Source organism: Pseudomonas sp. LB3P25 (genome assembly GCF_054897985.1).
Genome location: NZ_CM142711.1, coordinates 2,005,707 through 2,061,889 on the forward strand (window position 1 = coordinate 2,005,707; position 56,183 = coordinate 2,061,889).

Genomic DNA, 56,183 nt, shown 5'->3' on the forward strand with positions numbered 1-56,183 from the left:
GTTTTTTATTACTCTAGTTGGTTCAGACGCTCCCGCGGTTTGCTCGGGCCATTCAGCAATCTGATGGAGCGTGGGTCGGGCATTGTCCTTCGCTACACTCGACGCATCTTCCCCGGAACAACAAGGCTGCTTGCTATGCAAAATCGCATGATGATCACTGGCGCGGGCTCAGGCTTAGGTCGCGAAATCGCGCTGCGCTGGGCGCGTGAAGGCTGGCAGCTGGCCTTGTCGGATGTCAGCGAACCCGGTCTGCAAGAAACCCTGAAACTGGTTCGCGAAGCCGGCGGCGACGGTTTTATCCAGCGTTGCGACGTGCGCGATTACAGCCAGCTGACCGCCTTCGCCCAAGCCTGCGAAGAGAAATTCGGCGGTATCGATGTCATCGTCAACAACGCCGGCGTTGCCTCGGGCGGGTTCTTCTGTGAACTGTCCCTGGAAGACTGGGACTGGCAGATCGCGATCAACCTGATGGGCGTGGTCAAGGGCTGCAAGGCCTTCCTGCCGCTGCTGGAAAAAAGCAAAGGCAAGATCATCAACATCGCGTCGATGGCAGCCCTGATGCAAGGCCCGGCCATGAGCAACTACAACGTCGCCAAGGCTGGCGTGGTGGCGTTGTCCGAAAGCCTGTTGATCGAGCTGGCGCAGGAGGAAATCGGTGTGCATGTGGTGTGCCCGTCGTTCTTCCAGACCAACCTGCTGGACTCCTTCCGTGGCCCGACGCCGGCCATGAAAGCCCAGGTCGGCAAGTTGCTGGAAAGCTCGCCGATCACCGCGGCCGACATTGCCGACTACATCTATCAGCACGTCGCCGCCGGCGAATTCATGATTCTGCCCCACGAACAGGGCCGCATGGCCTGGGCGCTCAAGCAGAAGAACCCGCAATTGCTCTACGACGAAATGACAGTCATGGCCGACAAAATGCGCGCCAAGGCCAAACAAACCGCAGGTTGAGCTTGCCCCCTACACAACACCGTCGTTAGGGTGGCCGGCATCGGCCATCCTCGCGAGACGTTTGCATGCTCAATTACCTGTGGTTTTTTCTCGCCGCGCTGTTCGAAATTGCCGGCTGTTTCGCCTTCTGGATGTGGCTACGCCAGGGTAAAAGCGCTTGGTGGGTCGTGCCGGCTCTGCTCAGTCTGACCTTGTTTGCGCTGCTGCTGACCCGCATCGAAGCGACCTACGCCGGTCGCGCCTATGCCGCTTACGGTGGCATCTACATCATCGCGTCGATCGGCTGGCTGGCGGTGGTCGAGCGGATTCGTCCGCTGGGCTCGGACTGGCTCGGTGTGGCGCTGTGTGTGATCGGGGCGAGCGTCATCCTTTTCGGCCCGCGATTCTCCGCTTCCTGAAGGATCGGTCCTTCATTCGATGGGTTTGTCGGACGTTTCTATAGGAGGTGTTCGGACGGCGCTGTAGGGCGGGACTGATTTGCCGTAATCGCATTGAAGACCCTCTGAGCGCAGGGCATCTTCAGGGTCCGATAACCCTGAAGGACGAATGCCATGCTTGTACTCAGTCGCGTTGTGGGCGAGTTGATTTCCATCGGTGACAACATTTCCGTGCGCATTCTTGCTGTCAACGGAGGCAGTGTGCGCTTCGGTGTCGAAGCGCCGCAAAACGTCAACGTGCACCGGGCCGAGGTCTACGACCGCATCCAGGTCAAACTGGCGAAAAACAAAGGACGCTGAAGGCCTCAGTCGAACAGGTGCTTGGGCACATCGTGCTTGAGCATCAACTGGCATTGCTCGCTGTCCGGATCGAAGACAATCAGCGCCTGGCCCTTGGTCAATGCCTGGCGAACACGCAGAACACGGGTTTCCAGCGGCGTGTCATCGCCGTTGTCCGTACCGTCACGGGTCACGAAATCCTCGATCAGGCGGGTGAGGGTGTCGACTTCAAGTTGGTCGTGGGGAATCAGCATAGGCACCTCGGCTAAACAATGGCGCGATGCTACGGCGAATGACCAACGGCGGCTAGCCTGGGGTTCTGTGTTGTCTGATCTGGCGTATTCGCGAGCAGGCTCGCTCCCACAGGTGACCGCGTACTCCTGTGGGAGCAAGCCTGCTCGCGATGGCAATCTTTCAATCACAGCCTATCTCAAGCAAGACTCAGCTTTCGGAGCGCTGCCCCACCAGACTATCCACCGACGGCACCCGCGTATCGCTTTCCATCTGCGTCTCATGTTCGATCTGATGACTGAACCGGTCCAGTGAACCCTTGGCCGGTTGAGCATCGCTGGCAAACACCGGCGGACTCAGAATGTAGGCGCCGAGCAATCGACTGAGGGCGGCGAGGCTATCGATGTGGGTGCGTTCGTAGCCGTGAGTGGCGTCGCAGCCGAAGGCGAGCAGGGCGGTGCGAATGTCATGCCCGGCAGTGACCGCCGAATGGGCATCGCTGAAGTAGTAGCGGAACAGGTCGCGGCGCACCGGCAATTCGTTGTCACTGGCCAAGCGCAGCAGATGCCGCGACAGGTGATAGTCATAAGGCCCGCCGGAATCCTGCATCGCCACGCTCACTGCATGTTCGCTGGAATGCTGGCCCGGCGCGACCGGGGCAATGTCGATGCCGACGAACTCGCTGACGTCCCACGGTAACGCCGCCGCGGCGCCGCTGCCGGTTTCCTCGGTGATGGTGAACAGCGGATGACAGTCGATCATCAGCTCTTCGCCGCTGTCGACGATCGCTTTCAGTGCCGCCAGCAATGCGGCAACGCCGGCCTTGTCGTCGAGATGACGGGCGCTGATGTGGCCGCTTTCGGTGAACTCCGGCAAAGGGTCGAAGGCGACAAAATCACCGACGCTGATCCCCAGAGAGTCGCAATCGGCACGCGTGGCGCAATAGGCGTCCAGGCGCAGTTCGATGTGATCCCAACTGATCGGCATTTCATCCACGGCGGTATTGAACGCATGCCCGGAAGCCATCAGCGGCAACACGCTGCCACGGATCACGCCGTTGTCGGTAAACAGGCTGACCCGGCTGCCCTCGGCAAAGCGGCTGGACCAGCAACCGACGGGGGCCAGGGTCAGACGGCCGTTGTCCTTGATCGCGCGAACTGCCGCGCCGATGGTGTCGAGGTGGGCGGAGACCGCTCGGTCGGGGCTGTTTTTCTTGCCCTTGAGGGTGGCGCGGATAGTGCCGCGGCGGGTCATCTCAAAGGGAATGCCCAGCTCTTCAAGCCGCTCGGCGACGTAACGCACGATGGTGTCGGTGAACCCGGTCGGGCTGGGAATGGCGAGCATTTCCAGCAGGACTTTTTGCAGGTAGTTCAGATCCGGTTCGGGAATTTTGCTGGTCATGGAAACTCCTGATGAGTTGACGACATCGATGGTTCCGATGAGGGGAAAAAATTTGCTGCCTGGGCTGACGCCTTCGCGAGCAGGCTCGCTCCCACAGTGGAGTGCGGTCAAATGTGGGAGCGAGCCTGCTCGCGAAGAGGCCAGTCCAGGCACGACATCATTAAGACACCGCCGGCTGACTATGCGGAAACAACAAATCCACAAACCGCTCGGCCGTTGGCTGCGGTTCATGGTTAGCCAACCCGGCACGCTCATTGGCTTCGATAAACACATACTCCGGTCGATCCGCCGCAGGCACCATCAGGTCGAGCCCGACCATCGGAATGTCCAGCGCCCGTGCCGCGCGCACTGCTGCATCCACCAACGTCGGATGCAGGATCGCCGTCACATCCTCAAGAATGCCGCCGGTATGAAGATTCGCCGTACGCCGTACGAACAGATGCTCGCCCGCCGGCAGAATGCTGCTGTAGTCGTAACCGGCAGCGTTCAACGTGCGCTCGGTCTCATGATCCAGCGGGATTTTACTTTCACCGCTGGTGGCCGCCTGACGACGCCGGCTCTGGGCTTCGATGAGCGCACCGATGGAATGCTGACCATCGCCCACCACTTCTGCCGGTCGGCGAATGGCCGCGGCGACCACCTCAAAACCGATCACCAGAATCCGCAAGTCGAGGCCTTCGTGGAAGCTCTCCAGCAGCACGCGACTGTCGAACTGGCGGGCGGATTCGATGGCTTGCTGGACCTCTTCGATGGTCCGTAAATCCACCGCGACGCCTTGACCCTGTTCGCCATCCAGCGGTTTGACCACCACCCGTTCGTGCTCATCGAGAAACGCCAGGTTGTCATCGGCGTTGCCGGCCAGTTGCTGCGACGGCAGGTTCAGGCCGGCGGCCTTGAGCACTTTGTGCGTCAGGCTTTTGTCCTGGCACAACGTCATGCTGATGGCGCTTGTCAGATCGCTGAGGGATTCACGGCAACGTACGCGGCGACCGCCATGGATCAAGGTGAACAGGCCGGCATCGGCGTCATCGACGTGTACTTCGATGCCACGGCGGTGAGCTTCCTCGACGATGATCCGTGCATAAGGATTGAACTCGGCTTCGGGACCCGGGCCGAGAAACAACGGCTGATTGATGCAGTTTTTGCGCTTGATCGCGAAGGTCGACAGGTTGCGAAACCCCAGCTTGGCGTAAAGACTTTTCGCCTGCCGGTTGTCGTGCAGCACCGACAGGTCCAGGTAACTCAGCCCTCGGCTCATGAAGTGCTCGATCAAATGCCGCACCAACACTTCACCGACGCCCGGTCGCGAACATTGCGGATCGACGGCCAGGCACCACAGGCTGCTGCCATTTTCCGGATCGTTGAACGCTTTGTGATGATTGAGGCCCATGACGCTACCGATGATCGCGCCGCTGTCCTCATCTTCGGCCAGCCAATACACCGGGCCACCCTGATGGCGCGGGGTCAGCAAGTTGGCGTCGATCGGCAACATGCCGCGCAACTGATACAGCTGATTGATCGCCAACCAGTCCGTGTCGCCCTGGGCCCTGCGGATGCGAAAGCCGCGAAACACCCGAGTCGACTGGCGGTAATCACTGAACCACAGGCGCAGGGTATCGGACGGGTCGAGAAACAGTTGTGCCGGCTCCAGCCCCAGCACTTGCTGAGGCGCAGCCACGTACAGGGCGATGTCACGTTCACCGGTGTGCTCGTTGAGCAGCTCTTGGGCCAGGCTCGCCGCATCCGGAAAGGTGTGGCCGATCAGCAACCGGCCCCAACCGCAATGCACGGCAATCGGTGCGACGCCCAATTCGCTACCATCTTCGGCCAGGCGTGCCTGCAAGCGTTCGTACGAGGGCGCCTGACCGCGCAACAAGCGTTGGCTGTAGGCCGTGGCGTGGGGTTTCATCGATCAGATTCCTTGTTCACTGAGCCACAAGTTCAGCGCCGCCAATTGCCACAGTTTGGAGCCGCGCAACGGGGTCAACTGGCCTTGCGGATCGGTCAGCAGGCGGTCGAGCATTTCTGTCTTGAACAGACCGCGATCCTGACTCGGATCAAGCAGCAGCTCGCGCACCCAGTTCAGCGTGTCGCCCTGCAAATGCTTCAGGCCGGGGACCGGGAAGTAACCTTTTTTGCGATCGATCACTTCACTCGGAATCACCAGCCGCGCCGCTTCTTTCAAGACCTGCTTGCCACCGTCCGGCAATTTGAATTTGCCCGGCACGCGGGCCGACAATTCCACCAAGCGGTAGTCGAGAAACGGTGTGCGCGCTTCCAGGCCCCAGGCCATGGTCATGTTGTCGACGCGTTTGACCGGGTCGTCCACCAGCATGATCGTGCTGTCCAGACGCAAGGCTTTGTCCACCGCTGCATCGGCGCCGGGCTGTGCGAAATGTTCTTTGACGAAGTCACCGGCCGCATCATTAGCCGTCAGCCATTTTGGCTTCACGGTAGCGGCGTAGTCGTCGTAGCTGCGGTCGAAAAACGCATCGCGATAGGCGGTGTACGGATCTTCGGCACCGTCGACTTGTGGATACCAGTGATAACCGGCGAACAGTTCGTCGGCACCCTGGCCGCTCTGCACCACTTTGCAATGCTTGGCCACTTCGCGGGACAGCAGATAGAAGGCGATGCAGTCATGGCTGACCATCGGTTCGCTCATGGCGCGGAACGCCGCGGGCAGTTGCTCGATGATCTCTTTTTCGTCGATGCGCAATTGGTGATGCTGGGTGCCGTAGTGCTTGGCGATCAGGTCCGAATACTGGAACTCGTCGCCACGCTCGCCGCCGGCATCCTGGAAACCGATAGAGAAGGTCGACAGGTTTTCAACACCGACTTCACGCAACAGACCGACCAGCAGGCTCGAATCGACACCGCCCGAAAGCAGAACACCCACGTCGACCGCCGCACGTTGACGGATCGCCACCGCGTCACGGGTGCTGTCGAGTACACGGTCGCGCCAGTCTTCGAGTGTCAGATTCATCTCGTCGGCGTGTGGGCCGTAGGGCAGGGTCCACCAGGTTTTCTGCTCGCAGGTGCCGTCCGCTTCGATGCGCATCCAGGTCGCCGGTGGCAGTTTTTCGATGCCGGCCAGCAAGGTGCGCGGCGCCGGGACCACGGCGTGGAAATTCAGATAATGATTCAGCGCCACCGGATCGAGGATCGGGTTGATGTCGCCGCCCTTGAGCAGCGCCGGCAATGCCGAGGCAAAGCGCAGGCGCTGGCCGGTGCGCGACAGGTACAGCGGCTTCACGCCGAGACGGTCGCGGGCGATGAACAGGCGTTTAGCGTCGCGTTCCCAAATGGCGAAGGCAAACATGCCGTTGAGCTTGGGCAGCAAGGCTTCGCCCCAGGCGTGATAGCCCTTGAGCAGCACTTCGGTGTCACCACCGGAATAGAAGGCGTAACCAAGGCTTTCAAGCTCGGTGCGCAGTTCCGGGAAGTTGTAGATCGCGCCGTTGAAGGCCAGGGACAAGCCCAATTGGTTGTCGACCATCGGCTGCGCCGAGCCGTCCGACAGGTCCATGATTTTCAGGCGACGATGGCCCAGGGCAATGGGCCCTTGGGCATGAAAGCCCCATGCGTCAGGGCCGCGAGGGGCCAGGTGATGGGTGATTCGCTCAATGGCTGCAAGGTCTGCAGGTTGATGATCAAAACGTAACTCGCCAGCTAATCCGCACATAAATTCCTTACCGGTTTTTCCGTTGGGGAGGGTCAATCGATACCGCGCCAAAAACGGCGGGTACTCAGAAACTGACCCGGCTGAATCCCCGGAGTTTTAGACCGATAAGTTATAAGGCGCGGCGTCAGACTTTTCCGCGGATCAACTGGCGCACGGCGAAACGATTGGGATGGCAGGCCTCGGCGACCGTTCTGGGCAGGGGCAGAGGTTCGTTTTCGATCCATGCCGCGAGTAATTCACCCGACAGTGGTGCGGTGATCAAGCCGCGAGAACCGTGGCCGCTGTTGACGTAAAAACCCTCAAGCCAGGGGCAGGGAATGTCCGGTACTTGCCGGGCGTCCTTGCTCAGTACGGCGTAGGCCTCGGCGAACGCTGCTTGCTCGGCCAACGGGCCAACGATCGGCAGGTAGTCCGGACTGGTGCAGCGGAACGCGGCGCGTCCTTCAAGCTGTTGCGGGTCCAGTTCCTGGGCATGCAGTCGAGTGGCCAGGTCGGGGGAGATTTCCTCGAGCAAGGCCAGGTTGCCGAGGTGTTCGGCGAGGGTTGGGGTCAGGTCATCGCTCTTGAAGTCGAAGCTGGCGCCGAGGGTGTGTTCGCCCAGTCGGGCCGGTGCCACATAGCCTTCGGCGCAGACGACGGTGGCCAGGCTCTGGCTTTCAGGGGTTTGCGCCAGTCGGGTGATCTGGCCACGAATGCGTTTGAGGGGCAGCTCGGCGCTGTGTGGAAAACGCTTGATCTCGGCGGCGCCGGCCAGGATCACCACGGGGGCACTGGCCAGCAAATCATCACCGTCCCAAGCCTGCCACTGATCATCAACCTTGCGCAGTTCCAGTACATCGCGATGGGGCAGCCACTGGATGTTCGCCGAAGACGCCTGCCAATGGCACAACGCCGGCGGATGAACCCAGCCACCTTCCGGGAAGAATAATCCGCCGTGCTCCAGGGTGATCCCGGCCTGAATCTGGGCTTGCGGTTGATCGAGCAAGTGCACCAGGTCTGGCGAAAAAGCGGCGGCCAATTGCGCCTGACGCTCGGCTTCCTTGACGTTGAAGGCCAGTTGCAAGACCCCGCAATCGTCCCAGTCGATGCCCCGTTGCAAATGTTCCAGCAAACGCCGGGTGTGACCGAAACCACTGACAATCAGCTGCGACAACGCGGTGCCATGGGCCGAAAGCTTGAGGTACAGCACACCCTGAGGATTGCCCGAGGCTTCCTGCGCCAGCGCATCGTGACGCTCCAGAAGGCTGACGTGCCAACCCCGCGCCGCCAGGCTGGCGGCGCTGGCGCAACCGGCCAGGCCGGCACCGATCACCATGGCACGACGCTCGCCGTTCAGTGGCGTCGGACGCGCAAACCATGGTTTAGCCAGGGCGGGCATCGGGACTTCCTCAGGCCAGCCGAGGAACACGCCCCGCAGGATCTCCCATTTATGGCCGATGCCTGGCGTGCGCTTCATCTTGAATCCCGCCGCATTCAGCAGACGGCGCACCCAACCGGTGCTGGTGAAAGTGCTGATGGTTGAGCCAGGGGCCGCCAGACGCGCCAGTTCGGCGAACAGTTCGGCGGTCCACATGTCGGGGTTTTTCGCCGGGGCAAAACCGTCGAGAAACCAGGCATCGATCTGCGCGTCCAGTTGTGGCAATTGTTCCAGCGCATCGCCGATCAGCAGGGTCAGGGTCACGCGGCCGTTATCCAGCACCAGACGCTGGAAGCCTGGGTGGATTGCGATGTATTGCGTCAGCAGTTGATCGGCAAACGGTTTGAGCTCCGGCCACAGGGCCAACGCACGTTGCAGATCGGGCAGGCTCAGCGGGTACTTTTCGACACTGACAAAATGCAGGCGCGCACCGGCCACCGCGTGCTGTTCGAACAGTTGCCAGGCGCAAAGGAAATTCAACCCGGTGCCGAAACCGGTCTCGCCAATCACCAGCCGACCGCCGGCCGGCAATGCGGCAAAGCGTTCACGCAAAGCGTTCTGTTCTAGGAACACGTAGCGGGTTTCGTCCAGCCCCGACAGATCGGAAAAATACACATCATCGAACACCCGCGAACGCGGGAGCCCTTGGTCGTCCCAGTCGAGCTGGGCGTGGGGCAATACAGGTTTCATGGCAGGCTCGGCAACGGCAAGGCGGCCATTCTAGCCGATCGCCGGGGCGGTGCTTGATCCATGGCAACGCGTGCGCTCGCAGATTCGCTGAAAATCTGTAGCAGCTGGCGCAGCCTGCGTTCGATCGCGCAGCGGTCGTAAATCCTGAGTTCACGGTTTACCTGAAAAAATACATCGGCTGATTTTGCGACCGCTGCGCGATCGAACGCAGGCTGCGCCAGCTGCTACAAGGAGCCAGTCGTTGCTGAGAGGCAAGGGATTTCTCCCACGCTGGCGAGGTCAATCCGTTAGTCTTGCTCAATCTGGAAAGGGAGCCATCCATGTTCGAATCCGCCGAAATCGGTCACTCCATCGACAAAGAAACCTACGACGCAGAAGAGCCGGCCCTGCGTGAAGCCTTGCTCGAAGCGCAGTTCGAACTTCACCAGCAACGCCGCTTTCCGGTCATCGTTCTGATCAATGGCATCGAAGGGGCCGGCAAGGGCGAGACGGTCAAGTTGCTTAACGAATGGATGGACCCACGCCTGATCGAGGTCCGCACGTTCGATCAGCAGACCGACGAAGAGCTGGCGCGGCCACCAGCCTGGCGCTACTGGCGGATGCTCCCGGCCAAGGGCCGCATGGGGATTTTCTTCGGCAACTGGTACAGCCAGATGCTGCAAGGCCGGGTTCATGGCTTGTTCAAAGACCCGGTGCTGGATCAGGCGATCAATCAGTCCGAGCGCTTTGAAAAAATGCTCTGCGACGAAGGTGCACTGATCTTCAAGTTCTGGTTCCACCTCTCCAAGAAGCAAATGAAGGCGCGGCTCAAGGCACTGGCGGATGACCCGCTGCACAGCTGGCGCATCAGTCCACTGGACTGGCAACAATCGCAAACCTACGACAAATTCGTGAAGTACGGCGAACGCGTGTTGCGCCGTACCAGCCGCGACTACGCGCCTTGGCATGTGATCGAAGGGGTGGACGCCCATTACCGCAGTCTGACGGTGGGCAAGATCCTGCTCGAAGGCCTGCAAAATGCCCTGAAGCGTCCCGAGGTCCATCCCGACAAGGTCAATGCCGCGCCGTTGCCCATTCATGTCGATCAGTTGAACCTGCTCGACAGTCTGGATTTGACTCAGAGTCTGGACAAGGACGATTACGAAGAACAATTGATTACCGAGCAGGCGCGATTCTCCGGCCTGATGCGCGACAAACGCATGCGCCGGCACGCTTTGGTGGCGGTGTTCGAGGGCAATGATGCGGCAGGCAAGGGCGGGGCGATCCGCCGGGTTGCGGCGGCCCTCGATCCGCGTCAGTACAGCATCGTGCCGATTGCCGCGCCCACCGAAGAGGAACGGGCGCAGCCTTATCTGTGGCGTTTCTGGCGGCACATCCCGGCCAAGGGCAAGTTCACGGTGTTTGATCGCTCGTGGTACGGGCGGGTGCTGGTGGAACGCGTCGAAGGCTTCTGCCCGCCGGCGGACTGGTTGCGGGCCTACAGTGAAATCAATGATTTTGAAGAGCAGATCGCCGACGCCGGGGTGATTGTGGTCAAGTTCTGGCTGGCCATCGACAAGCAGACGCAACTGGAACGTTTCCAGGCGCGGGAAGAAATTCCCTTCAAGCGTTTCAAGATCACCGAAGATGACTGGCGCAATCGTGAAAAATGGGACGACTACCGCGCGGCGGTCGGTGACATGGTTGATCGCACCAGCACCGAGATATCGCCCTGGACGCTAGTGGAAGCCAATGACAAGCGCTGGGCACGGGTCAAAGTCCTGCGCACCATCAATCTGGCGCTGGAAGAGGCGTTTGAAAAGTCCGACAAACACGACAGGAAAGCGAAACAGCACAAGAAGTGAGCGATGGTTGCGCATACGCGGGGTGAATGATTGTCGCGGTCGGTAATGCGGTGGACTTATGCTCGGTCCACTCTCAACCGACAACAACAATGAGGTATGCCATGCGTGAAGTGGTGATCGTCGACAGCGTGCGGACCGGCCTGGCCAAATCCTTTCGCGGCAAATTCAACCAGACCCGTCCGGACGACATGGCGGCCCATTGCGTCAATGCACTGCTGGCGCGCTCGGGCATCGCCCCGGCCAGCGTCGAGGATTGCATCGTCGGTGCCGGTTCTAACGAAGGTGGCCAGGGCTTCAACATCGGTCGCAACATCGCGGTGCTGTCGCGCCTGGGCACCGGCACTGCCGGCATGACCCTCAACCGTTTTTGCTCGTCGGGCTTGCAGGCGATCGCCATCGCCGCTAACCAGATTGCTTCGGGTTGCAGCGACATCATTGTCGCCGGTGGCGTCGAGTCCATCAGCCTGACCATGAAAAGCATCAACACCGACAACCTGATCAATCCGCTGCTCAAAGAGCAGGTCCCGGGCATTTACTTCCCGATGGGCCAGACCGCCGAAATCGTCGCTCGTCGTTACAACGTCAGCCGCGAAGAACAGGATCTGTACGCGCTGCAAAGTCAGCAACGTACCGCTCAGGCTCAGGCCGCTGGATTGTTTGACGACGAAATCGTGCCGATGGCGGTGAAGTATCGCGTTGAAGACAAGGCCACCGGTCAGGTGCAGATCCTTGAAGGCATCGTCGATCACGATGACTGCAATCGCCCGGGCACCACCCTGGAAAGCTTGGCGGGATTGAAACCGGTGTTTGTCGAAGACGGTTCGGTGACGGCGGGCAATTCTTCGCAGTTGTCCGATGGCGCGTCGATGACGCTGGTGATGAGCCTGGAAAAAGCACTGGCACTGGGGTTGAAGCCCAAGGCGTTCTTCCGTGGTTTCACCGTGGCCGGTTGCGAGCCGGATGAAATGGGCATCGGCCCAGTGTTCTCGGTGCCGAAGTTGCTCAAGGCCAAGGGTTTGCAGATTGCCGACATTGATCTGTGGGAACTCAACGAAGCGTTCGCCTCGCAATGCCTGTACAGCCGCAATCGGTTGGAGATCGATAACGACAAGTACAACGTCAACGGAGGTTCGATTTCGATCGGCCATCCGTTCGGCATGACCGGCTCGCGTCAGGTCGGGCATCTCGTGCGTGAATTGCAGCGCCGCAACGTGCGTTACGGCATCGTCACCATGTGTGTGGGTGGCGGGATGGGGGCGACCGGGTTGTTCGAAGCTGTGCGTTAAATCCGGAAGATTTGTATTGCCTGATTAACCGCCTTCGCGAGCAGGCTCGCTCCCACACTCGATCTATGGCACACACGAGATCCCTGTGGGAGCGAGCCTGCTCGCGAATGGAGGCGCCGCGGTCTACAGGCTCATACGCAAAAGCAGCATCCGCTCGATATACGCCTGTACCTCCCGCGCCAATTTCTCCGGGTTTTCAAACGGCCCCTCGAGGGTGTTTTCCCGGGTGCTGAAATACAACTCCCCATTCACACGACACACCCGATCACAGCGAAAGTGCGTGGCGGGGGCATTGTCCTGGGCGCGCTTGCCGTACATGGCGATCTCCTGAGGAATGTTCCTGATGGCGAATCCCATGAGCTTATGCATGAACCACTTGCAATGCCTGGCCAGCCGATCGACGGCATAGCGCCAATTTAATGGTGCGACCTGCACAGTTTCATTCGCGGCCAGCGCCCAACTGTCCCTGTGTGCCGGACGGCGCTAAGCCTAGAATGACCTTTCTCGCCACTTGGCTTCGGGGTTCGCAATGCACATTTCATCGGGTCGCTGGGTTTACGGTCTGTTCCTGGCCTTGGTGACCGCGCTGCTGTGGGGAATCCTGCCGATCAAGCTCAAGCAAGTACTGCTGGTGATGGACCCGGTGACGGTGACCTGGTTTCGCCTGATCGTATCCGGCGGGTGCCTGTTCATTTTTCTGGCGGCGACCAAACGCCTGCCGAGCCGCAAGGTGCTGGGGCCGCGCGGAGGCTGGTTGGTGCTGATGGCAGTACTCGGCCTGGTGGGCAACTACGTGTTGTACCTGATGGGCCTGAACCTGCTCAGCCCCGGCACCGCGCAACTGGTGGTGCAGATGGGCCCGATCATGTTGCTGATCGCCAGCCTGTTTGTGTTCAAGGAACGGTTCAGCGTGGGGCAAGGGATTGGCCTGCTGGTGCTGTTGATCGGCTTTGCCCTGTTCTTCAATCAACGGCTGGCCGAGTTACTGACCTCGCTGACCGATTACACCGCCGGCGTGCTGTTGGTGCTGTTGGCGTCCACGGTCTGGACGTTCTACGCCTTGGGCCAGAAGCAACTGCTCACGGTGTGGAATTCGTTTCAGGTCATGATGGTGATCTATCTGTTCTGCGCGCTGTTGTTGACGCCGTGGGTGCATCCGCTGGAAGCGCTGCAACTGAGTCCGCTGCAAGGCTGGCTACTGCTGGCGTGCTGCATGAACACCCTGATCGCCTATGGCGCGTTTGCCGAAGCCCTGGCGCATTGGGAGGCATCGCGGGTCAGTGCGACGCTGGCGATCACACCGTTGGTGACGTTCGCTGCGGTGGCCGTGGCCGCATGGATGTGGCCGGAGTATGTGCATGCCGAGACGATCAATGGTCTGGGGTATGGCGGGGCGGTGCTGGTGGTGCTGGGGTCGGCGCTGGTGGCGTTGGGGCCTTCGCTGATTGCCGGGCTCAGAGCCCGTCGCGTTAGGATTGCAGCAGGGTAATCCGCGTCATCGTTCTTCGCGAGCAGGCTCGCTCCCACAGGAGGATGCGATCCAATGTGGGAGCGAGCCTGCTCGCGAAGTCGATCTGATGGTCGCTACAAAGCTTAACCCTTGGCACCTGCCTCCAGCATATTCTCCGGCCTCACCCAGGCATCAAACTCTTCGTCCGTCAGATACCCAAGTTGCAACGCCGCCTCACGCAAGGTCAGCCCTTCTGCGTAAGCCTTTTTGGCGATCTCCGCCGATTTGTCATAACCAATGTGCGGATTCAGCGCCGTCACCAGCATCAGCCCACGCTCCAGATGTTCAGCCATTTTCTCTGCATCCGGTTCCAGACCGGCGATGCAATGCTGCTGGAAGTTGCTGCAGCCATCGCCGAGCAGGCGAATCGATTGCAGCAGGTTGTGGATGATCACCGGTTTGAACACGTTCAGTTGCAGGTGCCCCTGACTCGCGGCAAAGCCAATGGCGACGTCATTGCCCAATACCTGACACGCCAGCATCGACAGGGCTTCGCACTGAGTCGGGTTGACCTTGCCGGGCATGATCGAGCTGCCCGGTTCGTTGGCCGGCAGTTTCACTTCGGCGAAGCCTGCTCGCGGCCCGGAACCCAGCAGACGCAGGTCGTTGGCGATTTTCATCAGGGTCACGGCGAGGGTTTTCAGCGCGCCGGACAGTGTCGTCAGCGGTTCATGGCCCGCCAGGGCGGCGAATTTGTTGGGTGCGGTGACGAACGGCAGGCCGGAGAGGGCGGCCAGTTCGGCAGCGATGGCTTCGCCAAAACCGTGGGGCGAATTCAGCCCGGTGCCGACCGCGGTGCCGCCCTGGGCCAGTTCACAGACGGCCGGCAGCGAGCTGCGGATCGCCCGCTCGGCGTAATCCAGTTGCGCGATGAACGCCGACAGTTCCTGACCGAAAGTAATCGGCGTCGCGTCCATCATGTGGGTCCGGCCGGTCTTGACCAGTTTCATATGCCGGGCGGACAGCTCGGCCAATCCGCCCGACAGTTCGCTGATCGCCGGCAGCAATTGCTGTTGCACTGCCTGGGCTGCCGCGATGTGCATGGCGGTCGGGAAACAGTCGTTGGAGCTCTGGGAGCGGTTGACGTGATCGTTCGGGTGAACCGGCGACTTGCCTCCGCGAGCATTACCGGCCAGTTCATTGGCCCGACCGGCGATCACTTCGTTGACGTTCATGTTGCTCTGGGTGCCGCTGCCGGTCTGCCAGACCACCAGCGGGAACTGGTCGTCATGGCTGCCGTCGAGCACTTCGTCGGCGGCCTGTTCAATTAGCCGGGCGATGTCGGCGGGCAGGTCACCGTTGCGGTCATTGACCCGCGCCGCGGCTTTCTTGATCAGCGCCAGGGCGTGCAGCACCGCCAGCGGCATGCGTTCGTTGCCGATCGCGAAGTTAATCAGCGAGCGTTGCGTCTGAGCGCCCCAGTAGGCTTCATCGGGGACTTCCACCTGGCCAAGGCTGTCGGTTTCGATACGGCTCATCATGCACACTCCTGTAGGTCTGATAGCGCAGTTTAGGCCGTGATCGCCGGCCGTGGTTCCATCAGTCTGGAATTTGACCGTTCAACCCCTCTAAATCAGGCCCGACAAGGCTTGGGGTTGAGCGACACACTTTTTTAGGCGCAGAATGGACGCCCTTGGGGTTTTACCTCGCCTGCTAGAAAAGGAAACTCGATGACTCGTCTTCGTGCCATCTGTACCGCGGTTGCACTGGTTTGCGCCAGCGGCCCTGTTTTTGCCGATACCGCCAGCCACAACGCCAGTGCCGAAGCTTTCCTGACCCTGGCGCACGCTGACAAATTGGGCACTCCGGTGTACATGCAAGTGCAGCAAATGTTCGCTCAGCGCTTTGAACAGACCAAAGCACCTGAATCGAAAAAAGCCTTGCTGGAAACCTACCAGGCCAAGGCCAACGCCGCTCTGGACGCAGCCATTGGCTGGAACAAGCTGAAGCCGGACATGGTCAAGCTCTACACCACCAACTTCAGCGAATCCGAGCTGAAAGACCTGGTCGCGTTCTACCAGTCGCCACTGGGCAAAAAAGTCCTGGAAAAAATGCCGCAGCTGACTCAGCAATCGGCCCAGATGACTCAAGCCAAGCTGGAAAGCGCCGTGCCTGTGGTCAACAAATTGCTGGCAGACATGACGGCCGAGCTGGAGCCTAAAGGCGCCGCCGCTCCTGCCCCTGCCAAGAAAAAGCCTTAAGCCGGAGTTCGGTATGACCATGCAACAACGCATCGAATCGACGCTGGGCCTGTTGCAGCCGCAGCATCTGCAAGTGCTGGATGAAAGCCACATGCACAGCCGTGGGTTGCAGACCCACTTCAAGGCCGTGGTGGTCAGCCAGCAGTTCGAAGGGCTCAACCGCGTCAAGCGTCACCAAAAAGTCTATGGCACGCTTGGCGAGCTGATGGGCGAGTTCCATGCGTTGGCGCTGCATACCTACACGCCAGAGGAATGGGCACAGATCGACGCGGCTCCGGCCTCGCCGACCTGTGCTGGCGGCAGCAAACATTAATGTGACGGGCTGAAGGGCTGTTGTGATGAGGGCTTTTGTGGCGAGGGGATTTATCCCCGTTCGGCTGCGAAGCAGTCGTAAAACCGGGCAGCTCGGTTTGCCTGACACACCTCGGTGAGGCTGATATTTTCAGGGCCGCTTCGCAGCCCAACGGGGATAAATCCCCTCACCACAATGGTTTGTGCCAAGCCTGTAGATCGCAGTCCTAAAACCACACCGTTTTTGCTAGAATCCGCAACGCGCCGCTCACCCGGCGCGTTTTTTTTCGCATCCGGTTCACCCCTTACGAGGGTAGCCACCTGGAGAATCACCCATGACACAACAGATTGTCGTGGCGGCACTGTATAAGTTCGTCACTCTGGAAGATTACGTCGCCCTGCGCGAGCCATTGCTGCAAGCGATGGTCGACAACGGCATCAAAGGCACGCTGCTGATCGCCGAAGAAGGCATCAACGGCACCGTGTCCGGCAGCCGCGAAGGCATTGACGGGCTGATGGCCTGGCTCAAGAACGACCCGCGCATGGACGACATCGACCACAAAGAGTCGTACTGCGACGACCAGCCGTTCTATCGCACCAAAGTCAAACTCAAGAAAGAAATCGTCACCCTCGGCGTCGAAGGCGTGGACCCGAACAAAAAGGTCGGCACCTACGTCGATCCAGAGAACTGGAACGCGTTGATCAGCGACCCGGAAGTGCTGCTGATCGACACCCGTAATGATTACGAAGTCTCGATCGGCACCTTCGAAGGCGCCATCGACCCGAAGACCACCAGTTTTCGCGAGTTTCCCGACTACATCAAAGCCCATTTCGACCCGGCCGTGCACAAGAAAGTCGCGATGTTCTGCACCGGCGGCATTCGTTGTGAAAAGGCGTCGAGTTACATGCTCAGCCAGGGTTTCGACGAGGTCTATCACCTCAAGGGCGGGATTCTGAAGTACCTCGAAGAGGTGCCGCAGGAAGAAACCAAATGGCAGGGCGACTGCTTCGTGTTCGATAACCGCGTGACCGTTCGTCACGATCTCAGCGAAGGCGACTACGATCAATGTCATGCCTGTCGGACACCGATCAGCGTCGAAGACCGCGCATCCGAGCACTACGTGGCCGGCATCAGTTGCCCGCATTGCTGGGATAAACTGAGCGAGAAGACCCGTCGCAGTGCCATCGACCGGCAAAAGCAGATCGAACTGGCCAAGGCTCGCAACCTGCCTCACCCGATCGGCTACAACTACAAGCAAACTCCTTCCGAGGCTTGAACCATGTCTGCGCAACGCCTGCTCTATGTGATGGACCCGATGTGTTCCTGGTGCTGGGGCTTTGCGCCGGTGGCCAACGCGCTGGTCGAGCAGGCGCAAGCCGCGGGTGTGGACGTGCACCTGGTGGTGGGCGGTTTGCGCACCGGCAGCGGCTCCGCGCTGGAGCCGACCACCCGGCGCTACATCCTTGAGCATTGGCAGGCGGTGAACGAGGCGACTGGCCAACCGTTCAAGCTGGAAGGTGCCTTGCCCGACGGGTTTGTCTACGACACCGAACCTGCCTGCCGGGCGCTGGTGACCGCGCGCAGCCTGGCGCCGGATTGCGCGTGGAAACTGCTCGGGCTGATTCAGCACGCGTTTTACGCCGAAGGTCGCGACGTCACACACGCCAGTGTGCTGGTGGAGCTGGCGGAGCAGGCTGGTCTGCCGCGTATCGAGTTCGCCGCCGCGTTCGACCGTGCCGATCAGCACGCCGCGACGGCGGCCGATTTCACCTGGGTCCAGGACTTGGGCATTGCCGGTTTCCCTACCTTACTGGCTGAACGTAATGGTCAATTGGCGCTGTTGACCAATGGCTATCAGCCGCTCAGCGTATTGTCTCCGTTGCTCGGCCGCTGGCTGGAGCGCGCTGCCTGTGCATGATCTGCCCGACGACGCGCCAGCTCCTTCACGTGTCGACCGTCTGAGCTGGGCGGAAATCCGTCGCCTGGCGCTGCATCACAAAAAATCCCTGTGGATCGCCAACGGCGTGGCGGTGCTGGCAACCCTGTGTAGCGTGCCGATCCCTTTGCTCTTGCCATTGCTGGTCGACGAAGTGCTGTTGGGCCACGGCGACGCCGCGCTGAAAGTCATGAACCACGCGCTGCCCGACGACTGGCAAAAAGCGGCGGGCTACATCGGCCTGATGCTGCTGGTGACCTTGTTGCTACGCTGTGGCGCCTTGTTCTTCAACGTGGTTCAGGCAAAGTTGTTTGCGGCACTGGCCAAAGACATCGTGTATCGCATTCGCACACGGCTGATCGAACGGCTCAAGCGCATTTCCCTGGGCGAATACGAAAGTCTGGGCAGCGGCACGGTGACCACGCATCTGGTCACCGACCTGGACACTGTGGACAAATTCGTCGGCGAAACCCTCAGTCGTTTCCTCGTCGCCATGCTGACCCTGGTAGGCACCGCGAGCATTCTGATCTGGATGCACTGGAAGCTGGCGCTGCTGATCATGCTGTTCAACCCGCTGGTGATCTACGCCACGGTACTGCTGGGCAAGCGGGTCAAGCACCTGAAGAAACTCGAGAACGACAGCACCTCGCGCTTTACCCAGGCGCTGACCGAAACCCTCGATTCCATTCAGGAAGTGCGCGCCGGCAACCGTCAGGGTTTTTTCCTCGGGCGCCTCGGGCAACGCGCCCGGGAAGTACGCGATTACGCGGTGAACTCGCAGTGGAAAACCGATGCCTCGAACCGTGCCAGCGGCTTGTTGTTCCAGTTCGGCATCGATATTTTCCGCGCCGCAGCGATGCTCACCGTGCTGTTTTCCGACCTGTCCATCGGCCAGATGCTGGCGGTGTTCAGCTACCTGTGGTTCATGATCGGTCCGGTGGAACAGCTGCTGAATCTGCAGTACGCCTATTACGCTGCCGGTGGCGCACTGTCGCGGATCAACGAATTGCTGGCCCGGGCCGATGAGCCTGAATACCCGGGTGGTGTCGACCCGTTCAACGGTCGCGAAACCGTTGGCATCGAAGTCCAGGGATTGAGTTTCGGTTACGGCGACGAGCTGGTGTTGAACCAGATGAACCTGTCGATCGCCCCCGGTGAAAAAGTGGCGATTGTTGGCGCCAGCGGCGGAGGCAAAAGCACGCTGGTGCAGTTGCTGCTGGGCCTGTACACGCCGCTCGCCGGAACGATTCGCTTCGGCGGCTCGACCCAACAAGAGATCGGCCTGGAAACCGTGCGGGAAAATGTCGCCGTGGTCCTGCAACATCCGGCGCTGTTCAACGACACCATTCGCGCCAACCTGACCATGGGCCGCGAACGCAGCGACGAAGCCTGCTGGCAGGCTTTGGAGATTGCTCAGTTGCACCACACGGTTCGTGAGTTGCCCAATGGCCTGGACAGCATCGTCGGACGCTCCGGCGTGCGGTTATCCGGCGGGCAGCGTCAACGCCTGGCGATTGCGCGGATGGTGCTGGCCGAGCCCAAGGTGGTGATCCTCGACGAAGCCACCTCAGCGCTGGATGCCGCCACCGAATACAACCTGCACCAGGCGTTGGCGCGGTTCTTGAGCAACCGCACCACGTTGATCATTGCGCACCGATTGTCCGCGGTGAAGCAGGCTGATCGGGTGCTGGTGTTCGATGGCGGGCAAATTGCCGAGGATGGCGACCATCAGCAGTTGATTGCTGATGGTGGTTTGTACGCCAAGCTTTATGGGCATTTGCAGCAGCACTAGCCAATGCGCACAGCCTCTTTTTCCGACGATGCCCGTTTTGAAGTGAGCCAATGCGCTTCAAACTCGGCGCGAATGGCTTGATAACTCTTAGTGACTTATAGGCACTTCCCCACAGAGGGAGGGGCTTCTCGCTTGCCGGGATCAAGAACGCACCCTAGTCTAGCTGTAGCGATCACGTTGGATGATGATCTGGCAGTGCTAAAACAAGGGACCTCATGAATCAAGCGCGGACTCTCGGAACGCCACGGTTGTTGGGCATCGTCTGGCCATTTATCGCCGTTGTGTTATTTCAAGCCATGTTGGGCGGTGTCAGCCTGTATGTTCTGTCGGCGGTTCGCGGCTATGTTGCCGGTGAAAGCCTATGGTCCAAAGGACAAAAAGACGCCATCTATTACCTCAATCTCTACGCCGATAGTCGCGACGAGACGATTTTCCTCAAATACCAGAACGCCATTGCCGTACCTCAGGGCGGTCACGAATTGCGTGTGGCGCTGGACCATCAGCCACCGAATATCGAGGCGGCGCGACTGGCGATCCTCAAGGGTGGCAACCACCCGGATGATGTTTCCAGTCTGATCTGGCTCTACCTCAATTTCCGGCACTTCAGTTACCTCGAAAAAGCCATCGACCTTTGGACGGTGGGCGACGCGTACCTGGTACGACTCGATGATGTTGCGAAGGACATGCATCAGCGCATCACCGTCAATCAAGCCGCCGATGCCGACATCAAGCACTGGAAGGACCAGATATTCGCCATCAATGAGGGTGTGACACCGGCGGCGAAAGCCTTCAGCGATGCCTTGGGCGAAGGTTCGCGGGTGATCCTGCGGCTGCTGCTGGTGACGAACCTGGCCACCGCGCTGGGGTTGATTGCATTGGCACTGATGCGGACTCACAAACTGCTCAAGCAGCGCCATGCCTTCGCCGAGGCCCTGCAGTTGGAGAAGGATCGGGCGCAGATCACCCTGCAATCGATTGGCGATGGCGTGATCACCACGAATGTCGAAGGCGCGATCGCCTACATGAACCCGGCCGCCGAGGCGCTGACCCACTGGAAGGCCGAACAGGCGACGGGTTTGCCGCTGGCGGCGCTGTTCAATCTGCTGGACGAGAACGCTCAGGCCGATGGCTTCACGCTGATCGAGCACATTTTGAGCGGACAGCTCAGCAGTGGCAGCGAACACTCAAAATTGATCCAGCGCCTGGATGGCAGCACGGTTTCGGTCACTCTGGTCGGTGCGCCGATCAGCAACGCCGGCAAGGTCAGCGGTACCGTGCTGGTATTGCACGACATGACCCAGGAGCGGCAATACATTGCCAATCTGTCCTGGCAGGCGACCCATGACGCCTTGACCGGGCTCGCCAACCGCCGCGAGTTCGAGTATCGCCTGGAACAGGCGCTGCACATCCTGGCGCGGCAGTCGGGGCGCCATGCGCTGATGTTTCTCGATCTGGATCAGTTCAAACTGGTCAACGATACCTGCGGCCATGCGGCGGGTGACGAGTTACTGCGGCATATCTGCGCCTTGTTGCAATCCGGTTTGCGCGAAGGCGATACCCTGGCCCGGTTGGGCGGCGACGAATTTGGCATTCTGCTGGAGAACTGCGCCCCGGAAGCCGCCGAGAAAATCGCCGAAGGCCTGCGTCAGACCGTGCAGAACCTGCATTTCGTCTGGAAAGGCCGACCGTTCGTGACCACTGTGAGCATCGGACTGGTTCACGTCGCTCAGAATCCGACCACTCTCGAAGCCTCGCTGCGCGCTGCCGACATGGCTTGCTACATGGCAAAGGAGAAAGGCCGCAATCGGGTTCAGGTCTATCACGCCGACGATTCGGAACTGTCCCTGCGCTTCGGCGAGATGGCTTGGGTGCAGCGCTTGCACATGGCGCTGGAAGAAAACCGCTTCTGTCTGTACGCCCAGGAAATCGTGCCCCTTGGTCATATCGAGAAGGGCGGTGGGCATATCGAAATTCTGTTGCGCCTGCATGACGAAGCCGGACGCATGATTCTGCCCGACAGTTTTATTCCGGCTGCCGAACGTTATGGTCTGATGACATCCCTTGACCGCTGGGTTGTGCAGAACGTTTTCAAAGTCATTGCCCAATGTATAGCCGAAAAGCGCAAAGGGCCGTTGGCCATGTGTGCGATTAATCTGTCAGGCACAACTATCGGAGATGACGCGTTTCTGCACTTCCTGCGTGAACAGTTTGTTACTTACTCCATACCGCCTGAAATGATTTGTTTTGAAATCACTGAAACCAGTGCTATTTCCAATCTTGGAAGTGCAATTAGATTTATTAATGAACTCAAAGGTTTAGGTTGCCACTTTTCACTGGATGACTTCTGCGCCGGTATGTCCTCATTCGCCTACTTGAAACATTTACCTGTAGACTTCCTGAAGATCGACGGGAGTTTCGTAAAGGATATGCTGGACGACCCGATTAACCGCGCCATGGTCGAAGTGATCAATCACATCGGTCATGTAATGGGTAAGCGTACGATTGCCGAGTTTGTTGAAACACCCCAGATCGAGCAGGCATTGCTGGAGATCGGGGTCGATTACGCTCAAGGGTATGTGATTGAACGCCCGCATTTGTTTACCTGCGACAGTTTACAAAGTCGTCCAGCCAGGCCTCAGCCTTTGTTATTCAAGGCGCCTGGCACGTTCCGTTGAAATCTCTTGCTGATCCTTATAATCACAATCAAAAGGAGCTCGACAGTGATCGACACATTCAACCGAACCGGACCACTCATGGAAGCTGCAAGTTACCCCGCCTGGGCTCAGCGCCTGATCCAGGATTGCAGCGAGAGCAAACGCCGGGTTGTCGAACACGAACTGTATCAGCGTCTGCGTGACAACAAACTCAGCGCAAAGACCATGCGCCAGTACCTTATTGGTGGCTGGCCGGTGGTCGAACAGTTCGCGTTATATATGGCACAGAACCTGACCAAGACTCGCTTTGCCCGCCATCCAGGTGAAGACATGGCGCGTCGGTGGTTGATGCGTAACATTCGCGTCGAATTGAACCATGCCGATTACTGGGTGCACTGGAGCCGGGCTCATGGTGTCAGCCTGGAAGATCTGCAAGCGCAACAAGTTACGCCTGAACTTCACGCGTTGAGCCACTGGTGCTGGCACACCAGTTCAGCGGATTCGCTGATCGTTGCCATTGCCGCCACCAACTACGCCATTGAAGGTGCGACCGGGGAGTGGTCGGCGCTGGTTTGTTCCAGTGGCGTTTACGCGGCATCGTTCCCGGAGGAAGATCGCAAGCGGGCCATGAAGTGGTTGAAGATGCATGCCCAGTACGATGATGCCCATCCGTGGGAAGCGCTGGAAATCATTTGCACGCTGGCGGGCATGAACCCAAGCAAATCCCTGCAAGTGGAATTGCGTCACGCAGTCTGCAAGAGCTACGACTACATGTTCCTGTTCCTGGAGCGCTGCATGCAGCTTGAGCGTGCGGAAAAGGCTCCGGTGATGCGTGAACGCATGGCGCTGGCGGAAAGCTGATCGGTTATCCACACCATTGAAAAAGCCCGCTCCCCCTGTCTGTATCGATAGGGGGCGGGCTTTGTCGTCATGGCAGCAAACAGTCAGGCGCTGATCTTCAGCCCGACCAGCCCGGAAATGATCAACGCCACACTGGCCAGCCTGAACAGCGCCATGGATTCACCGAACAGAATGATCCCGGCGATCACCGTCCCGACTGCACCGACGCCCGTCCAGATCGCGTAGGCCGTGCCCAACGGCAATTCCTTCATGGCAAGGCCCAGCAAGCCAAGGCTGATGGCCATGGCGGCAACGGTCAATGCGGTGGGGAGAGGGCGGCTGAAGCCATCGGTGTATTTCAGGCCGACGGCCCAGCCAACTTCGAACAGGCCGGCGAAAAACAGAATGATCCAGGACATGAGAGACCTCCATCGATTGACGGGGTCGTCCCCAGATTAATGACTCGATCGAGCCGCGAGGTCGTCCTCGCGTTGCGCAATAGAGTGCCCATCATTAACCCGAGGATCAAGTTTTCGGATCAGTCGATAGCCTGCTGAGCCGCTGTTTCCCGATCTGCTTTCTCACTCATCCGGCGGAAATACGTCGAGAGCAGCGCCCCGGAGATGTTGTGCCAGACGCTGAACAACGCACTCGGCACCGCCGCCAGCGGCGAGAAGTGCGCACTGGCCAGAGCCGCACCCAGCCCGGAGTTCTGCATGCCGACTTCCAGCGCCAGGGATTTACGCTGGGCCAGTGGCAACTTGAACAGCCTCCCGGTGAAGTAACCCAGCAGATAGCCGAAGCTGTTGTGCAGCATCACCACGGCCATGATCAGCAGGCCGGACTCGGCAATCTTCGCCTGGCTGGCGGCCACCACGGCTGTGACGATAATGACGATGCTCACCACCGAGATCAGCGGCAGCACGTCCACTGCGTGGCGAACCCGATCACCCAGCAGGCGCTGGGCAACCACGCCAAGCACGATCGGCAACAGCACCACTTGCAGGATCGACCAGAACAGCTCCATGAATGACACCGGCAACCAGGCTGAGGCCAGCAGCCAGATCAGAGCCGGGGTCAAAAGCGGGGCGAGGAGGGTGGTGACAGCGGCGATGGCCACCGACAGCGCCAGATCGCCGCGGGCTAGCCAGGTCATCACGTTCGACGAGGTGCCGCTAGGGCAGCAGCCGACCAGGATGACGCCGACCGCGATCTCCGGCGGCAAGTGGAACGCCTGGCAGAGCAACCACGCCACACCGGGCATGATCACGAAATGCGCAACCACGCCCAAGGCCACACGCCATGGATGGCGAGCGACTTCGGCGAAGTCTTCGAGTTTGAGGGTCAGGCCCATGCCGAACATCACCAGCCCCAGCAGCGGCACGATCGCGCCTTTCAGGCCGATGAACCAGGTCGGTTGCAGGAACGCCATGACGGCGAAAATCAGTACCCAGTAAGCGAAGGTGTTGCCGACAAATCGACTCAATGCAGCCAGTGCACGCATGGCCTGATCCTTATTCTTGAGTAACACCATAAAACCATTGTGGGAGCGAGCCATGTGGCGAGGGGATTTATCCCCGTTCGGCTGCGAAGCAGTCGTAAACGCGCTTTAACTTCGAAATGCCGGGGCCGCTCCGCAGCCCAACGGGGATAAATCCCCTCGCCACATGGCTCGCTCCCACATTAGCAATCACCAGCCTTTAGATCCCCTGCGGAGTCTCTTCGCCGCCCAACGCTTCAACCAGCGCCGGCAGATAGTCGCCGAAGGTCAGCATCATCAGGGTGAAGCTGGCGTCCAGTTGGCCGAGTGCTTCCTCACCACCGTCCTGTTCCGCCTGGTCTTGCAGCAGGTCTTCGAACTTCAGACGCTTGACCACCATCTTGTCGTCAAGCACGAAAGACAGCTTGTCTTGCCAGGCCAGTGACAGCTGAGTGACCACTTTACCGGTGCTCAGGTGCAGCTGGATTTCTTCGCTGGTCAGGTCCTGGCGCTTGCAACGCACGATGCCGCCGTCTTCGTGGGTGTCGCGCAGTTCGCATTCGTCCAGCACGAAGAAATCGTCCGCGGCTTTCTGGGTGGTGACCCATTCAGTCATGGTCGCGGTAGGGGACATCTTCACGGTCAGCGGACGTACCGGCAGCGAGCCGATGACTTCACGCAGGGTGGACAACAGGTCTTCGGCACGTTTCGGGCTGGCCGAGTTGACCAGGATCAGGCCTTGCTTCGGCGCGATGGCAGCAAAAGTCGACGAACGACGAATAAAGGCGCGCGGCAGGAAAGCCTGGATGATTTCATCCTTGATCTGATCGCGTTCCTTTTTGTAGACCTTGCGCATTTGTTCGGCTTCGATCTCTTCGACCTTTTCCTTCACGGCGTCACGCACGACGCTGCCCGGCAGAATGCGTTCTTCTTTACGCGCGGCGATCAGCAGGAAGTCGCCGCTGATGTGTACCAGCGGAGCCTCTTCGCCCTTGCCGAATGGCGCGACGAAACCGTAGGTGGTCAACTCCTGGCTTGCACATGGACGCGCCAGTTTGGTGGCCAGTGCAGTTTCCAACGCCTCGGCATCAAAAGGCAGATCTTGGGTCAGGCGATAGATAAGCAGGTTTTTGAACCACATGGGGCGAGTCTCTCCTTTATACAAAGGGGGGCATTATTCTCTTCGCGGCGCCATAGGCCAACCCTTCTCTAAGCCTTTGGAAGGCCTGAAAAAATTATTTAAAAAAGTGCTTGCCAGAGATGTGGTCGCTCCGTAGAATGCGCGCCACACCGAAAGTGAAGGGTGATTAGCTCAGCTGGGAGAGCGTCTGCCTTACAAGCAGAATGTCGGCGGTTCGATCCCGTCATCACCCACCATTCGCTTCCAGTGTTACGCGCAGCGGTAGTTCAGTCGGTTAGAATACCGGCCTGTCACGCCGGGGGTCGCGGGTTCGAGTCCCGTCCGCTGCGCCATATTCGGTCACCTGGAATGCTGAACGCCAGGTCACAACGGAAAAGCCCGCTTAACGCGGGTTTTTTTCTGTCCAAAGTTTGTACGTTGTTCCTGCAGGTCGCGTCGTCTTATAGGTTTTCAGATTTTTTTGAAAAATTATTCAATTAAATCAACACTTTATGAAAATCTGTGGCACAATGCGCCCCGCAACGAAGGTAAAGGGTGATTAGCTCAGCTGGGAGAGCGTCTGCCTTACAAGCAGAATGTCGGCGGTTCGATCCCGTCATCACCCACCACTTACTTTCAACGCTACGCGCAGCGGTAGTTCAGTCGGTTAGAATACCGGCCTGTCACGCCGGGGGTCGCGGGTTCGAGTCCCGTCCGCTGCGCCATATTCGGTCACCTGGAACGCTGAACGCCAGGTCACCACAGAAGGCCCGCTTAATGCGGGCTTTTTGCTGTCTGGGGTTTGGCTTTTTGCCGACAATCCATGAAAAGCGAGTTACGCCATCACACGATCTGTAGCAGCTGGCGAAGCCTGCGTTCGGTTCGGGCCGCGTTCGGACGCAGCAGTCGTAAACACTGAGTCCCAGATGGATCTGACGCACCGCGTTGTGTGGTCTTGCGGCTGCTGCGCAGCCGAACGCAGGCTTCGCCAGCTGCTACACGCATGCGGTAGTGCGTTGGCCTGCGTCGATCGTCGAGTCGTTTTTTATTTCTGCCTGCTTCTCATTGTTCTGCGTTGCGGCTGTGGCGGTAGTCGCTGACCGCTTCATATACGGCTTTGCGCAGGCGGTTGATGCCGCCAATCGGCCGATGGGCTTCAAGCCCGAACCACGGATTAAACGACTGGTTGTCGCATTGCAGGTTCAGCGCCGGCGTATCGAAGTCCTGGGCGGGCAGTTTGATCCGGGCCACGGTTTCGAACGGCACATCCTTTTCCTTCCACTCGATACTCGTGTCCTCGATCGGCATGTACTTGCCCGGATCCTGGCGCTGGATCTGCAAGACGAAGCACGCGGGCATTCGATCCGTCGACAATTGCTGGTTCAGCGCATTGCGTAAAAAATTCGGCAGCTTCTGATTCTGCGCTGGCAACGTGTAGGCCGGGCAGCTGTCGGGATCCGGCGCCACCCGAAACTTCGCGTTGGCGTCACCAAACTTGTAGGGCGAAACCGAAAAGTACGTCGTCTGCGTCGGACTTTCCGGGGCAGAGGAGAGCGTCGCCAAGGCGATAAACAGATGGCGAACCTGCCAGGTCCGCGGGTCCCAACCCGGAAAGAACGCCATCAGCTTCTTGCCGTCTGCCTGTGCGGCTACATTCTGACGGTACTCGGCGACATCACTGACGAAAAAGTTCGGATGGCTGAACATCACGAAGTCCTGTTCGACATGACTCTGTTGATCGTTCAGCAGTTGTTTGCCGGGCACGTCGAGCAACTTGATCGCCATGCCCCGTGCATCGCGGATGCTGTCGAACTGCGGGTAGGCATTGCCGTTAGACAGCCGCATCGTCGCTTGCCAGGTTTTGCCGGGTTCGCTGAACACGCCCTGACGCAGTTCACCCGCCAGATCCGGCAGCACCTGAACCTCGGCCTTTACGCAACCATGGGCCTTGGCATGGGCGTCGCGCAGGTAGCGGGTGCTTTCACGGTGCTGATCGACGATGCGCACGGCCGTCTGGATGATGTCTTGGGTCATCGCTGATTCGCCATCCGGAATCAGTTCTTCAGCAGAAACCGGGCCGCTGTGCTGCCAGGCGAACCACGCCGTGGCCAGCGCCCAGCCGAGCAATCCAAGGCCCAGCGACCACAGCAGGGTTTTGCCGAGAAAGGCGCCAAAACGCATCCAGAGTCTGCTCATGGCAATTGTGCCTCCAACGGGCCGCCCAACACTTTCAGATACTCCAGCAGCGCCCAGCGCTCTTCCGGTTGCAGCAGGCGACCGATGACGCCGTTGCCACGCTTGCCGGCCCGGAATTCGTGGCCGCTGTTGTGATTGCCGGTGATGCGTGTGTCGAACATGAAGCCGTTGGTGAAGGCCTCGGTGCGATAACCCAGGTGCCTGGGGTCGTACTCGAAAGTGCCCTTGTAGAAGGTGGTTGCGCGTTCATCCTGGGGCGAGAGCAGTTGATAAATGCTCGGCACCGAACCGTTATGCAGAAACGGTGCGGTCGCCCAGACTCCCGCCAATGGTCGCGCCTTGTAGGCGCGCAATTCGCGCACGCCAATCGGCAGGCCGAAGCCATCCATGTTCGGTCGTTCGGCCGTAGGAATGTTTGCTTCACGGTAGGCCCGGTTTCCGACGAAAGCGGTGACGTAGGCCAACCCTTTAGCCGATGAGAGCTTGCTCAGATCCAGCGATTCAGTGGGCGTCGGCTGCAATTGCACATCCAGTTGCGCCAGCTCTGACGGGTCCCATTGCAAGGCTGTGAGGTCGAAGCGATGGTCGGCGATGTTATTGGCCGCGCCCGGGTCTGTGCCGATGAACTCCACGGGCAGCATTTTCAAATGTTGCACCCAGCGCGCGTCGCTTTGGACCGATCGAGGTACATGGCAGCCGGCGCAGTTCTCGGTGAATAATTCGCGACCTTTTGCGGCCTGGGTTTTGTCGATGGCGCCCAGCAGTTCTTCCGGCCAGGCCGGTGGTTTGAGCCGTTGCAGGGTTTGTTCGATCAGGTGCAGATCGCGCAAGCGGACACTGGACGGATAGCGGGCGTCACCTTTGAGCGGTTGGCCGTTAGCGTCGAAGAAATTCAGCGTGGCGCCCACTCCCAAGGCCTCGCCGATGTTGCGGGCCATCGGTTGCTGCGCCGAACCGTTCCACTGCACCCAGTCGAAGGTCCACATGTCCCACAGTTGCGGATAGTCGACCGGAGCGTTGGCGACGCGGTAGTTGGCGGGGGAAATCGCATCGCCGAAACTGGCGTTGGCAATGCGCCCGAAAGCGTCGGTGCGGCCGGGGCCTTCTTCGGTCGGGTAGAGCCCGCGATGGGTGTCGTTCCAGGCCACCTTCAAGAAGGTGTCGAGAGAGACTTTGACGTCTTTGCGCAGCTGTTGATGCCGGACATCGTAGTCCTGGCCCAATACGTTGCGTGCGAAACGTTCGAATTTCCACGGGTTGTAGTAAGTCGACGTCAGACTCGCTACCAGCGCTTGCCCGAAACTGCCACCGCGCAACGTAGGAACGCTGGATGGCAGAACGTGTTGTGCCGAACCGCCATCGATGCGCACGGCCTGGCCGTTAAAGCGCAGTTCGCCGGTGTGGCAGGCGGCGCAGGTGATGTCCAGAAACTCGTCCTGGCTTCCAGGGTTCTGATGACGGGCAAAACCCACGGGCAGATTGCCGGGGTTGTTCGGCGTGGGTCGCTGGCTGGGGTCGATCAGAAAACCGAAGCGGGCGAGGTATTCGGGGGCGGCGAATCGCTGTTGCGAGAACGGCAATTCGAGGGCCTTGAACCAGTCATAGCGCAAGCCTTTGACCTGAGTTCCCTGGGGCGTGAAATAGTAAATCTCGCGGTCGCTGGCGCTCCATTGCTCCAGGTAATGCACCTGCTGCACGGGTGACCAGGCCGGCAGTTTCGGGTTGGCGACGTAGTACAGAACCACGGCGAGGCCCAGCCCCAGCAGGACTGCGAACAGAACCAGCAAGCGAAAGAAGAGGCGCAACATAAACATCCTTGTCGATTTGAAGCTCCCTTATGCCTCAGCACCTGAGGTGCGGCAAGTGGCCATTACGCCAGATGCGGGGGGATCCGGCATCGATCTCTGTGAGCGCAAGATGACAGAAGCTTCATCAGTCCATTCCCGAAATGCGTTAAAACACCTGAACTTATCAGAAGTTTCCTGCTCTCATGCCGGTAGCCATTGGTCGTGGCCGCCTGATAAGCTCGCGGCTTTACTCGATTGCCCTTTAGGCGCATGAACAAGGAAATAGCATGAAACAGCATCGGTTGGCGGCGGCGGTGGCCCTGGTTAGCCTGGTACTTGCGGGTTGTGATTCGCAGACCAGCGTAGAGCTGAAAACCCCGGCGCAAAAAGCTTCCTACGGGATTGGCCTGAACATGGGCAAGAGCCTGGCTCAGGAAGGCATGGATGATCTGGACTCCAAAGCCGTAGCTCAAGGCATCGAAGATGCCGTCGGCAAGAAAGAACAGAAACTGAAGGATGACGAACTGGTCGAAGCCTTCGCAGCACTGCAAAAGCGTGCTGAAGAGCGTATGGCCAAAATGAGCGAAGAGTCGGCAGCTGCCGGCAAAAAATTCCTCGAAGACAACGCCAAGAAAGCCGGTGTAACCACCACCGCTTCGGGCCTGCAGTATGAAGTGGTCAAAAAAGCCGATGGCGCACAGCCTAAGCCGACTGATGTAGTGACCGTTCACTACACCGGGACCCTGACCAACGGTACCGTTTTCGACAGTTCCGTCGAGCGTGGCAGCCCGATCGATCTGCCGGTTAGCGGTGTGATTCCGGGTTGGGTCGAAGGCCTGCAACTGATGCACGTTGGCGAGAAGTACAAACTGTACATTCCTAGCGAACTGGCTTACGGCGCCCAAAGCCCAAGCCCGGCGATTCCAGCCAACTCGGTGCTGGTATTCGACCTGGAACTGCTGGCAATCAAGGATCCAGCAAAACAAGACGCCGCTACCAAGTAATCAGCGTCTGCTCTAAAAACAACGCCCCGCTTATGCGGGGCGTTGTTGCATCTGGCGTTCAGCGAAGGTAAACAAAGCGAACGGATGCTGTAGGCTGGAGTCATAGCCAGTGAGGGCGCCCGCGCTAACCGCGCCAGAGCGCCAAGTCAATGAAATCTTGGGTTTTTTTATGTGAGTAAAAAACGCCCGATCTGAGTTAAGCCCTTATGAAACGGGGCTTTCAGCCGTGAAAAGCAGCTCTGTTCACAAGGTTATCCACAATTTGTGTGGATAACATTTCAGTGGGAGGAAATGATGAAAACACCCTGGAGTTTCGCTCGTTTCCTGCCTCTGGCGGGACGCCTGCTCGCGCGTGGACGTTTGCCGACCTTACTCTTCGCGGTGGCCAGCAAAGGTGCCAGCCAGGGTAACCGGCTAGGCAAGCTCAAGGATGATCTACGCCTGTTGCAGGCACTCTGCCTGGCTTATTGGCGCGGTGAGTATCGGGCCATCAGCCCCAAAGCCCTGGTATCGGTCGTGGCAGGCCTGATGTACTTCCTCAGTCCGGTGGATGCCATTCCGGATTTCATCCCTGTGTTCGGCATGCTCGATGACATCGCGGTGCTGGCCTGGCTGATGAAAGTCCTCGACGACGAACTCAACGCCTTCCGCGCCTGGCGCAAGCGTCAGCTGCCGGAGAAGCTCGCCGTGGTCGAGCGCCTACCCGATACCCCGGAACAACTTCAGCTTCAGGGCCCCAAAAAAAACTGAACTGATTCAGTCTCATCCACAGATTGATGCCCCCCGCGACCTTGGCCGCTGTTAGGATTACACTTCTAGGGAAAAGTGCCGACTCGCTAAGTGTTGTTGTCCTACGGGGTAGTCATGGATATTCAGATAATTACACGCGAAGGAGAGCCCGAGTATGCGGTTCTGCCATGGGCTCAGTATCAGGCTCTACTAAAAGCAGCAGGCATCAATGAACAACCGCCGCGGGTCGCCCCAGAGCGTCACGCGGCAACACCAGACCAGATTCTTCCGGGTCTGGATCAACTACGCAGTTTGCGCGAAGGGAAGGGCATCGCCATCGAGGCGTTAGCCCGCACGGTAGGCATCAGCCCGTCTTATCTGGCCTTGATCGAAAGTGGCGAGCGTCAACCCGACGCTGCGATTCGCCGCAGCCTGGCCTGGGAATTGACGGTGCCAGGATGGAGGGATGAATCGTGAGCGTACGCATCAGTCGTCAACATTGGGACGGGTTGCTGGGTGAACTGGATCAGGCGCGCCGTCAGCGACATCTTTTGACCTATCGAGCGCTGCTGGAGCGTTTGCAATTGCCGACGCCGGCCATGCAAACCCTGACGGCGGCCCTGGAGCATCTGGCCGCGCTGGACGCCAAGGCCGAGCAGCCGCTGCGCAGCTCGCTGGTGATCAGCCAGGGCGCCAGTCGCCTGCCGCGCACCGGGTTCTTTGAGTGTGTCGAACGTCTGGGGCGTTTCTCCGGGCCGTCCGATGGGGTGGCCGCAGCGTCCTGGCATGCCTCGGAAGTGGTGCGTGTGTTCGAATACGAGTACCCGGAATCGGCGGAGGCCTGAGTGTTTTTAAAACTCAAGGCGCGGGCCAGTTACTGGCTGGCTCGCCGTTTGTTTCACTGGTCATGGTTTGTGCGCCAACCGCGTGGCTGGAGCTGGCTCGAAGGCCAGTTTGCGCGCATGGCGAACCTGGGTGATGTTGGCGCCCAGAGCTTCTATGGCCACATCCTGACCTTTCGCGGCGTCGGCCTTGGGGCTCGCGAGGAAGGTGTGCGATTGCTGCGCCTGGCGGCGTTGGCGGGGGATGGCAAAGCGGCGTATCAAGTTGGCGTGATCAGTCTCGCCGGAACGCCGAGCAAGGCGCCGGATCCGGTTGAGGCGGCGCGGTTTTGGGGGATCGCTGCGAAGGCGGGGCATCCGTTGGCAGAGACCAAACTGAAAGAATTGGCGACCCGTGGTTCCGAGGCGCCGCCCTCAATTTGAGTTGGCAGAACCGGCGTCATCGCGAGCAGGCTCGCTCCCACACTGGATCTGTTGCTGGCACACATTTGGCGTGACTCAACATAACCCCCTGTGGGAGCGAGCCTGCTCGCGATAGCGTCAGTTCTATCAACGATGCCCTATGAACAACTCCTCGTGCTGCCCCGGCACCGCCAGGCTATCAATCACATGCACGCTATACCCCGGCACATTCTTCGCGTGGTGCTTGGCCTGCGATGCCATCTCCGCCAACTGGCTCGCATCGAGTTGTCCACAGGCCTGTGGATGTAAATGCACCGCGCCGATCGACAATGACAGCAACGCAAACTCCTGGCGCACACCCTGACGGTTGGGGGCAATGAAGCAGCCGGCTTCCAGATGTTCGCTGCGATAAAAGCGTCTGCACTGGCTCTGGAAGTCGACCAGCAGCTGGTTCAAGCGTTTGCGCCAGTCTTCCGGGCCGAGCACCAGCAGAAAGTCATCGCCGCCGATATGGCCGACAAAGTCGCGGGAAGGGTCGACGCGATCATTCAGGCATTGCGCCAGGCACAGCAGGACTTCGTCCCCACGGCCGTAGCCGTAGATGTCGTTGAAGGGTTTGAAGCTGTCGATGTCCACATAGCAAATCACCGACTCCCGTTGCTGTTGCAGCAACCGCGTCAGGCATTGCTGGATCGGCACGTTGCCTGGCAGCAGGGTCAGTGGGTTGGCGTAACGGGCTTGCTGGATCTTCAGTTCGGTAATCAGTTTGAGTACGTCGATCACTCGGCCCAGTCCCAGGTAACCGCCGTTGAGGGTGATGATGAAGTCTTCTTCGATGCGCTGCCGCGCGCGGCTGGTGATCAGGCGACTCACTTGTTGCAACGACTGGCTCATCTCAACGGCAAGGAAGTCGTCGTTCATCAAGCGGCTGATCGGCTTGCGGGCGAACAGGTCGGTGGCAAAAGGCTTGAGCAAGGCGTCGGAGAGCGAATGCCGGTGGACGATGCCGCAGGGCTGGCCTTGCTCGTCGAGCACCGCCAGGGAGTTCAGATTGGCCTGGCGGCGGAAAGCTTCCAGCACCGTGGCGGTCGGCGTATCGCGACCCACTGCCGGTTGGTCGTTGAGCAGGGCGCTGAGGTCACTGCCTTCATCGTTCAGCGCCACGGCAGAGCTGTCGTGTTTGGGCATCATCGCTCGGGCATCCCGGGGCGGTTGCTCTTGAGGCCGGCAGAGCAGGTAGCCTTGGATCAGATCGACGCCCATCTCGGTCAACACCGCGAGTTCTTCCGGTAACTCGATACCTTCCGCGATCACTTGTGCCCGTGAGGCCTTGGCAATTTGCAGGATCGAGCCGACGAATTCGCGCTTGAGGGCATCCTGGTGAATGCCGTCGATGAAGTGTCGATCAATCTTCACGTAGTCCGGACGCAATTCGGACCACAGCCGCAAACTCGAATAGCCTGCGCCCAGATCATCCAGAGCAATGGAAAACCCCATCGCTCGATAGTGATGCAACGCGGTTTGCAGCAGCTCGAAATCGTCGGTCGGGGTCTGTTCAGTCAGTTCGATCACCACCTGACTCGGCGGTATGCCGAAATCCTGTAGCAGTTGCAGGGTGCGACCGGGTTGGTGAGCGGCTTCGAGCAGGGATTCAGGGGAAACATTGAGGAACAGTTTGCCGGGCAGTTGCTGCTCATTAAAACGTCGGCAGGCGCTTTGACGGCAAGCGATTTCCAGTTCGCTCAGGCGGCCGGCCTGACGAGCCACGGCGAACAGTGCGAGGGGGGAATGCAGTGGACTGTTGGAGGGGCCGCGGGTGAGGGCTTCGTAGCCGACAATACGTCGCTCAGAGAGGGAAATGATCGGCTGGAACAGACTGTGCAAACCGCTTTGAGCCAGTATGGAACTCAAGGCACTCAGCTGTTCTGTCGTGGTCATGGCTTTCTCTGGCGATAAAAAAAGGACTGGGAACACTCTCTTGGATAAAGAGGGGCTCCCAGTCCTTTATTTCACGACAGAATGATGACTGTATGATGACGCTCCGGAGAGAGTCAGCATTAAATTGCCATCATCTTTCTCGTAACAACTTAGTGCTTGGCTACCGCGGTATTGAGTTTCAGGTAGTCCAACAGAATCCGCCCGGTCTCGCTCAGGTAGGCATCGTCTTCTGGTTTGGTCTTGTCTGGCTCGGCCGCAATCGCGTCTTCGTCTTCTTTCTTCAGCTCTTTGAGCGGCTCCTCACCCTTGGCCTTGCGACGGATGTTTTCCATGGCAAGTTGCTTGGCTTCGATATCGGCGTGTTGTGCACGACGATCAGCTTCATTGAGGCTGACGGTTTTTTCCGCCATCAGTTTCTGCGCCAGGGCCAGTTTGTCGCGGATGAACACGAACTCCGCGTCTTTGGCCGAGCGTACGTCATGCTCGGATTTGAGCTGCGAAATGTACGGCTTGAACGGATCGACCGCAGGCTTGATGGCCGCGCGGATGGTGTCCCACGGCATGGCTTCAGGCAGTGCGCTTTCGCCGATTTCCTTGGTGTCGATGATCGACGGGTAATCAATGTCCGGCAGTACGCCCTGATGCTGGGTGCTCTGGCCGGAAACCCGGTAGAACTTGGCCAGGGTCAGTTTCAGTTCGCCATGGTTCAGCGGCTGAATGGTCTGCACGGTGCCTTTACCGAAGGTCTGGCCGCCGATGATCAACGCGCGGTGATAGTCCTGCATGGCTCCGGCAAAAATCTCCGAAGCCGAGGCAGACAAGCGGTTGACCAGCAACGCCATCGGCCCTTTGTAGAAGGCACCCGGGTTTTCATCTTCCAGTACATCGACCCGGCCATCGGCGTTGCGCACCAGTACGGTCGGACCTTTGTCGATGAACAGGCTGGTCAGCTCGGTGGCTTCCTGCAAGGAACCGCCGCCGTTGTTGCGCAAGTCGATGACCACGCCGTCGACCTTGTCTTTCTGCAACTCGGTCAGCAGTTTCTTGACGTCGCGAGTGGTGCTCTTGTAGTCCGGATCGCCAGCACGGAAAGCCTTGAAGTCCAGGTAGAAGGCCGGGATCTCGATGACGCCGAGCTTGTAGTCCTTGCCGTCCTGTTTAAGGTTGAGGACCGACTTCTTCACCGCCTGGTCTTCAAGCTTCACCGCTTCGCGGGTGATCGGGACGATTTTGGTGGTCTGGTCGTTCGGCGCATTGCTGGCCGGGATCACTTCCAGGCGCACCACGGTGCCTTTCGGCCCACGGATCAGCTTGACCACTTCGTCCAGGCGCCAGCCGACCACGTCGACCATTTCTTTGTTGCCTTGGGCAACGCCGATGATCTTGTCGGCCGGTGCGACTTGTTTGGTCTTGTCGGCCGGGCCGGCAGGCACCAGACGCACGACTTTCACCTGGTCGTTATCGCTCTGCAACACGGCGCCAATGCCCTCGAGGGACAGGCTCATGTTGATGTCGAAGTTCTCCGCGTTATCCGGTGACAGATAGTTGGTGTGCGGGTCGTAGGACATGGCGAAGGTATTGATGTACGCCTGGAAGATATCTTCCGGACGGGTCTGGTCCAGGCGCGTCAATTGATTCTTGTAGCGCTTGGTCAGGGTTTCCTGAATCTGCTTGGGCTCTTTGCCGGCGATCTTCATCCGCAGGACTTCGTCCTTGACGCGTTTGCGCCACAGGTCGTCGAGTTCTGCGGTGGACTTGAGCCAAGGGGCGTCCTTGCGATCGATCAGCAGGGTTTCCTTGGTGGTGAAGTCGATCTTGTCGACGCCTTTGTTCAGCTCGGCAAGGGCGAAGTCCAGACGCGCTTTGACGCGATCCAAATAGCGCTTGTAGATGGTGAACCCGGCATTCAGGTCGCCGCTTTTGAGGAAGTCGTCAAACTGGGTTTTCCACTTGTCGAATTCGGCAATGTCGCTGGCCATGAAGTAGCTGCGCGACGGGTCCAACAGTTTGAGGTAGCTGTCATAAATGATCGCGGAGCGCGCGTCATCGAGCGGCGGCTTGCTGTAGTGGTGGCGCTTTAGCAACTCGACGACGTTCAGGCTGGCGATCACTTCGTCACGATCAGGCTGAAGCTTGTCCCAGCTATTGGCTGCAAACGAATTGGTCGACATCGGCAACAGGCCGATACCAATGAATAGGGCTAGGGCGGTGCTGGGTAAAAAATGCTTCATGCTGATTCGACGCGGGGACAATTGATCACGCATATTAGGCCGTCTTTGAAGTCGCCGGTACCACTAGTCTCTGTACGAAAACTGCCTGCTAGTTTTCGTACGGACCCTAGGGCCGGTCGCATAATGCAAGAAAGCCCGGCGCTACAGCTACGGGCTCAGTCCAGACTCACTATGGAGGCACTGTGAAAGCATTGCAAGGCGTTGAAGGTCGAGTGGAGTGGGTTGAAGAGCCCAGTCCTACATGCGATGTAGGACAAGTTCGGATTCGAGTGGCGGCTGCGGGTCTCAATCGCGCCGATTTGTTACAGAAGGCGGGTCTTTATCCGCCACCGCCGGGAGCCAGTCAGGTACTGGGTCTTGAGTGTTCGGGGGTGATCAGCGAGGTGGGGCCGGGCTCGTCCTGGCAGGTCGGGGATCGGGTCTGCGCCTTGCTGGCCGGGGGCGGGATGGCCGAGGAGGTAGTTGTCGACGGACGGCATGTGTTGCCGGTTCCCGAAGGTTTGTCCCTGGCTGAGGCGGCAGCGCTGCCAGAAGTGTATGCGACCGTTTGGCTGAATTTGTTTCAATTGGCTGCGCTCAAACCGGGTGAGAAAGTTCTCCTGCACGCCGGCGCAAGTGGAATCGGTTCAGCTGCCATTCAGCTGTGCAAGGCGTTTGGTAACCCGTGCTGGGTCAGCGTCGGTTCCGCCGAGCGTTTGGCTTACTGCGAAGCGCTGGGGGCACAAGGTGGGGTCGTGCGCAACGGGGATCTGGACAGCTTGAGCGACCTGGGGCCGTTCGATGTGATTCTCGACCCGGTTGGCGGCAACTACGCTGCGCTGAATCTGAGACTGATGGCGCGCGATGGTCGTTGGGTGCTGATCGGCCTGATGGGCGGTCGTGAGGCGCAGCTGGATCTGGCGCAGGTACTGGCCAAACGCGTGCAACTGCTGGGTTCAACCTTGCGCAGTCGCGATGAACAGTTCAAGGCGGATCTGTTCAGCGATCTCAGCCAACATGTCTGGCCGCTGTTTGCTGAAGGGCGTTTAAGCCCGCAATTGGCCAAGACCTTCCCGATCAAGGACGCCGAAGCGGCGTTTGCGGAGTTGGCGACTAATAAGGTGGCGGGGAAATTGGTGTTGGTGATTGACGAGAGCCTGACCTGAAACCTGTGGGAGCGAGCCTGCTCGCGATGAACGATGACGCGGTTTCCCAGGTAAACCGCGTCGCCTGAATCGCGAGCAGGCTCGCTCCCACATTGGTTCTCGGTTATTTCCAGAGATGGATTGGCCAGCCGGCCTTTTCAGCGTGCTCAAGCAACACCGGATCCGGATTAACCACATGCGGGAAATCCACCTTCAGCAGCAACGGCAAGTCATTGCGTGAGTCGGAGTAGAAACTCGCCCCTTCCAGGTTTTCCTCTTCCGCATCCAGCCATTCCAGCAAACGTGTGATCTTGCCTTCGCGGTAGGTCAGTGTGCCGACGGTGTGGCCGCTATAAACCCCGTGCGCCACTTCCAGTTCGATGCCGAGAATCTCGTCGATGCCCAAACGGTCGGCAATCGGCCTGACCAGGTGCGTGCCCGACGCCGAGATCACCAGGATCCGGTCGCCGGCCTTGCGGTGGGCGGCGATGGCTTTGGTGGCGTCGCTGAAGATAATCGGTTCGATGAAATCTTCCACCCAAGGGCCTACCAGGTGGTCGACCTCTTCCGGTGTGCGCCCGATCATCGGCTCCAGACTGAAGGTCATGTACTCCTCCATTCGAAGCTTGCCGTGGCTGTAGGCGTCCATCAGTTCGTTGTTCTGACGCATGAACGACTCGGGATCGACCCAACCCAGGCGGCCCATTTGCTCGCTCCAAAGGGTGGCGCAGTCGCCGTGGATCAGGGTTTCATCCAGATCAAAAATTGCGAGGGCCATCAGTGCGATTCTCTCTTCAACATCAGCAAAGTCATCAGGCTACCTCACACAGTGCCGTTGGATCGATGGAAAGCGCGAGACGCTGACCATCGGGATGCAGATCGGCCGCCGAGCGGTTCAGCACATCCACCACCAGTTCCACGCCCCGGGCTTCGACCCGGTAGCGAATCACGTTGCCCAACAGGCTGTGGCTGCGGATTTGCGCGTCGAGTTCGCCGTTGAGGCTCAGCTCGATGGCTTCCGGGCGAATCGCAATGCGGTGGGTAATCGGTCGCTGCAGCAGTTTTGTGGCGCTGTCCGCGTCCAGCAGGTTGTAGTTGCCGATGAAACCTGCGGCAAAGAAATCGATGGGCGCGGTGTAAAGGGTCTGGGCGTCGCCGCTTTGTACGATCTTTCCCTGATTCATCAAGAAAATCCGGTCGGACATGGTCAGGGCTTCTTCCTGATCGTGAGTGACGAAGATCGTGGTCAAGCCGAGTTCGCGCTGGATCTGACGGATCTGTTCGCGCAAGTGCTTGCGAATCCGCGCATCGAGGGCCGACAGCGGTTCATCCAGCAACAACAGACGTGGCCGGGTCACCAACGAGCGGGCGAGGGCGACTCGCTGGCATTGGCCGCCGGACAGTTGATGCGGATAACGCGCGGCGAAGTCGTTGAGTTCCACCAGTTTCAGTACTTCGGCAACACGCTTATGGCTGTCGTCTGCGTTGACCTTCTGCATGCGCAAACCAAAGGCGACATTCTGCTCAACGGTCATGTTCGGAAACAGCGCGTAGCTTTGGAACACCATGCCGATCCCGCGTTTCTGCGGGCTCAACGGAACGAGGTCGGCGCCATCGAGCAGGATCTTGCCGCCATCCACTGAGGTCAGGCCGGCGATGCAGCGCAGCAGCGTCGACTTGCCGCAACCAGACGGGCCGAGGAGGGTGACGAATTCACCCTTCTGGATTTCACAGTTAATGTCGCTGAACACGGTCGTGCCCGCGTAATTTTTTTGAAGATGTTGGACGCTGACATAGCTCATTCGCTTTTGTCCTTGTTCAAAATATTGGCAGCCCAGGTCAGAACCAGCACAAAGAAGAAGTAGGAAATCACCAGCGCACTGGTGAAGTGGCCGCTGCTGTTGCGCATGTTGTTGAGGTAGACCTGAAGGGTTTCGTAGCGGGTTCCCACGAGAATGTTGGCGAACACGAACTCACCGAACAGGAACGAGAACGACAGCAGCAACGCCACCATCAAACCTTTGCGCAGGTTTGGCAGCACCACCAGTAACGCCGCTTGCCAGGTGCTGGCGCCGAGCAGTTGCGAGGCGTCCATCAGGTCGCGCAGGTTGATCGCTTGCAGGTTGTTGGTGATTGCCCGGTACATGAACGGCAGCGCCACGGTGAAGTAGCAACCGATCAGAATCCACGGCGTCCCGACCATCGCGAACGGCCCCGAACCGTAGAGCTGCAACAGGCCCACCGACGACACCACCGGCGGCACCGCGAAGGGCAACAGGATCAGAATGTTCATCAGTACATCGAGTTTCGGGAAGTGGTAATGCACCACAAACAGCAACGGCAGAACCAAAACTACCGACAAAATCAGCGCGCCGACGCAGACCAGAAGCGATTGACCGAACGCATGCAGAAATCGCGGATCACTCCACAGCTGCGCATACCATTTGATAGTGAAGCCACTGGGCAAAATAGTTGCCGACCAACTGGTGGAGATCGAGTAAATCAGCGTTCCAATCAGCGGTAATAGCAGAATGGCAAAAAGCAGGTACACCACGACCCGGTGATAGACACCGACGGGGCCCAATTCAGCGCGAGACATGGTAGCTCCTCTTCAACAGCAGCTGATGCACGATGGTCACCAGGGTCATCAACGCCACCAGCACCACGGCCAGGGCGCTGGCCATGTTCGGGTCCAGGGAGATGTCGCCGGAAACCATCGCCGCGATGCGGATTGGCAGCACGTTGAAGTTGCCGGTAGTCAGGGCGTACACCGTGGCGTACGCGCCGAGGGCGTTGGCCAGCAGGATCACGAAGGTGCCAAGCAGCGCAGGCGTCAGCACCGGTAAACCGATGTGGCGCCAGAACTGCCAGCCGTTGGCGCCGAGCAATTCGGCGGACTCACGCCAGTCTTCACGCAGGGCGTCGAAGGCCGGGTAGAGGAGCAACACGCCCAATGGAATCTGGAAGTAGGTGTAGAGAATGATCAGCCCGGTTTTCGAATACAGGTTGAAGTCCTGAATGATCCCGGCCTGCTTGAGCATGAGGGTGAAGCTGCCGTTGAAACCCAGCAGAATGATGAACGCGAAGGCCAAAGGCACGCCGGAAAAGTTGCTGGTCATGTTGGCGAAGGCGTTGACGAAGTTGCGCAGTTTCGAGTCGACCCGGCGCAGGGAATAGGCGCCGAGCACCGCGATGATGATCCCGAACACGCTGGACCAGAAGCTGATCTCGAGACTGAGCTGGATCGCCTGCAGATAGAACTTCGAGTTGAATATTTTGGTGAAGTTGGCGATGCCCCAGCCGAACTCTTCCGATTGCAGGCTGTTGATCATCACCCAGCTCAACGGGGCGATCTCGAATACGATAAAGAACAGCGTGAAGGGCACCAGGCACAGCGCCGCCAGCCATTTTCCGCGAGTCATGGCATTCACTTGAGGAGCTCCCGGCAGACTGGTTTGTCGTGGACCACACCCAGCATCTCGCAGACGGTGCCGCAGATTTCAGTCTGTTTCGGTGCGGCGCTGGTGTTGAAGCTGAAGGCATCGCCGAGGACGAACAGCGGCACTTCGCGTTCTTCCGGCAGCAGGCCGTTGTGGGAGCGGTCGTTGTTCATGCCGTGGTCGGCGGTCACCAGCACCTGATAGCCGGCGTCGAGCCAGGTTTGCAGATAGTCGGCCAGAATAATGTCGGCCGAACGGGCGCTGTTGCGGTATTGCGGGGTGTCGAGGCCGTGCTTGTGCCCGGCGTCGTCGATGTTCATGGGGTGGACCAGTAAAAAATTCGGCGCATGACGCAGGCGCAGACTTTCGGCGTCGGCGAACAGGTGCGAGTCGGGGTAGTGATCGTTCCAGTAGAAATGACCGTGCTGGATCGGCAGGTCGGGGTTGTCGGTGTGACGATCCCGTGCGGCAACGAAGGGCGAGTTGTTATACAGCTCGCTGACCCAGTGATAGGCCGCGGCGGCGGTTTTCAGGCCTGCGTCGGTGGCGTAGTGATAGATGCTGCGCTGGTTGGACAGGCGCGAGACATTGTTATGGACGATGCCACTGTCGATCGGCGGGACGCCGGTCAGGATGCATTCGTAAAGCGGTCGGGACAGGGCCGGCAGTTCGCACTCCAGTTTGTAGAGCGCCGCGCGTCCTGCGCCAACGTAAGCCTGCAGGTGCCCCATGGCGTGTCGGGCGACCTCGTAATTGAGGCCGTCGAGCACGACAAGGATGACGTTGTGCTTCATAGGGGCTGGAACTCCGCAAAACAGAAATTCGAAATACCTGTAGGAGCAAAGCTTGCTCGCGATGCGGGCAACTCGGTCTGTCTGGTGACCGAGGTGAAGCCATCGCGGGCAAGCCTTGCTCCTACAAGGGTTGCAGCGTCACTGCATCTCGATGATGACTACTTCCTGCCACTTCTGAGGAACGGACTTCGAAGTCTTCTCCCAGGCGTCGGCGTCCTTGATCGGCGTTACGTGCTTGTACTGCTCATTAGGCAACAGGTTGGCCTGTACATCAGCCGGCAGGGTCAGGTGATCGGCACGGATAGGACGAGCGTTGCCGCGCGCCAGATTGGTCTGGCCTGCATCGCTGAAGATGTACTCGCGCGCCAGTTTGGCGGCGTTCGGGTGCTTGGCGTATTTGTTGATGATGGTGGTGTAACCGGAGATCACCGAGCCATCGGATGGAATCACGACGGTGTAGTCATCCGGATTCACCATCTTGGCCTTGTAGCTCAGGCCGTTGAAGTCCCAGACCACGCCGACTTCGACTTCACCCTTTTCCATGCTGGCAATCGTTGGGTCCGTCATCGATAGACGTTTTTGTTTGGCGAGTTCGGCGAAGAACAGCAGGCCTGGTTCAATGTTTTTTTCGTCGCCGCCCTTGGAGAGCGCCGCTGCCAGCACGCCGTTGATAGCCTGGGCGGAAGTGCTCACGTCACCGATGGTGACCTTGTACTTGCCTTTCTCAAGATCAGCCCAGCTTTTGGGGGCGTCAGAGCCGTGCAGCAGTTTGTTGTTGATGATGAACGCAATGGAACCGGTGTAGGCCAGAGCCCAATGGCCATCTTTGTCTTTTGCCCAGTCTGGAACCTGATCCCAGGTGCTCGGCTTGTAAGGCTGCGAAACCTCTTGCTTGATTGCAATCGGGCCAAAGGCTGCACCGACGTCGCCGATGTCGGCGCTGGCGTTGTCTTTTTCAGCTTTGAACTTGGCGATTTCCTGGGCCGAGCTCATGTCGGTGTCGATGTGCTTCAAGCCGTAGTTCTTGGCCAGGTCATCCCAGGTGCCTTTCCAGTTGGCCCAGTTGTCGGGCATGCCGACACTGTTGACCTCACCTTCCGCTTTCGCAGCGGCTTCCAGCGTTTTCAAGTCGGTGTCAGCGGCCATGGCGGCAGTGCACATGGCAATGGTCGAGCCTAACAGTGATGCCAGGAAAAGCTTTTTCATCCGAAGCTCCTTTGGGCGTTTTCAACGCTGCGATTGCGGTTGTGTTGGTCTAGGTCAGCAATACCTGAGCCAATTTAGGCGCCCCTGATGACATTTTGATGTCGACGATCGGTCGGCCTATGTTTTTTGCGCTGTGAGGCTCAGGCGTCCAGCTAAGCGTAGACCATGGCTAAAGGGCTGATATGAAAGGACTTGGCCGTGATTTTGCAGGCGTCTGGCTCAACCGTTCGGCAACTTTGTCATCTGCCAGTCATAACCAGTGCCTAGGCTTGCAGGGAGTTAATGGAATCGATTTGAATCGCGGTTCCGCCCCGAAACAGTGCTGGTCTAGTCCAGATAGGTAACGTTGATGCGCATCGAGACAACCAAAGCGGTGACAGCCATCGGGCAGGTTCTGCAAGAACAGCTCGACCATGGCCTGTTGGCGCCCGGGAGCAAGCTGCCGGCCGAGCGCAAGCTCAGTGAGTTGTTCGGTACCACGCGGATCACCGTGCGTGAAGCGTTGTTGCAGTTGGAGGCCCAGGGGCAGATTTATCGGGAGGAGCGCCGTGGCTGGTTCGTGTCGCCACCGCGCCTGGCATACAACCTGATGCAGCGCAGTCACTTTCACGCGATGGTCAGTGCACAGGGGCGTGTGCCGTCCACCGAGGTGATTTCAGCGCGGTTGCAACCGGCGTCGGCGGCGGTCTGTGCCTGGTTGCAGTTGCCGGCGTTGTCGAGCGTGATTCAGATTTGCCGGGCTCGACGGATTGATGAGCGGCTGGTGTTGTATGTGGAGCACTATTTGAATCCGCAGTTTTTTCCGGGGATTCTGGATTTCGATTTAAATCAGTCGATTACCGAGCTGTATGCGCGACATTACGACTTGCACTATGGGCGGGTGCGTTTCGAGATTGTGCCGACGGCGTTGTCGGTGGATGCGGCGGCGGCTTTACGGGTGTCGGTGGGGAGTCCGGGGTTGCGCATCGTTCGGGTCAATTACGATCAGCATGAGCGGTTGATCGATTGTGATCTGGAGTTTTGGCGGCACGATGCGATTCATGTCGGGGTTGATGTGGTCTGAGCCTGGCCGCCACAGGTTGAGCTTATCCGAAGCGATAAATGTCCATGCCCAAGGCTCCCATGGTGAATCCCTTGTGCGTCACGCTGAAGTTTCCTCCGGCACCGCGGGCAAAATACAAAGGCAACAAATGTTCATCACTCGGATGGTTGCGCACGGCATTCGGTGCTTGCTGGCGGTAGTCGTGCAACGCGGTTTCGTCGTTGGCAGCGAGTTTTTCGATCATCCAGTCACGAAATGCCTGGGCCCAGGGTTCGACGCTTTCGGTGCCTGCGTGCCAGTCCAGTTCGCGCAGGTTATGGGTGATGCTGCCGGAACCGATCAGCAGCACGCCGTGTTCGCGCAGACTGGCCAGGGCATTACCGACTCGGGTTTGCAGGGCCGGGCCGCCGCGGGTGGGCAGCGAAACTTGCACCACAGGGATATCGGCTTGTGGATACATCAATGACAGCGGCACCCAAACCCCGTGGTCGAACGGCCGCTTAGCGTCGATGGCGGCAGGAAGTCCGTTGGCCTTCAGCAGTTCGACTACCTCAGCGGCCAATTGTGGATCGCCGGGTGCCGGGTATTGCACGTCGAACAACGCTTGCGGAAAGCCGCCGAAGTCATGCCAGGTTTCAGGCTGGGGATTGCCGCTGACCCGCAACTCATTGCTTTCCCAATGCGCAGAAACAATTACGATGGCTTTGGGTTTCGGCAATTCTGCGGCCAGGCGAGCGAGTGCAGGCCCGCTGGCGCCCGGTTCCAGTGCCAACATGGGCGAGCCATGGGATATGTACAGGCTGGGGAACATGAATGAGCTCCTGAGGGGTAAGATGGCATCATCTTCAGTCAGATCATTGATCTAAATCTAATATAAGTTTTAGGGTCTTTTGATCGAATTTTCGGGATTAATTATGCAGCCGGAGTTTTGGCACAAGCGGTGGACGTCGAATCAGATCGGCTTTCACCTGCCGGAAGTAAATCCATATCTGCAACGGTACTGGCCGCAGCTGGGCCTGGAAGAGGGCGCGCGCGTACTGGTGCCGTTATGTGGGAAAAGCCTGGATCTGCTGTGGCTGGCGAAATGCGGTCACGAGGTATTGGGCGTCGAGTTGTCGGAAAAAGCGGTGGAAGACTTTTTCCACGAGCATCAATTTGATCCGGACGTCAGCGACCAAGGCCCCTTCACTGTCTATCGGGCGGGCTCGATCGAGATCTGGTGTGGTGATTTCTTCGCGTTGACGGCCGGCGATGTCGCCGATTGCAGTGCGCTGTACGACCGCGCTGCGTTGATCGCCTTGCCGCCGACAATGCGTGAGGAGTACGCCGAGCATCTGAAGCGGATTGTGCCGAAGGATTCGCTGGGGCTGTTGATTACCCTGGATTACGATCAGTCGCAAATGGACGGACCGCCCTTTGCAGTGCTGGATGACGAAGTGCAACGGTTGTTCGGGGCGACCTGGGAGTTGAAGATTCTGGAGGACCAGGACGTTCTGGGCGAGAGCTGGAAGTTCCTGGAAAGCGGTGTTACGCGGCTTGAAGAGCGGATTTATCGGGTTGCTACTCAGTAATTGATGTTGTTTGTGCTGGCCTCTTCGCGAGCAGGCTCGCTCCCACATTGAAATGCATTCCCCTGTGGGAGCGAGCCTGCTCGCGAAAGGGCCCTGAAGAACACCCGCAACAATCAAGCAGACAAAAAAAGGCCCGCATCACTGCGGGCCTTTTCTGTTAGTGCGGAACCTCTCAGCCCCGACGACGCAACGCGTCAATGCGCTCTTCCAGTGGCGGGTGGCTCATGAACATGCGGGCGAACCCCTGTTTGATGCCACCGTTGATGCCGAAAGCCGTCAGGGTGTCCGGCATGTGCACCGGCAGACCCTGTTCCGCACGCAGGCGTTGCAGGGCGCCGATCATTGCGGCGGTGCCGGCCAGACGTGCACCGGCTTCGTCGGCACGGAATTCGCGTTTACGCGAGAACCACATGACGATGGCGCTGGCCAGAATGCCCAGGACCAGTTCGGCGAAAATGGTCGCCACGTAGTAGGCGATGCCCTGGCCTTCTTCGTTCTTGAAGATCACCTTGTCGACAAAGTTGCCGATGATCCGTGCAAAGAACATCACGAAGGTGTTCACCACGCCCTGGACCAATGCCAGGGTGACCATGTCGCCATTGGCCACGTGGCCGATTTCGTGGGCCAGAACGGCTTTCACTTCATCTGGCGAGAAACGCTCAAGCAGCCCTTGGCTGACCGCGACCAACGCGTCGTTCTTGTTCCAGCCGGTGGCAAAGGCATTCGCCTCGTAGGCCGGGAAAATACCGACTTCGGGCATCTTGATCCCGGCTTCCCGGGACAATTGCTCGACGGTTTGCAGCAGCCATTGCTCGTGACGTGTGCGCGGCTGGCTGATGATTTGGGTGCTGGTGCTCATCTTCGCCATCCACTTGGAGATGAACAGCGAGAACAGCGAGCCGGCGAAACCAAAGACCGCACAGAAAATCAGCAGCTGATTGAGGTTGAGATCAACCCCGTTGGCCGCCATGAACCCGTTGAAGCCGAAAAGGCTCAGGGTGATGCTGGCAATCAGCACGACCGCCAGGTTAGTGGCCAAAAACAGCAGGATGCGCATCATGGTTGTAGAAATCTCCTCATGCTAAAGATGTAGCGTACTGCGGGGTATATAAGGTGCTGACCCGGGCTATTCAACCGGGTGACTATTTCAAACTGTGTCCTACGGCAACAGTCTAGCTGCTTGAAGGGCATTTCCGACGTCGATGCGGGAAGCGTTTGTCAGCCAATTAACGTCGTAAGCCCCGCCGTTGTTAGACGCGAGCACTCAACGAGTCATCAGTCAGCGATTGAAGAAGCGATGTTCGGCAGGGCGCAAAGATATGTTGCTGAATCAATCACCGTGCGACTTGCGCAAGCGTCGCACGGTGACCGGCAGGTTACTGGCGATAGGACTTGAGGAAGTTGCCAATACGTCCGATGGCCATGTCCAGGTCGTCCACGCGCGGCAGGGTCACCACACGGAAGTGATCCGGCCATGGCCAGTTGAAGGCGGTGCCTTGAACCACCAGCAGCTTCTCCGACAGTAGCAGGTCGAGCACGAATTTCTCGTCGTTATGGATCGGGCAGACTTTCGGGTCTATCCGTGGGAACGCATACAGCGCGCCCATTGGCTTGACGCAGCTCACGCCGGGAATGTCGTTAAGCAGTTCCCAGGTACGGTTGCGCTGTTCCAGCAGGCGACCCTGCGGCAGCACCAGATCGTTGATGCTCTGATAGCCACCGAGCGCCGTCTGGATCGCATGCTGGCTGGGCACGTTGGCACACAGGCGCATGTTCGCCAGCATGTCGATGCCTTCGATGTAGCTTTGGGCGTGGTGTTTCGGGCCGGAAATGGCGATCCAGCCGGAACGGAAACCGGCGACGCGATAAGACTTGGACAGACCGTTGAACGTCAGGCACAGCAGGTCTGGCGCCAGGGACGCCGTGCAGATGTGCACGGCATCGTCGTACAGAATCTTGTCGTAGATCTCGTCGGAAAAAACCACGAGGTTGTGCTGACGGGCCAGTTCCAGCATGCCCAGCAGGACTTCTTTCGAATACACCGCGCCCGTCGGGTTGTTCGGGTTGATGATCACCAGTGCTTTGGTGTTCGGGGTGATCTTGGCCTTGATGTCGGCCAGATCCGGCCACCAGTTGGCCTGCTCGTCGCACAGGTAATGCACCGGGTTGCCGCCCGACAGGCTCACCGCAGCGGTCCACAGCGGATAGTCTGGAGCCGGTACCAGCACTTCGTCGCCGTTGTTGAGCAGGGCCTGCATCGACATCACGATCAGCTCGGAAACGCCGTTACCCAAATAGATGTCTTCAATGCCGACGCCTTCTACCTGCTTTTGCTGGTAGTACTGCATGACGGCCTTGCGGGCGCTGAACAGGCCCTTGGAGTCGCTGTAGCCCTGGGCGGTCGGCAGGTTGCGGATGACGTCCTGGAGGATTTCATCCGGCGCTTCGAAACCAAAAGGCGCCGGGTTGCCGATGTTCAGCTTGAGGATGCGATGGCCTTCCTCTTCCAGGCGTTTGGCGTGCTTGAGCACTGGGCCGCGAATGTCGTAGCAGACGTTGGCGAGCTTGTTCGATTTGCTGACCTGCATGGCGATGTGTTCCCGAAAATGAACGATCCAGGCGGCGTATGAACGACCGTACTGGGAATCCTGCGTATTCACACAGGCCTGACGCCTTGAGAGGCAGCACCCATAAATCCGTTTGAATGCGCGTGGTCTGGCTGCCAGACTGGCGTTTGACGAGGCGCAATCATACGTGCCGCCCGATCCGTGGAAAAGGTACAGATCGGGCTTTTTCAGCTGCTGAGGTGTGATGATGGAAAAGTTGGAAAAAACCCTGGAAGAATGGCGGGCGATGCTCGATCCGGAGCAGTACAACGTTTGCCGCCTCAAGGGCACCGAACGGCCGTTCTCCGGCAAATACAACGACAGCAAGGTCGACGGCATTTACCACTGCATCTGCTGCAACGAGCCACTGTTCGACTCCAAAACCAAATTCGACTCCGGATGCGGCTGGCCGAGCTTCTACGCACCGATCGGTGACAGCGCCATGGTCGAGATCCGTGACGTCAGCCACGGCATGATCCGCACCGAAGTGGTCTGTGCCAAATGCGATGCGCACCTGGGCCACGTGTTCCCGGACGGTCCGCCGCCGACCGGCCTGCGTTACTGCATCAACTCGGTGTGCCTGGACCTGGTACCGCGCTCGTAATGCGAGCCCCGTAGGAGCCGAGCTTGCTCCGGGCGGCGATCCGACGATGGCGATTTCAAGGACGCCATCGCCGGCAAGCCGTGCCCTGTAGGAGCCGAGCTTGCTCGCGATGGCGATCTCAAGGACGTCATCGCCGGCAAGCCGTACTCCTACAGGGATTATCGTGCCCCAATCCGTCAGATTGATTTATTAAATTGCACACAATTCAATTGCTCGCTATGTTTGGCCTGTCTTCCTTCATTTAGAGTCAGAACCATGAGCGACAACCTGTTGAGCATCCCTTGCACCACCATCAAGGGTGAGCAAAAGACCCTGGCTGATTTCGCCGGCAAGGCCGTGTTGGTGGTCAATACCGCGAGCAAATGCGGCTTCACCCCGCAGTACAAAGGCCTTGAAGAGTTGTGGCAGACCTACAAGGATCAAGGTCTGGTGGTGCTGGGCTTTCCGTGCAATCAGTTCGGCAAGCAAGAGCCGGGCAACGAAGGGGCGATTTCCGAGTTCTGCGAGTTGAACTTCGGCGTCAGTTTTCCGCTGTTCAAAAAGATTGAAGTCAATGGCGCCGGTGCCCATCCGCTGTTCGTTCAACTGAAAAAACGCGCGCCGGGTGTGCTGGGTTCCCAGGGCATCAAGTGGAACTTCACCAAGTTTCTGATCGGCAAGGATGGCCAGTTGGTCAAGCGCTTCGCTCCCGCGACCAAACCGCAGGACCTGACCCGCGAGATCGAAGCCCTGCTCAAATGAACACCTTGTCAGTCGATTCCCTGAAGCTTGACAGTCAACTGTGCTTCAAGCTGTACGCCGCTTCCCGGGCGGTGATCCGCGCCTACAAGCCGATGCTCGATCAGCTCGGCCTGACCTACCCGCAATACCTGGCGATGCTGGTGTTGTGGGAATGGCAGGAGGCAGCCCCCGAGCAACCGACGGTCAAAGCGTTGGGCGAACGCCTGGCGCTGGATTCCGGCACGCTGACACCGTTGCTCAAGCGTCTTGAGCAACTGCAACTGGTTCAGCGTCAGCGCTCGGCGCGGGATGAACGTGAAGTGCACTTGAGCCTGTCGCCCACTGGCAAGGCCTTGCGCGATCAGGTCGGGCCGCTCAAGGCCCGTCTGTTATGCGATAGCGGCGTTGATCTGAATCGCCTGAACGATCTGCGCGATGGCCTCGATCACCTGCTGGGGCAAATCAAAGCACTGTCGTAGTCGGAATCCACAAGTCCAGCAGGGCAGCCAATTCTTCCCGGCGGAAGGGTTTTGCCAGGTAATCGCTCATGCCTGCCGCACGACAGCGCTCGCGCTCTTCGGACATGGCGTTGGCGGTCAGGGCGACGATGGGCAGTTGTGGCCAGCGTCCGCTGCGACGGATTTGTCGACTGGCCTCGTAACCGTCCATCACCGGCATGTTGCAGTCCATCAGCACCAGATCGAATTCGCTCTGTTCAAGATGATCCAGAGCCTCGCCGCCGTGACCGGCGACAATGACTTCGCAGCCAAGTTTTCCAAGCATTCCCCTGGCCACCAATTGGTTGACCGGATTGTCTTCCACCAGCAGCACGCGTGCGCGTCGTTGTGGGGAGAGGATGTCGAGCCGGGCACCGTTGATCGTGTTGAGTTCCGGTTGCAAGACTCTCCGCAGTGTCTGGTACAGCGCGTTGCGCGCCAGAGGTCGCGCCTGTTGTTGCAAAGGGGCCAGGGCGATGGCTTCTTCGCTGGGCATGAAACTGCCGTAAGCGGTGACCAGCAGAATGGGGGCTGTACACGAAGGGCGCAGGCCAAACAGGCATTCGGGGCAATCGGTAATCAGTACATCCGGGTTCAGGCCCAGCAACGAGTCATCGAGGGAACGCTGCTCATAGTCGAGCCCCCAGCCGGGCAACACACTGTTCAGCAGTTCTGCCAGACCGCTGCTGGCGGCGGTGATTGCGATGACCTTACCCTGTAAAGAGGCCGGGGCAAGGGCGCGGGTGTGGCTGGGCAACGGCAGATCCGCACAGAACTGGCTGCCGAAGCCAACTTCCGAGCTGATGGTGAGGCGCCCTTGCATGGCTTCGCAGAGGTTGTAGGTCAATGCCAGGCCCAACCCGGTCCCGCCGAATTGCCGGGTAATGCCGGCACCCGCCTGCGTGAAGGGCTGGAAGATCTTGACCTGGGCGTCCTGGGCAATACCAATGCCAGTGTCGCAGACTTCGATTCTGACGCCGTCCTCGAATGTCGACAGGCGCACATCGACCCGACCGAAACGGGTGAACTTGAGGGCGTTGGACAAGAGGTTGCTGACGATCTGTCGGACCCGGGTCGGATCCCCGAGCACCAGGGCCGGAAAGTGCGGGTCGATCAGGCAGCTCAGCTCGACACTCGGCGCGGCGTTTTGCGATAGCAGGTTGGCGGTGTCCTCGATCAACGAGCCTAGGTCGAACGGAATATGTTCGAGCTCAAGTTGGCCGGCATCGAACTTCGACAGATCGAGAATATCGTTGAGCAATTCCACCAGTACTTTGCCCGAGTCATGGGCGATGGACAGCTGTTGCTGTTGCTCGGCATTGAGCGGGCCGTCCAGGGACAGCGCGATCATCCCCAGCAGGCCATTGAGCGGGGTGCGGATCTCGTGGCTCATGTTGGCCAGGAACACCGAGCGTGCTTCGGCCATGTCCAGGGCGGTACTGCGGGCGACTTCCAGCTCCTGATTGGATTGGCTGAGCCGGGAATTGATCGCCTTGAGTTCCGCAGTGCGGGCCGAGACGATGTTTTCCAGTTGCCCGAGGTAGTCGGTCAGGCGGTTTTCGGCGTTGCGTCGCTGCTGGATTTCGGTAGCGATGTTTTCGAATTGTTGATTGGCAACCTCGACCAGTACACCGATTTCATCGTTTTCATGGCCCGTGGGACATTCCAGCGACGTCGACTCCGTGCTGCGCGGGTCGCGACCGCTGAGCTCACGGATGACCCGCACCAATGGCTTGGTCAGCATCACATAGAACAGCGCCAGCAGGATGCCGGTCAGCAGCAGGCTGCGGGCGAAGCCGTTGAGCAGCGTCACCTCGGCCCGGCGCAGGAACCGGCTGCCGAATGAATAGGTGTCGACGTCCAGGTGCAGGGTGCCGAGGGATTCGGCCGGCAAGTGATCCAGGTAGAGACGGTCTTCGAACTGCCGGTCGGCGCCGAACAGGAAGTCGCTGATTACCCGATAACTGCTTTGCACGCCTGGGCGTTTGACGTTGGCCAGCACGTTATTGTTGTTGTCGGTCAATTGCGCGCCGATGATCGCCGGCGAGCGCAACAGGCCCAGGGTCAGTTCCTGAGCGAGTTCGGCGTCGATGTTGTAGGCGATACGGGACGCGGGGTTATGGCTGATTTCCAGCAAAGACAGGATTTCGCGATTGATGGAGGCGTCTTCACTGGCATAATCGATGCCTATTTGCAGCAGACTGAGCAGCGTGCCCAGAATGAAACCGACCAGCACGGTAAGCCTGGCTTGCTTGTAGGACAGCCGGTTGGTGAACTTGATATCCATGGGGTGTCGAACCACTTCCGTTTCCCTTCGCTGCTCAAGCATAGTCGATCATGCATGGATACCGATGTTCTCACGAGCCCTTGTGCAAAGGGATGAACCGGACACCGAACGCTGTGTTTCGTCGCTGTATCGCCATCATTACTGTGAACGTGCCCGAGGAGAAGACGTGGATTCCCGATTAAATGCTTTTCTTGAACGCGCCGATGCCGTTTTGGCCCGTATCGAACCGCTGCTGCCCGCCCCTCGGCAAGCGATCGACTGGAATCATTGCCTTGCCGCGCGCTGGCAACGCGAGGGGCGCAGCGGGTTTCTGTTGCCGCTGGAAGTCAGCCTCGACATGCGTTTGTCCGATCTGATCGGTGTCGACCGGCAACTGGAGCAACTGGGGCGAAATACTCAGCAGTTTCTCGATGGCATGCCGGCCAACCACGCGTTGCTCTGGGGCTCGCGCGGCACTGGTAAATCGTCGCTGATTCGCGCCTTGCTGGCCGAACACGCCAAAGCAGGTTTGCGCCTGATCGAGATCGAACGCGATCACCTGGCGGACTTGCCGCGAGTGGTCGAACAGATCGCCAAGCTGCCCCAGCGTTTCGTGCTGTTCTGCGATGACCTGTCGTTCGAGTCGGGCGAAGGCGACTATCGCGTGCTCAAGAGCGTGCTCGACGGTTCTCTCGAACAGGCGCCGGATAACGTTTTGCTGTACGCCACTTCCAACCGTCGCCACCTGGTGCCGGAAAAGGAAAGCGATAACGAAAACTGGAAAAGGGTCGACGGCGAACTCCATCCCAGCGAGGCGGTGGAAGACAAGATTGCGCTGTCTGACCGTTTCGGATTGTGGCTGTCGTTCTACCCGTTTACCCAGGAACACTTCCTCAACGTCGTCGAACACTGGATCGGTCAACTGGCCGACAAGGCGGGCCTTAAGTGGCAGCGAGACGAAGACCTGGACATCCTCGCGGTTCGCTGGGCCACGGGCCGGGGGAATCGCAACGGACGTTGCGCGTATCAATTTGCCCGCTATTGGGTCGGGCTGAAGCTGTTGGAGCACAAGGCATGATCGATTTACAGAAGAGCGGCCAGGGCCTCGAAGGCTACGGCATGCTGTGGGCGCAATTGGAGTCATTGCTGGCGGACGAGCGGGATTTCATCGCTAACGCCGCGCAGTTCTCGGCGTTCCTGTACAACCAGCTCGATGACCTGAACTGGGCCGGGTTTTACCTCAATCGCAATGAAGAACTGGTACTCGGTCCTTTTCAAGGACAAATCGCCTGCGTGCGGATTCCATTCGGTCGGGGCGTGTGCGGGGCTGCGGCGGCGACCTTGCAGACCCAGTTGGTCGAGGACGTGCACGCGTTCCCGGGACACATCGCTTGCGATAGCGCGTCGAACAGCGAACTGGTGGTGCCACTCGTCAAGGACGGTCGATTGATTGGCGTGCTGGACCTCGACAGCCCGAAACTGGCGCGTTTTACCGCTGAAGATCAGGCCGGTATCGAGCAATTGGCGGCGATTTTCCTGCGCCTGACCGACTGCTGATCATCCCCTCAAGCCTGCCTTGACCAGCAGGCTTGTCGGATCCACCGCATCGATCTGTTGGGGGTCGAGGAATCGATCGGCGTACTGCAAGTAGATTTGCGCGTTGATGAACAGCCCGAACAACTCAGGATCGATGTGGGCATCCCGGCACATGGTGGCCATGATGCCCAGCGCTTCGCTCAACGACTTGGCTTTCTTGTAGGGGCGATCGGCGGCGGTCAGCGCTTCGAAAATATCGGCAATCGCCATCATCCGCGCCGGCAGGCTCATTTCTTCGCGCTTCAACTGTTTGGGATACCCGGTGCCGTCCATTTTCTCATGGTGGCCGCCGGCGATCTCCGCGACGTTGGTGAGGTGGCCGGGGAAGGGCAGGTGGCTGAGCATCAGAATCGTCTGCACCATGTGGTGATTGATGATGTAACGCTCCTCGCGGGTCAGGGTGCCTCGGGCAATGCTCAGGTTGTAGAGCTCGCCCCGGTTGTACTTGTAGGGCGGCACATCGAGTTTGAACCCCCAGGGATTGTCCTCCGGAATCAGTTCGGCTTCGGGCCGTTTGAACAGGTGCTCGGGTTTGTCCGCCAGCAATGGTTCGCTGACCGGCAGTGTCGGTGCCGGGGTCCGCGCCTGACGCCGGTTCTCTTCCCAGGAAACACCCAGCCGGTCATCCAGGGTTCGGGTCCAGGTACGTTGGGCGATGCTGCGCAGGCGTTGCAGGTCGGACTCGGCCATCGCCTCGCCACCCAGGTTGCATCGGGCAATAAACCCGAAATCATCGTCCAGCCCCGCCAGCGTGGCGTTGCGCAGTTCGGCCAGGTGCTGCTCGTTACCGCCCAGGGCCATGGCTTGCCAATAGCTGATCCAGGCATCGCGTTTGAGTACTTCGAAGCGGGTGCGGATTTCGTGAATACGGTCGTTAAGCGTTTCCAGCTTCGTGGCTTTATCGACCACGTATTCCGGGGTGGTGACCTTGCCGCAGTCGTGCAGCCAGGCGGCGATGTGCAGCGCTTCCCATTCATCTTCGGTGGGTTGATAGCCACTGAAGGCCGGGTCCTGGCTGGCAGCGGCAGCTTGAGCGAGCATCAGGGTCAGCGCCGGCACTCGCTGGCAGTGACCGCCGGTGTAGGGGCTTTTGGCGTCTATCGCACCCGCCAGAAGTTGAATGAAGGAATCCAGCAGTTGTTTTTGTTTGGCTTGCAGACGCTGACTTTCAATACTCACGGCAGCCGCGCCGGACACGGCCTGGAGGAACGCGATGCGGTCGGGACGAAGTTTTTCCAGATCGCTCTGGTTGCCGGTATCGGCCAACAGAAGAATCAGCAGGCCCACGGTTTCGTTATGACGATTGTGCAGCCGAATACCGATCAGGTGAACGCGGGGGCACTCCAATGCAAGCAACACTTTCTGCAAATCCCCGGCCTGTTCGAAACCCAGCGTGGTGACGATGTTGTCGGCATTCGACAGCTGCTGTAGCCATGCAGGGCTTTGCGGAGCCTGAAGTTCGTGTCCTTGAAGATCAAATGACGGCAGGGCCTGTGAGGTGCCGTTGATCACCAGACCATGGGGCTCCATGCGATCGCCATC

The 56,183-nt window shown here is 59.1% G+C and carries 51 protein-coding genes and 4 tRNA genes (1 of these 55 only partly in view); 30 read left to right on the forward strand and 25 right to left on the reverse strand.

Features of this window, described 5'->3' with window-relative positions:
* Positions 1-135 precede the first annotated feature (135 nt).
* The 3 genes from ACYZTW_RS08880 (at position 136) to csrA (ending at position 1,688) form a co-directional block, all read left to right on the forward strand.
* On the forward strand, positions 136-951 hold the full coding sequence (locus ACYZTW_RS08880; RefSeq protein WP_462004562.1) for an SDR family oxidoreductase: 816 nt from the start codon (positions 136-138) through the stop codon (positions 949-951).
* 65 nt (positions 952-1,016) lie between these two features.
* Complete coding sequence (locus ACYZTW_RS08885) at positions 1,017-1,349, forward strand: YnfA family protein (protein ID WP_074878904.1); 333 nt, start codon at positions 1,017-1,019, stop codon at positions 1,347-1,349.
* Positions 1,350-1,502: 153 nt separating this feature from the next.
* Positions 1,503-1,688 (forward strand): carbon storage regulator CsrA, encoded by a 186-nt coding sequence (csrA, locus tag ACYZTW_RS08890; protein WP_129437377.1) that lies wholly within the window; start codon positions 1,503-1,505, stop codon positions 1,686-1,688.
* 5 nt (positions 1,689-1,693) lie between these two features.
* Here the strand turns inward: csrA and ACYZTW_RS08895 are convergent, their stop codons facing one another.
* From ACYZTW_RS08895 to mnmC, 5 genes are all read right to left on the reverse strand, one after another.
* The gene (locus ACYZTW_RS08895; RefSeq protein WP_025212539.1) at positions 1,694-1,921 is read right to left on the reverse strand and encodes a YheU family protein; all 228 of its coding nucleotides are present in this window, start codon (positions 1,919-1,921) and stop codon (positions 1,694-1,696) included.
* Positions 1,922-2,108: 187 nt separating this feature from the next.
* Positions 2,109-3,299 (reverse strand): osmoprotectant NAGGN system M42 family peptidase, encoded by a 1,191-nt coding sequence (locus ACYZTW_RS08900; RefSeq protein WP_462004563.1) that lies wholly within the window; start codon positions 3,297-3,299, stop codon positions 2,109-2,111.
* 160 nt (positions 3,300-3,459) lie between these two features.
* Positions 3,460-5,208, reverse strand: coding sequence for an N-acetylglutaminylglutamine synthetase (gene ngg / locus ACYZTW_RS08905; protein WP_462004564.1), 1,749 nt, complete (start codon positions 5,206-5,208; stop codon positions 3,460-3,462).
* A gap of 3 nt (positions 5,209-5,211) precedes the next feature.
* Entirely contained in the window at positions 5,212-6,984 is a 1,773-nt protein-coding gene (locus ACYZTW_RS08910) for an N-acetylglutaminylglutamine amidotransferase (RefSeq protein WP_462004565.1), read from the reverse strand.
* 124 nt (positions 6,985-7,108) lie between these two features.
* Entirely contained in the window at positions 7,109-9,091 is a 1,983-nt protein-coding gene (gene mnmC, locus ACYZTW_RS08915; RefSeq protein ID WP_462004566.1) for a bifunctional tRNA (5-methylaminomethyl-2-thiouridine)(34)-methyltransferase MnmC2/FAD-dependent 5-carboxymethylaminomethyl-2-thiouridine(34) oxidoreductase MnmC1, read from the reverse strand.
* Between the two features lie 320 nt (positions 9,092-9,411).
* On the opposite strand from mnmC, the gene pap reads away from it, so the two are divergent.
* A complete protein-coding gene (gene pap, locus ACYZTW_RS08920; protein ID WP_462004567.1) occupies positions 9,412-10,935 on the forward strand; it encodes a polyphosphate:AMP phosphotransferase in 1,524 nt (507 codons plus the stop codon).
* 101 nt (positions 10,936-11,036) lie between these two features.
* Positions 11,037-12,221 carry a thiolase family protein gene (locus tag ACYZTW_RS08925; protein ID WP_462004568.1) on the forward strand — a complete coding sequence of 395 codons (1,185 nt, stop codon included), beginning with the start codon at positions 11,037-11,039 and terminating at the stop codon, positions 12,219-12,221.
* Positions 12,222-12,344: 123 nt separating this feature from the next.
* Here ACYZTW_RS08925 and ACYZTW_RS08930 read toward each other — a convergent pair whose 3' ends face one another.
* Entirely contained in the window at positions 12,345-12,539 is a 195-nt protein-coding gene (locus ACYZTW_RS08930; RefSeq protein WP_149629284.1) for a DUF6316 family protein, read from the reverse strand.
* A gap of 211 nt (positions 12,540-12,750) precedes the next feature.
* Here ACYZTW_RS08930 and ACYZTW_RS08935 point away from each other — a divergent pair, with 211 nt between their 5' ends.
* Positions 12,751-13,710 carry a DMT family transporter gene (locus ACYZTW_RS08935; protein WP_462004569.1) on the forward strand — a complete coding sequence of 320 codons (960 nt, stop codon included), beginning with the start codon at positions 12,751-12,753 and terminating at the stop codon, positions 13,708-13,710.
* A 104-nt stretch (positions 13,711-13,814) separates the two neighbouring features.
* On the opposite strand, the gene ACYZTW_RS08940 is transcribed toward ACYZTW_RS08935, so the two are convergent.
* Positions 13,815-15,209 (reverse strand): class II fumarate hydratase, encoded by a 1,395-nt coding sequence (locus ACYZTW_RS08940; protein WP_462005724.1) that lies wholly within the window; start codon positions 15,207-15,209, stop codon positions 13,815-13,817.
* Between the two features lie 192 nt (positions 15,210-15,401).
* Here ACYZTW_RS08940 and ACYZTW_RS08945 point away from each other — a divergent pair, with 192 nt between their 5' ends.
* The 7 genes from ACYZTW_RS08945 (at position 15,402) to ACYZTW_RS08975 (ending at position 23,467) form a co-directional block, all read left to right on the forward strand.
* Positions 15,402-15,932, forward strand: a complete 531-nt coding sequence (locus ACYZTW_RS08945; RefSeq protein ID WP_046049126.1) for a DUF2059 domain-containing protein — start codon at positions 15,402-15,404, stop codon at positions 15,930-15,932.
* Between the two features lie 13 nt (positions 15,933-15,945).
* On the forward strand, positions 15,946-16,245 hold the full coding sequence (locus tag ACYZTW_RS08950) for a BolA family protein (protein ID WP_008151216.1): 300 nt from the start codon (positions 15,946-15,948) through the stop codon (positions 16,243-16,245).
* A 313-nt stretch (positions 16,246-16,558) separates the two neighbouring features.
* Positions 16,559-17,500 carry an oxygen-dependent tRNA uridine(34) hydroxylase TrhO gene (trhO, locus tag ACYZTW_RS08955; RefSeq protein ID WP_462004570.1) on the forward strand — a complete coding sequence of 314 codons (942 nt, stop codon included), beginning with the start codon at positions 16,559-16,561 and terminating at the stop codon, positions 17,498-17,500.
* A gap of 39 nt (positions 17,501-17,539) precedes the next feature.
* On the forward strand, positions 17,540-18,142 hold the full coding sequence (locus tag ACYZTW_RS08960; RefSeq protein ID WP_176471620.1) for a DsbA family protein: 603 nt from the start codon (positions 17,540-17,542) through the stop codon (positions 18,140-18,142).
* The gene (locus ACYZTW_RS08965; RefSeq protein ID WP_462004571.1) at positions 18,135-19,952 is read left to right on the forward strand and encodes an ABC transporter ATP-binding protein; all 1,818 of its coding nucleotides are present in this window, start codon (positions 18,135-18,137) and stop codon (positions 19,950-19,952) included. The genes ACYZTW_RS08960 and ACYZTW_RS08965 overlap by 8 nt, the downstream gene beginning before the upstream one ends.
* Before the next feature lie 215 nt (positions 19,953-20,167).
* Positions 20,168-22,627 carry an EAL domain-containing protein gene (locus ACYZTW_RS08970; RefSeq protein ID WP_462004572.1) on the forward strand — a complete coding sequence of 820 codons (2,460 nt, stop codon included), beginning with the start codon at positions 20,168-20,170 and terminating at the stop codon, positions 22,625-22,627.
* Positions 22,628-22,705: 78 nt separating this feature from the next.
* Entirely contained in the window at positions 22,706-23,467 is a 762-nt protein-coding gene (locus ACYZTW_RS08975; protein WP_462004573.1) for a TenA family transcriptional regulator, read from the forward strand.
* An 83-nt stretch (positions 23,468-23,550) separates the two neighbouring features.
* Here ACYZTW_RS08975 and sugE read toward each other — a convergent pair whose 3' ends face one another.
* The 3 genes from sugE to rdgC all read right to left on the reverse strand — a co-directional run bounded on the left by sugE (position 23,551) and on the right by rdgC (position 26,067).
* A complete protein-coding gene (sugE, locus tag ACYZTW_RS08980; protein ID WP_008151200.1) occupies positions 23,551-23,865 on the reverse strand; it encodes a quaternary ammonium compound efflux SMR transporter SugE in 315 nt (104 codons plus the stop codon).
* 119 nt (positions 23,866-23,984) lie between these two features.
* Complete coding sequence (locus ACYZTW_RS08985) at positions 23,985-24,950, reverse strand: bile acid:sodium symporter family protein (protein ID WP_462004574.1); 966 nt, start codon at positions 24,948-24,950, stop codon at positions 23,985-23,987.
* A 196-nt stretch (positions 24,951-25,146) separates the two neighbouring features.
* On the reverse strand, positions 25,147-26,067 hold the full coding sequence (gene rdgC, locus ACYZTW_RS08990) for a recombination-associated protein RdgC (protein WP_461969622.1): 921 nt from the start codon (positions 26,065-26,067) through the stop codon (positions 25,147-25,149).
* Positions 26,068-26,227: 160 nt separating this feature from the next.
* On the opposite strand from rdgC, the gene ACYZTW_RS08995 reads away from it, so the two are divergent.
* From ACYZTW_RS08995 to ACYZTW_RS09010, 4 genes are all read left to right on the forward strand, one after another.
* Positions 26,228-26,303 (forward strand) — tRNA-Val (locus ACYZTW_RS08995).
* 19 nt (positions 26,304-26,322) lie between these two features.
* Positions 26,323-26,399: transfer RNA gene (locus ACYZTW_RS09000), tRNA-Asp, on the forward strand.
* A gap of 200 nt (positions 26,400-26,599) precedes the next feature.
* A tRNA-Val gene (locus ACYZTW_RS09005) sits at positions 26,600-26,675 on the forward strand.
* A gap of 19 nt (positions 26,676-26,694) precedes the next feature.
* Positions 26,695-26,771, forward strand: a tRNA-Asp gene (locus ACYZTW_RS09010).
* 337 nt (positions 26,772-27,108) lie between these two features.
* On the opposite strand, the gene ACYZTW_RS09015 is transcribed toward ACYZTW_RS09010, so the two are convergent.
* Together ACYZTW_RS09015 and ACYZTW_RS09020 are read right to left on the reverse strand one after the other, a co-directional pair.
* Positions 27,109-28,242, reverse strand: coding sequence for a catalase family protein (locus ACYZTW_RS09015; RefSeq protein WP_462004575.1), 1,134 nt, complete (start codon positions 28,240-28,242; stop codon positions 27,109-27,111).
* Complete coding sequence (locus tag ACYZTW_RS09020) at positions 28,239-30,047, reverse strand: di-heme-cytochrome C peroxidase (protein WP_462005725.1); 1,809 nt, start codon at positions 30,045-30,047, stop codon at positions 28,239-28,241. Before ACYZTW_RS09020 ends, ACYZTW_RS09015 begins: the two co-directional genes overlap by 4 nt.
* 269 nt (positions 30,048-30,316) lie before the next feature.
* Between ACYZTW_RS09020 and ACYZTW_RS09025 the strand changes: the two genes are divergently transcribed.
* The 5 genes from ACYZTW_RS09025 to ACYZTW_RS09045 all read left to right on the forward strand — a co-directional run bounded on the left by ACYZTW_RS09025 (position 30,317) and on the right by ACYZTW_RS09045 (position 33,027).
* The gene (locus tag ACYZTW_RS09025; RefSeq protein WP_033059101.1) at positions 30,317-31,033 is read left to right on the forward strand and encodes an FKBP-type peptidyl-prolyl cis-trans isomerase; all 717 of its coding nucleotides are present in this window, start codon (positions 30,317-30,319) and stop codon (positions 31,031-31,033) included.
* Positions 31,034-31,327: 294 nt separating this feature from the next.
* Positions 31,328-31,783 carry a YkvA family protein gene (locus ACYZTW_RS09030; protein WP_462005726.1) on the forward strand — a complete coding sequence of 152 codons (456 nt, stop codon included), beginning with the start codon at positions 31,328-31,330 and terminating at the stop codon, positions 31,781-31,783.
* A gap of 114 nt (positions 31,784-31,897) precedes the next feature.
* Positions 31,898-32,239 (forward strand): helix-turn-helix domain-containing protein, encoded by a 342-nt coding sequence (locus tag ACYZTW_RS09035; protein WP_149629268.1) that lies wholly within the window; start codon positions 31,898-31,900, stop codon positions 32,237-32,239.
* Positions 32,236-32,607, forward strand: a complete 372-nt coding sequence (locus tag ACYZTW_RS09040) for a hypothetical protein (protein WP_003223109.1) — start codon at positions 32,236-32,238, stop codon at positions 32,605-32,607. Before ACYZTW_RS09035 ends, ACYZTW_RS09040 begins: the two co-directional genes overlap by 4 nt.
* Positions 32,608-33,027, forward strand: a complete 420-nt coding sequence (locus ACYZTW_RS09045; RefSeq protein ID WP_462004576.1) for an SEL1-like repeat protein — start codon at positions 32,608-32,610, stop codon at positions 33,025-33,027. It begins immediately after the preceding gene.
* A 126-nt stretch (positions 33,028-33,153) separates the two neighbouring features.
* Here ACYZTW_RS09045 and ACYZTW_RS09050 read toward each other — a convergent pair whose 3' ends face one another.
* Both ACYZTW_RS09050 and ACYZTW_RS09055 read right to left on the reverse strand, forming a co-directional pair.
* A complete protein-coding gene (locus ACYZTW_RS09050) occupies positions 33,154-34,944 on the reverse strand; it encodes a bifunctional diguanylate cyclase/phosphodiesterase (RefSeq protein ID WP_462004577.1) in 1,791 nt (596 codons plus the stop codon).
* A 149-nt stretch (positions 34,945-35,093) separates the two neighbouring features.
* Positions 35,094-37,175, reverse strand: a complete 2,082-nt coding sequence (locus ACYZTW_RS09055; protein ID WP_462004578.1) for a carboxy terminal-processing peptidase — start codon at positions 37,173-37,175, stop codon at positions 35,094-35,096.
* A 182-nt stretch (positions 37,176-37,357) separates the two neighbouring features.
* On the opposite strand from ACYZTW_RS09055, the gene ACYZTW_RS09060 reads away from it, so the two are divergent.
* Positions 37,358-38,320 (forward strand): zinc-binding dehydrogenase, encoded by a 963-nt coding sequence (locus ACYZTW_RS09060; RefSeq protein ID WP_462004579.1) that lies wholly within the window; start codon positions 37,358-37,360, stop codon positions 38,318-38,320.
* 103 nt (positions 38,321-38,423) lie between these two features.
* Here the strand turns inward: ACYZTW_RS09060 and ACYZTW_RS09065 are convergent, their stop codons facing one another.
* The 6 genes from ACYZTW_RS09065 to ACYZTW_RS09090 form a co-directional block, all read right to left on the reverse strand.
* Entirely contained in the window at positions 38,424-39,077 is a 654-nt protein-coding gene (locus ACYZTW_RS09065) for an HAD family hydrolase (RefSeq protein ID WP_090181750.1), read from the reverse strand.
* 34 nt (positions 39,078-39,111) lie between these two features.
* Positions 39,112-40,101 (reverse strand): ABC transporter ATP-binding protein, encoded by a 990-nt coding sequence (locus ACYZTW_RS09070; protein ID WP_462004580.1) that lies wholly within the window; start codon positions 40,099-40,101, stop codon positions 39,112-39,114.
* Positions 40,098-40,898, reverse strand: a complete 801-nt coding sequence (locus ACYZTW_RS09075) for an ABC transporter permease (RefSeq protein ID WP_462004581.1) — start codon at positions 40,896-40,898, stop codon at positions 40,098-40,100. The genes ACYZTW_RS09070 and ACYZTW_RS09075 overlap by 4 nt, the downstream gene beginning before the upstream one ends.
* A complete protein-coding gene (locus ACYZTW_RS09080; protein ID WP_462005727.1) occupies positions 40,885-41,721 on the reverse strand; it encodes an ABC transporter permease in 837 nt (278 codons plus the stop codon). The genes ACYZTW_RS09075 and ACYZTW_RS09080 overlap by 14 nt, the downstream gene beginning before the upstream one ends.
* A gap of 5 nt (positions 41,722-41,726) precedes the next feature.
* On the reverse strand, positions 41,727-42,533 hold the full coding sequence (locus ACYZTW_RS09085) for an alkaline phosphatase family protein (protein WP_462004582.1): 807 nt from the start codon (positions 42,531-42,533) through the stop codon (positions 41,727-41,729).
* A 138-nt stretch (positions 42,534-42,671) separates the two neighbouring features.
* Positions 42,672-43,739: an ABC transporter substrate-binding protein gene (locus tag ACYZTW_RS09090; RefSeq protein WP_462004583.1), complete on the reverse strand. Its 1,068-nt coding sequence runs from the start codon at positions 43,737-43,739 to the stop codon at positions 42,672-42,674.
* A 349-nt stretch (positions 43,740-44,088) separates the two neighbouring features.
* Here ACYZTW_RS09090 and ACYZTW_RS09095 point away from each other — a divergent pair, with 349 nt between their 5' ends.
* Positions 44,089-44,802 (forward strand): UTRA domain-containing protein, encoded by a 714-nt coding sequence (locus tag ACYZTW_RS09095; protein ID WP_462004584.1) that lies wholly within the window; start codon positions 44,089-44,091, stop codon positions 44,800-44,802.
* Positions 44,803-44,824: 22 nt separating this feature from the next.
* Here ACYZTW_RS09095 and ACYZTW_RS09100 read toward each other — a convergent pair whose 3' ends face one another.
* Positions 44,825-45,592 carry a DODA-type extradiol aromatic ring-opening family dioxygenase gene (locus ACYZTW_RS09100; RefSeq protein WP_462004585.1) on the reverse strand — a complete coding sequence of 256 codons (768 nt, stop codon included), beginning with the start codon at positions 45,590-45,592 and terminating at the stop codon, positions 44,825-44,827.
* Positions 45,593-45,695: 103 nt separating this feature from the next.
* On the opposite strand from ACYZTW_RS09100, the gene ACYZTW_RS09105 reads away from it, so the two are divergent.
* Positions 45,696-46,352, forward strand: coding sequence for a thiopurine S-methyltransferase (locus tag ACYZTW_RS09105; protein WP_462004586.1), 657 nt, complete (start codon positions 45,696-45,698; stop codon positions 46,350-46,352).
* 172 nt (positions 46,353-46,524) lie between these two features.
* On the opposite strand, the gene htpX is transcribed toward ACYZTW_RS09105, so the two are convergent.
* Together htpX and ACYZTW_RS09115 are read right to left on the reverse strand one after the other, a co-directional pair.
* The gene (htpX, locus tag ACYZTW_RS09110; RefSeq protein ID WP_008145865.1) at positions 46,525-47,412 is read right to left on the reverse strand and encodes a protease HtpX; all 888 of its coding nucleotides are present in this window, start codon (positions 47,410-47,412) and stop codon (positions 46,525-46,527) included.
* A gap of 316 nt (positions 47,413-47,728) precedes the next feature.
* Positions 47,729-48,940 (reverse strand): pyridoxal phosphate-dependent aminotransferase, encoded by a 1,212-nt coding sequence (locus ACYZTW_RS09115; protein WP_008030363.1) that lies wholly within the window; start codon positions 48,938-48,940, stop codon positions 47,729-47,731.
* Positions 48,941-49,166: 226 nt separating this feature from the next.
* Between ACYZTW_RS09115 and msrB the strand changes: the two genes are divergently transcribed.
* The 3 genes from msrB (at position 49,167) to ACYZTW_RS09130 (ending at position 50,761) form a co-directional block, all read left to right on the forward strand.
* The gene (gene msrB, locus ACYZTW_RS09120) at positions 49,167-49,562 is read left to right on the forward strand and encodes a peptide-methionine (R)-S-oxide reductase MsrB (RefSeq protein WP_461960795.1); all 396 of its coding nucleotides are present in this window, start codon (positions 49,167-49,169) and stop codon (positions 49,560-49,562) included.
* Between the two features lie 255 nt (positions 49,563-49,817).
* Complete coding sequence (locus ACYZTW_RS09125; RefSeq protein ID WP_008002671.1) at positions 49,818-50,303, forward strand: glutathione peroxidase; 486 nt, start codon at positions 49,818-49,820, stop codon at positions 50,301-50,303.
* Complete coding sequence (locus ACYZTW_RS09130) at positions 50,300-50,761, forward strand: MarR family winged helix-turn-helix transcriptional regulator (protein ID WP_462004587.1); 462 nt, start codon at positions 50,300-50,302, stop codon at positions 50,759-50,761. The genes ACYZTW_RS09125 and ACYZTW_RS09130 overlap by 4 nt, the downstream gene beginning before the upstream one ends.
* On the opposite strand, the gene ACYZTW_RS09135 is transcribed toward ACYZTW_RS09130, so the two are convergent.
* Complete coding sequence (locus tag ACYZTW_RS09135) at positions 50,745-53,066, reverse strand: hybrid sensor histidine kinase/response regulator (RefSeq protein ID WP_462004588.1); 2,322 nt, start codon at positions 53,064-53,066, stop codon at positions 50,745-50,747. The genes ACYZTW_RS09130 and ACYZTW_RS09135 overlap by 17 nt on opposite strands.
* Before the next feature lie 166 nt (positions 53,067-53,232).
* Between ACYZTW_RS09135 and ACYZTW_RS09140 the strand changes: the two genes are divergently transcribed.
* The gene (locus ACYZTW_RS09140) at positions 53,233-54,123 is read left to right on the forward strand and encodes an ATP-binding protein (RefSeq protein ID WP_462004589.1); all 891 of its coding nucleotides are present in this window, start codon (positions 53,233-53,235) and stop codon (positions 54,121-54,123) included.
* Positions 54,120-54,602, forward strand: a complete 483-nt coding sequence (locus ACYZTW_RS09145; RefSeq protein ID WP_046054403.1) for a GAF domain-containing protein — start codon at positions 54,120-54,122, stop codon at positions 54,600-54,602. The genes ACYZTW_RS09140 and ACYZTW_RS09145 overlap by 4 nt, the downstream gene beginning before the upstream one ends.
* Here ACYZTW_RS09145 and ACYZTW_RS09150 read toward each other — a convergent pair whose 3' ends face one another.
* A protein-coding gene (locus ACYZTW_RS09150; protein ID WP_462004590.1) for an HD domain-containing phosphohydrolase crosses the window boundary here: on the reverse strand, positions 54,603-56,183 show its 3' portion. 1,368 nt of this gene lie beyond the right edge of the window; only the last 1,581 of its 2,949 coding nucleotides appear in the window; its start codon lies beyond the right edge, outside the window; the stop codon is at positions 54,603-54,605.

Bases quoted from the DNA above. Each gene is read 5' to 3' on its own strand.
- ACYZTW_RS08880 (WP_462004562.1), top strand. From the start codon at position 136: ATGCAAAATCGCATGATGATCACTGGCGCGGGCTCAGGCTTAGGTCGC.
- ACYZTW_RS08885 (WP_074878904.1), top strand. From the start codon at position 1,017: ATGCTCAATTACCTGTGGTTTTTTCTCGCCGCGCTGTTCGAAATTGCC.
- csrA (WP_129437377.1), top strand. From the start codon at position 1,503: ATGCTTGTACTCAGTCGCGTTGTGGGCGAGTTGATTTCCATCGGTGAC.
- ACYZTW_RS08895 (WP_025212539.1), bottom strand. From the start codon at position 1,921: ATGCTGATTCCCCACGACCAACTTGAAGTCGACACCCTCACCCGCCTG.
- ACYZTW_RS08900 (WP_462004563.1), bottom strand. From the start codon at position 3,299: ATGACCAGCAAAATTCCCGAACCGGATCTGAACTACCTGCAAAAAGTC.
- ngg (WP_462004564.1), bottom strand. From the start codon at position 5,208: ATGAAACCCCACGCCACGGCCTACAGCCAACGCTTGTTGCGCGGTCAG.
- ACYZTW_RS08910 (WP_462004565.1), bottom strand. From the start codon at position 6,984: ATGTGCGGATTAGCTGGCGAGTTACGTTTTGATCATCAACCTGCAGAC.
- mnmC (WP_462004566.1), bottom strand. From the start codon at position 9,091: ATGAAACCTGTATTGCCCCACGCCCAGCTCGACTGGGACGACCAAGGG.
- pap (WP_462004567.1), top strand. From the start codon at position 9,412: ATGTTCGAATCCGCCGAAATCGGTCACTCCATCGACAAAGAAACCTAC.
- ACYZTW_RS08925 (WP_462004568.1), top strand. From the start codon at position 11,037: ATGCGTGAAGTGGTGATCGTCGACAGCGTGCGGACCGGCCTGGCCAAA.
- ACYZTW_RS08930 (WP_149629284.1), bottom strand. From the start codon at position 12,539: ATGTACGGCAAGCGCGCCCAGGACAATGCCCCCGCCACGCACTTTCGC.
- ACYZTW_RS08935 (WP_462004569.1), top strand. From the start codon at position 12,751: ATGCACATTTCATCGGGTCGCTGGGTTTACGGTCTGTTCCTGGCCTTG.
- ACYZTW_RS08940 (WP_462005724.1), bottom strand. From the start codon at position 15,209: ATGAGCCGTATCGAAACCGACAGCCTTGGCCAGGTGGAAGTCCCCGAT.
- ACYZTW_RS08945 (WP_046049126.1), top strand. From the start codon at position 15,402: ATGACTCGTCTTCGTGCCATCTGTACCGCGGTTGCACTGGTTTGCGCC.
- ACYZTW_RS08950 (WP_008151216.1), top strand. From the start codon at position 15,946: ATGACCATGCAACAACGCATCGAATCGACGCTGGGCCTGTTGCAGCCG.
- trhO (WP_462004570.1), top strand. From the start codon at position 16,559: ATGACACAACAGATTGTCGTGGCGGCACTGTATAAGTTCGTCACTCTG.
- ACYZTW_RS08960 (WP_176471620.1), top strand. From the start codon at position 17,540: ATGTGTTCCTGGTGCTGGGGCTTTGCGCCGGTGGCCAACGCGCTGGTC.
- ACYZTW_RS08970 (WP_462004572.1), top strand. From the start codon at position 20,168: ATGAATCAAGCGCGGACTCTCGGAACGCCACGGTTGTTGGGCATCGTC.
- ACYZTW_RS08975 (WP_462004573.1), top strand. From the start codon at position 22,706: ATGGAAGCTGCAAGTTACCCCGCCTGGGCTCAGCGCCTGATCCAGGAT.
- sugE (WP_008151200.1), bottom strand. From the start codon at position 23,865: ATGTCCTGGATCATTCTGTTTTTCGCCGGCCTGTTCGAAGTTGGCTGG.
- ACYZTW_RS08985 (WP_462004574.1), bottom strand. From the start codon at position 24,950: ATGCGTGCACTGGCTGCATTGAGTCGATTTGTCGGCAACACCTTCGCT.
- rdgC (WP_461969622.1), bottom strand. From the start codon at position 26,067: ATGTGGTTCAAAAACCTGCTTATCTATCGCCTGACCCAAGATCTGCCT.
- ACYZTW_RS09015 (WP_462004575.1), bottom strand. From the start codon at position 28,242: ATGAGCAGACTCTGGATGCGTTTTGGCGCCTTTCTCGGCAAAACCCTG.
- ACYZTW_RS09025 (WP_033059101.1), top strand. From the start codon at position 30,317: ATGAAACAGCATCGGTTGGCGGCGGCGGTGGCCCTGGTTAGCCTGGTA.
- ACYZTW_RS09030 (WP_462005726.1), top strand. From the start codon at position 31,328: ATGAAAACACCCTGGAGTTTCGCTCGTTTCCTGCCTCTGGCGGGACGC.
- ACYZTW_RS09035 (WP_149629268.1), top strand. From the start codon at position 31,898: ATGGATATTCAGATAATTACACGCGAAGGAGAGCCCGAGTATGCGGTT.
- ACYZTW_RS09050 (WP_462004577.1), bottom strand. From the start codon at position 34,944: ATGACCACGACAGAACAGCTGAGTGCCTTGAGTTCCATACTGGCTCAA.
- ACYZTW_RS09055 (WP_462004578.1), bottom strand. From the start codon at position 37,175: ATGAAGCATTTTTTACCCAGCACCGCCCTAGCCCTATTCATTGGTATC.
- ACYZTW_RS09065 (WP_090181750.1), bottom strand. From the start codon at position 39,077: ATGGCCCTCGCAATTTTTGATCTGGATGAAACCCTGATCCACGGCGAC.
- ACYZTW_RS09070 (WP_462004580.1), bottom strand. From the start codon at position 40,101: ATGAGCTATGTCAGCGTCCAACATCTTCAAAAAAATTACGCGGGCACG.
- ACYZTW_RS09075 (WP_462004581.1), bottom strand. From the start codon at position 40,898: ATGTCTCGCGCTGAATTGGGCCCCGTCGGTGTCTATCACCGGGTCGTG.
- ACYZTW_RS09080 (WP_462005727.1), bottom strand. From the start codon at position 41,721: ATGACTCGCGGAAAATGGCTGGCGGCGCTGTGCCTGGTGCCCTTCACG.
- ACYZTW_RS09085 (WP_462004582.1), bottom strand. From the start codon at position 42,533: ATGAAGCACAACGTCATCCTTGTCGTGCTCGACGGCCTCAATTACGAG.
- ACYZTW_RS09090 (WP_462004583.1), bottom strand. From the start codon at position 43,739: ATGAAAAAGCTTTTCCTGGCATCACTGTTAGGCTCGACCATTGCCATG.
- ACYZTW_RS09095 (WP_462004584.1), top strand. From the start codon at position 44,089: ATGCGCATCGAGACAACCAAAGCGGTGACAGCCATCGGGCAGGTTCTG.
- ACYZTW_RS09100 (WP_462004585.1), bottom strand. From the start codon at position 45,592: ATGTTCCCCAGCCTGTACATATCCCATGGCTCGCCCATGTTGGCACTG.
- ACYZTW_RS09105 (WP_462004586.1), top strand. From the start codon at position 45,696: ATGCAGCCGGAGTTTTGGCACAAGCGGTGGACGTCGAATCAGATCGGC.
- htpX (WP_008145865.1), bottom strand. From the start codon at position 47,412: ATGATGCGCATCCTGCTGTTTTTGGCCACTAACCTGGCGGTCGTGCTG.
- ACYZTW_RS09115 (WP_008030363.1), bottom strand. From the start codon at position 48,940: ATGCAGGTCAGCAAATCGAACAAGCTCGCCAACGTCTGCTACGACATT.
- msrB (WP_461960795.1), top strand. From the start codon at position 49,167: ATGGAAAAGTTGGAAAAAACCCTGGAAGAATGGCGGGCGATGCTCGAT.
- ACYZTW_RS09125 (WP_008002671.1), top strand. From the start codon at position 49,818: ATGAGCGACAACCTGTTGAGCATCCCTTGCACCACCATCAAGGGTGAG.
- ACYZTW_RS09130 (WP_462004587.1), top strand. From the start codon at position 50,300: ATGAACACCTTGTCAGTCGATTCCCTGAAGCTTGACAGTCAACTGTGC.
- ACYZTW_RS09135 (WP_462004588.1), bottom strand. From the start codon at position 53,066: ATGGATATCAAGTTCACCAACCGGCTGTCCTACAAGCAAGCCAGGCTT.
- ACYZTW_RS09145 (WP_046054403.1), top strand. From the start codon at position 54,120: ATGATCGATTTACAGAAGAGCGGCCAGGGCCTCGAAGGCTACGGCATG.